The sequence below is a fragment of the Microbacterium sp. AR7-10 genome (assembly GCF_001878835.1).
Classification (GTDB): Bacteria; Actinomycetota; Actinomycetes; order Actinomycetales; family Microbacteriaceae; genus Microbacterium; species Microbacterium commune.
Genome location: NZ_MJIR01000044.1, coordinates 1 through 57,182 on the forward strand (window position 1 = coordinate 1; position 57,182 = coordinate 57,182).

The 57,182-nt window shown below is 69.9% G+C and carries 51 protein-coding genes (1 of these 51 running past the window's edge); 41 read left to right on the top strand and 10 right to left on the bottom strand.

Annotation, left to right across the window (positions count from 1 at the left end; all coding sequences use genetic code 11):
• Window positions 1–275: 275 nt before the first annotated feature.
• Window positions 276–1,328, bottom strand: a complete 1,053-nt coding sequence (locus BFN01_RS05165; protein ID WP_177243806.1) for a YhjD/YihY/BrkB family envelope integrity protein — start codon at window positions 1,326–1,328, stop codon at window positions 276–278.
• A gap of 121 nt (window positions 1,329–1,449) precedes the next feature.
• Between BFN01_RS05165 and lysA the strand changes: the two genes are divergently transcribed.
• From lysA to prfA, 5 genes are all read left to right on the top strand, one after another.
• Window positions 1,450–2,841: a diaminopimelate decarboxylase gene (gene lysA, locus BFN01_RS05170; RefSeq protein WP_071642232.1), complete on the top strand. Its 1,392-nt coding sequence runs from the start codon at window positions 1,450–1,452 to the stop codon at window positions 2,839–2,841.
• 58 nt (window positions 2,842–2,899) lie between these two features.
• Window positions 2,900–4,216: a homoserine dehydrogenase gene (locus tag BFN01_RS05175; protein ID WP_071642233.1), complete on the top strand. Its 1,317-nt coding sequence runs from the start codon at window positions 2,900–2,902 to the stop codon at window positions 4,214–4,216.
• 77 nt (window positions 4,217–4,293) lie between these two features.
• Window positions 4,294–5,202: a homoserine kinase gene (thrB, locus tag BFN01_RS05180; RefSeq protein WP_071642410.1), complete on the top strand. Its 909-nt coding sequence runs from the start codon at window positions 4,294–4,296 to the stop codon at window positions 5,200–5,202.
• 167 nt (window positions 5,203–5,369) lie between these two features.
• Complete coding sequence (rho, locus tag BFN01_RS05185) at window positions 5,370–7,463, top strand: transcription termination factor Rho (protein ID WP_071642234.1); 2,094 nt, start codon at window positions 5,370–5,372, stop codon at window positions 7,461–7,463.
• A gap of 24 nt (window positions 7,464–7,487) precedes the next feature.
• Entirely contained in the window at window positions 7,488–8,564 is a 1,077-nt protein-coding gene (gene prfA / locus BFN01_RS05190) for a peptide chain release factor 1 (protein WP_071642235.1), read from the top strand.
• 9 nt (window positions 8,565–8,573) lie between these two features.
• Here the strand turns inward: prfA and epsC are convergent, their stop codons facing one another.
• Both epsC and cysK read right to left on the bottom strand, forming a co-directional pair.
• The gene (epsC, locus tag BFN01_RS05195) at window positions 8,574–9,137 is read right to left on the bottom strand and encodes a serine O-acetyltransferase EpsC (protein ID WP_071642236.1); all 564 of its coding nucleotides are present in this window, start codon (window positions 9,135–9,137) and stop codon (window positions 8,574–8,576) included.
• Window positions 9,138–9,151: 14 nt separating this feature from the next.
• Window positions 9,152–10,090, bottom strand: a complete 939-nt coding sequence (gene cysK, locus BFN01_RS05200; protein ID WP_071642237.1) for a cysteine synthase A — start codon at window positions 10,088–10,090, stop codon at window positions 9,152–9,154.
• Window positions 10,091–10,206: 116 nt separating this feature from the next.
• On the opposite strand from cysK, the gene prmC reads away from it, so the two are divergent.
• The 17 genes from prmC to BFN01_RS05285 all read left to right on the top strand — a co-directional run bounded on the left by prmC (window position 10,207) and on the right by BFN01_RS05285 (window position 26,996).
• Window positions 10,207–11,064, top strand: coding sequence for a peptide chain release factor N(5)-glutamine methyltransferase (gene prmC / locus BFN01_RS05205; RefSeq protein ID WP_071642238.1), 858 nt, complete (start codon window positions 10,207–10,209; stop codon window positions 11,062–11,064).
• 68 nt (window positions 11,065–11,132) lie between these two features.
• On the top strand, window positions 11,133–11,864 hold the full coding sequence (locus tag BFN01_RS05210) for an L-threonylcarbamoyladenylate synthase (protein ID WP_071642239.1): 732 nt from the start codon (window positions 11,133–11,135) through the stop codon (window positions 11,862–11,864).
• A complete protein-coding gene (locus BFN01_RS05215; protein WP_071642240.1) occupies window positions 11,861–13,063 on the top strand; it encodes an MraY family glycosyltransferase in 1,203 nt (400 codons plus the stop codon). The genes BFN01_RS05210 and BFN01_RS05215 overlap by 4 nt, the downstream gene beginning before the upstream one ends.
• Window positions 13,060–13,569, top strand: a complete 510-nt coding sequence (locus tag BFN01_RS05220) for a hypothetical protein (RefSeq protein ID WP_071642241.1) — start codon at window positions 13,060–13,062, stop codon at window positions 13,567–13,569. Before BFN01_RS05215 ends, BFN01_RS05220 begins: the two co-directional genes overlap by 4 nt.
• Before the next feature lie 179 nt (window positions 13,570–13,748).
• A complete protein-coding gene (gene atpB / locus BFN01_RS05225) occupies window positions 13,749–14,492 on the top strand; it encodes a F0F1 ATP synthase subunit A (RefSeq protein WP_071642242.1) in 744 nt (247 codons plus the stop codon).
• 43 nt (window positions 14,493–14,535) lie between these two features.
• The gene (gene atpE, locus BFN01_RS05230) at window positions 14,536–14,772 is read left to right on the top strand and encodes an ATP synthase F0 subunit C (protein WP_071642243.1); all 237 of its coding nucleotides are present in this window, start codon (window positions 14,536–14,538) and stop codon (window positions 14,770–14,772) included.
• A 27-nt stretch (window positions 14,773–14,799) separates the two neighbouring features.
• The gene (locus BFN01_RS05235) at window positions 14,800–15,342 is read left to right on the top strand and encodes a F0F1 ATP synthase subunit B (RefSeq protein WP_071642244.1); all 543 of its coding nucleotides are present in this window, start codon (window positions 14,800–14,802) and stop codon (window positions 15,340–15,342) included.
• Window positions 15,342–16,130, top strand: a complete 789-nt coding sequence (locus BFN01_RS05240) for a F0F1 ATP synthase subunit delta (RefSeq protein ID WP_071642245.1) — start codon at window positions 15,342–15,344, stop codon at window positions 16,128–16,130. The genes BFN01_RS05235 and BFN01_RS05240 overlap by 1 nt, the downstream gene beginning before the upstream one ends.
• Before the next feature lie 50 nt (window positions 16,131–16,180).
• Window positions 16,181–17,821 carry a F0F1 ATP synthase subunit alpha gene (gene atpA, locus BFN01_RS05245; RefSeq protein ID WP_071642246.1) on the top strand — a complete coding sequence of 547 codons (1,641 nt, stop codon included), beginning with the start codon at window positions 16,181–16,183 and terminating at the stop codon, window positions 17,819–17,821.
• Window positions 17,822–17,840: 19 nt separating this feature from the next.
• The gene (locus tag BFN01_RS05250) at window positions 17,841–18,734 is read left to right on the top strand and encodes a F0F1 ATP synthase subunit gamma (RefSeq protein WP_071642247.1); all 894 of its coding nucleotides are present in this window, start codon (window positions 17,841–17,843) and stop codon (window positions 18,732–18,734) included.
• A 25-nt stretch (window positions 18,735–18,759) separates the two neighbouring features.
• Window positions 18,760–20,214 (top strand): F0F1 ATP synthase subunit beta, encoded by a 1,455-nt coding sequence (atpD, locus tag BFN01_RS05255; RefSeq protein ID WP_071642248.1) that lies wholly within the window; start codon window positions 18,760–18,762, stop codon window positions 20,212–20,214.
• A 2-nt stretch (window positions 20,215–20,216) separates the two neighbouring features.
• Complete coding sequence (locus tag BFN01_RS05260) at window positions 20,217–20,477, top strand: F0F1 ATP synthase subunit epsilon (RefSeq protein ID WP_071642249.1); 261 nt, start codon at window positions 20,217–20,219, stop codon at window positions 20,475–20,477.
• 73 nt (window positions 20,478–20,550) lie between these two features.
• Window positions 20,551–21,291, top strand: a complete 741-nt coding sequence (locus BFN01_RS05265) for a YaaA family protein (RefSeq protein WP_071642412.1) — start codon at window positions 20,551–20,553, stop codon at window positions 21,289–21,291.
• A gap of 121 nt (window positions 21,292–21,412) precedes the next feature.
• Window positions 21,413–22,204, top strand: a complete 792-nt coding sequence (locus BFN01_RS15635; RefSeq protein ID WP_071642250.1) for a hypothetical protein — start codon at window positions 21,413–21,415, stop codon at window positions 22,202–22,204.
• A 119-nt stretch (window positions 22,205–22,323) separates the two neighbouring features.
• Window positions 22,324–23,307, top strand: a complete 984-nt coding sequence (locus BFN01_RS05275) for an aldo/keto reductase (protein WP_071642251.1) — start codon at window positions 22,324–22,326, stop codon at window positions 23,305–23,307.
• 68 nt (window positions 23,308–23,375) lie between these two features.
• Entirely contained in the window at window positions 23,376–24,227 is an 852-nt protein-coding gene (locus BFN01_RS05280; RefSeq protein WP_071642252.1) for a PP2C family serine/threonine-protein phosphatase, read from the top strand.
• A 57-nt stretch (window positions 24,228–24,284) separates the two neighbouring features.
• Entirely contained in the window at window positions 24,285–26,996 is a 2,712-nt protein-coding gene (locus BFN01_RS05285; RefSeq protein WP_071642253.1) for an FtsK/SpoIIIE domain-containing protein, read from the top strand.
• A gap of 13 nt (window positions 26,997–27,009) precedes the next feature.
• On the opposite strand, the gene BFN01_RS05290 is transcribed toward BFN01_RS05285, so the two are convergent.
• Window positions 27,010–28,005 (bottom strand): asparaginase, encoded by a 996-nt coding sequence (locus BFN01_RS05290; RefSeq protein WP_071642254.1) that lies wholly within the window; start codon window positions 28,003–28,005, stop codon window positions 27,010–27,012.
• A gap of 40 nt (window positions 28,006–28,045) precedes the next feature.
• Between BFN01_RS05290 and BFN01_RS05295 the strand changes: the two genes are divergently transcribed.
• Window positions 28,046–28,534, top strand: coding sequence for an OsmC family protein (locus BFN01_RS05295; protein WP_071642255.1), 489 nt, complete (start codon window positions 28,046–28,048; stop codon window positions 28,532–28,534).
• A 2-nt stretch (window positions 28,535–28,536) separates the two neighbouring features.
• Here BFN01_RS05295 and BFN01_RS05300 read toward each other — a convergent pair whose 3' ends face one another.
• A complete protein-coding gene (locus tag BFN01_RS05300) occupies window positions 28,537–29,325 on the bottom strand; it encodes a 1-acyl-sn-glycerol-3-phosphate acyltransferase (RefSeq protein ID WP_071642256.1) in 789 nt (262 codons plus the stop codon).
• A gap of 129 nt (window positions 29,326–29,454) precedes the next feature.
• On the opposite strand from BFN01_RS05300, the gene BFN01_RS05305 reads away from it, so the two are divergent.
• Window positions 29,455–30,402 carry an FKBP-type peptidyl-prolyl cis-trans isomerase gene (locus tag BFN01_RS05305; protein ID WP_071642257.1) on the top strand — a complete coding sequence of 316 codons (948 nt, stop codon included), beginning with the start codon at window positions 29,455–29,457 and terminating at the stop codon, window positions 30,400–30,402.
• A 61-nt stretch (window positions 30,403–30,463) separates the two neighbouring features.
• Window positions 30,464–31,546: a 1-deoxy-D-xylulose-5-phosphate reductoisomerase gene (locus tag BFN01_RS05310; protein ID WP_071642258.1), complete on the top strand. Its 1,083-nt coding sequence runs from the start codon at window positions 30,464–30,466 to the stop codon at window positions 31,544–31,546.
• Window positions 31,547–31,589: 43 nt separating this feature from the next.
• Here the strand turns inward: BFN01_RS05310 and BFN01_RS05315 are convergent, their stop codons facing one another.
• A complete protein-coding gene (locus BFN01_RS05315; RefSeq protein ID WP_071642259.1) occupies window positions 31,590–33,200 on the bottom strand; it encodes a Mur ligase family protein in 1,611 nt (536 codons plus the stop codon).
• 88 nt (window positions 33,201–33,288) lie between these two features.
• Between BFN01_RS05315 and BFN01_RS05320 the strand changes: the two genes are divergently transcribed.
• Window positions 33,289–34,602: an RIP metalloprotease gene (locus tag BFN01_RS05320; protein WP_071642261.1), complete on the top strand. Its 1,314-nt coding sequence runs from the start codon at window positions 33,289–33,291 to the stop codon at window positions 34,600–34,602.
• A gap of 28 nt (window positions 34,603–34,630) precedes the next feature.
• On the opposite strand, the gene BFN01_RS05325 is transcribed toward BFN01_RS05320, so the two are convergent.
• Window positions 34,631–36,511: a chorismate-binding protein gene (locus BFN01_RS05325; RefSeq protein WP_071642263.1), complete on the bottom strand. Its 1,881-nt coding sequence runs from the start codon at window positions 36,509–36,511 to the stop codon at window positions 34,631–34,633.
• Window positions 36,512–36,789: 278 nt separating this feature from the next.
• On the opposite strand from BFN01_RS05325, the gene ispG reads away from it, so the two are divergent.
• Together ispG and BFN01_RS05335 are read left to right on the top strand one after the other, a co-directional pair.
• A complete protein-coding gene (ispG, locus tag BFN01_RS05330) occupies window positions 36,790–37,941 on the top strand; it encodes a flavodoxin-dependent (E)-4-hydroxy-3-methylbut-2-enyl-diphosphate synthase (RefSeq protein WP_177243807.1) in 1,152 nt (383 codons plus the stop codon).
• Window positions 37,942–37,956: 15 nt separating this feature from the next.
• Entirely contained in the window at window positions 37,957–38,814 is an 858-nt protein-coding gene (locus BFN01_RS05335; RefSeq protein WP_071642267.1) for a hypothetical protein, read from the top strand.
• A gap of 242 nt (window positions 38,815–39,056) precedes the next feature.
• On the opposite strand, the gene BFN01_RS05345 is transcribed toward BFN01_RS05335, so the two are convergent.
• Window positions 39,057–40,478 carry an RNB domain-containing ribonuclease gene (locus tag BFN01_RS05345; RefSeq protein ID WP_071642271.1) on the bottom strand — a complete coding sequence of 474 codons (1,422 nt, stop codon included), beginning with the start codon at window positions 40,476–40,478 and terminating at the stop codon, window positions 39,057–39,059.
• A 79-nt stretch (window positions 40,479–40,557) separates the two neighbouring features.
• Between BFN01_RS05345 and BFN01_RS05350 the strand changes: the two genes are divergently transcribed.
• From BFN01_RS05350 to BFN01_RS05360, 3 genes are read left to right on the top strand one after another with little or no spacing between them, the layout of a single operon-like run.
• Window positions 40,558–41,328: an isocitrate lyase/phosphoenolpyruvate mutase family protein gene (locus BFN01_RS05350; protein ID WP_071642273.1), complete on the top strand. Its 771-nt coding sequence runs from the start codon at window positions 40,558–40,560 to the stop codon at window positions 41,326–41,328.
• 43 nt (window positions 41,329–41,371) lie between these two features.
• Window positions 41,372–43,126 carry a proline--tRNA ligase gene (locus BFN01_RS05355; protein ID WP_071642275.1) on the top strand — a complete coding sequence of 585 codons (1,755 nt, stop codon included), beginning with the start codon at window positions 41,372–41,374 and terminating at the stop codon, window positions 43,124–43,126.
• Between the two features lie 42 nt (window positions 43,127–43,168).
• On the top strand, window positions 43,169–44,218 hold the full coding sequence (locus tag BFN01_RS05360) for a TIGR00730 family Rossman fold protein (RefSeq protein WP_071642278.1): 1,050 nt from the start codon (window positions 43,169–43,171) through the stop codon (window positions 44,216–44,218).
• Between the two features lie 3 nt (window positions 44,219–44,221).
• On the opposite strand, the gene BFN01_RS05365 is transcribed toward BFN01_RS05360, so the two are convergent.
• On the bottom strand, window positions 44,222–45,580 hold the full coding sequence (locus tag BFN01_RS05365; protein ID WP_071642280.1) for an NAD(P)/FAD-dependent oxidoreductase: 1,359 nt from the start codon (window positions 45,578–45,580) through the stop codon (window positions 44,222–44,224).
• A 135-nt stretch (window positions 45,581–45,715) separates the two neighbouring features.
• Between BFN01_RS05365 and nusA the strand changes: the two genes are divergently transcribed.
• The 4 genes from nusA (at window position 45,716) to rbfA (ending at window position 50,405) form a co-directional block, all read left to right on the top strand.
• Window positions 45,716–46,699, top strand: coding sequence for a transcription termination factor NusA (nusA, locus tag BFN01_RS05370; RefSeq protein ID WP_071642282.1), 984 nt, complete (start codon window positions 45,716–45,718; stop codon window positions 46,697–46,699).
• A gap of 60 nt (window positions 46,700–46,759) precedes the next feature.
• A complete protein-coding gene (locus tag BFN01_RS05375; RefSeq protein WP_071642285.1) occupies window positions 46,760–47,032 on the top strand; it encodes a YlxR family protein in 273 nt (90 codons plus the stop codon).
• 94 nt (window positions 47,033–47,126) lie between these two features.
• Entirely contained in the window at window positions 47,127–49,910 is a 2,784-nt protein-coding gene (gene infB / locus BFN01_RS05380; protein WP_256221033.1) for a translation initiation factor IF-2, read from the top strand.
• 66 nt (window positions 49,911–49,976) lie between these two features.
• Window positions 49,977–50,405 carry a 30S ribosome-binding factor RbfA gene (gene rbfA / locus BFN01_RS05385; protein ID WP_071642289.1) on the top strand — a complete coding sequence of 143 codons (429 nt, stop codon included), beginning with the start codon at window positions 49,977–49,979 and terminating at the stop codon, window positions 50,403–50,405.
• Between the two features lie 6 nt (window positions 50,406–50,411).
• Here the strand turns inward: rbfA and BFN01_RS05390 are convergent, their stop codons facing one another.
• Entirely contained in the window at window positions 50,412–51,314 is a 903-nt protein-coding gene (locus tag BFN01_RS05390) for an A/G-specific adenine glycosylase (RefSeq protein WP_071642292.1), read from the bottom strand.
• 73 nt (window positions 51,315–51,387) lie between these two features.
• On the opposite strand from BFN01_RS05390, the gene truB reads away from it, so the two are divergent.
• From truB to BFN01_RS05420, 6 genes are all read left to right on the top strand, one after another.
• Complete coding sequence (gene truB / locus BFN01_RS05395; RefSeq protein ID WP_071642294.1) at window positions 51,388–52,281, top strand: tRNA pseudouridine(55) synthase TruB; 894 nt, start codon at window positions 51,388–51,390, stop codon at window positions 52,279–52,281.
• Window positions 52,278–52,646: a hypothetical protein gene (locus tag BFN01_RS05400; protein ID WP_071642296.1), complete on the top strand. Its 369-nt coding sequence runs from the start codon at window positions 52,278–52,280 to the stop codon at window positions 52,644–52,646. Before truB ends, BFN01_RS05400 begins: the two co-directional genes overlap by 4 nt.
• Window positions 52,647–52,717: 71 nt before the next feature.
• Window positions 52,718–53,110 carry a hypothetical protein gene (locus tag BFN01_RS05405; RefSeq protein ID WP_177243809.1) on the top strand — a complete coding sequence of 131 codons (393 nt, stop codon included), beginning with the start codon at window positions 52,718–52,720 and terminating at the stop codon, window positions 53,108–53,110.
• Window positions 53,107–54,054, top strand: coding sequence for a bifunctional riboflavin kinase/FAD synthetase (locus BFN01_RS05410; RefSeq protein WP_071642298.1), 948 nt, complete (start codon window positions 53,107–53,109; stop codon window positions 54,052–54,054). The genes BFN01_RS05405 and BFN01_RS05410 overlap by 4 nt, the downstream gene beginning before the upstream one ends.
• Window positions 54,055–54,250: 196 nt before the next feature.
• Window positions 54,251–56,395, top strand: coding sequence for a DEAD/DEAH box helicase (locus tag BFN01_RS05415; protein ID WP_071642300.1), 2,145 nt, complete (start codon window positions 54,251–54,253; stop codon window positions 56,393–56,395).
• A gap of 223 nt (window positions 56,396–56,618) precedes the next feature.
• Window positions 56,619–57,182, top strand: partial view of an ATP-dependent 6-phosphofructokinase gene (locus tag BFN01_RS05420; protein ID WP_071642302.1) — the 5' portion only. The gene runs 465 nt beyond the window's last position; 564 of the gene's 1,029 nt are visible here — the first part of the coding sequence; it begins with the start codon at window positions 56,619–56,621; its stop codon lies beyond the right edge, outside the window.

Sequence of the window (57,182 nt, forward strand, 5' to 3'; positions counted from 1 at the left end):
AAACAAAAGTAAAAAGAAAAACAATAGAAATCAAAAATGGTTGTTGATATAAAATGATTTTTTTTTCAAGCAGAAGACGGCATGCGAGATTACTACGCGTCTCGTGGGCTCGGAGATGTGTATAAGAGACAGGCTCAGGGACCCAAGATGGTCAGGGTCCGAGGGTATGGCTCAGGGGGGGGAGAGGCCCTTCGACAGGCTCAGGGACCCAAGAAGTCTGGCCTTTCGGCAGGCTCAAGGGCCCAACGGGCTCAAGGACCCAGACGTGCAGCGGCTCAGTCGTGTGCCGCGGCCTGCTGCGCCGCACGCAGATGCGCGGTGGCGGCGCGCACATCGTCCTCCGCCTGACGCAGCGCGAACTCGGGCAGTGTCTCGGCGCCGAATCGCTCAGCCACCCGATCCCCCTGCTCGCGGTGCGAGATCGTGATCAGGGCACTCGCCAGCAGGATGACCTGCGTCGAGAGATTCAGCCACAGCAGCAGGGCGAGCAGCGACGCGAACGAGGCGAGCAGCGGGTTGGCCTTCGCGCCGCCGACGAACAGTCCCGACAGCTCCTGCAGAACCAGCAGGCCCACCCCGCCCAGTGCGGCGCCGCCCCAGAGCGCCCAGCGCGATGCGCGCACGCCGGACAGCATCCGGTACACCGCGGCGATCAGCACGGTGTCCAGAGCGAACACGATCACCAGCGACAGCACGCGCACCGTCCAGAACACGGCGGGGGCGTCGCTCGCGACGCCGACGATGCCGGCGAACCAGCCGACCACCAGCTCGCCGGCGAAGGTGAGCGCGGCGGCGGCGACGAAGGTGGCTCCGATGATCAGCGCGAGCAGCGCGCTGCGCAGCAGGACGAGGTAGAGGACGACGTCGGCGGTGTCCGTTCCGGCGATCGTGCGCACGGCGTTGCGCATGGAGCCGATCGCTCCGAGCGCGGAGCCGATGAGCCCGATCAGCGAGATCACGCCGGCGACCGACAGCCCGCCCGGGGCGTCGATCATGTCGAGCTCGACGATGCCCTTCTCATCTCCGGTGGCGATGAGCCCCGGCACCGCCGAGTCCACGGCCGAGACGACAGCTCTCCACGCGACGGCATCCTGGGAGAGCCACAGGGCGGCGGCGGAGAACCCCAGCAGCACGGCGGCGAACACGCTGAACAGCGCCCGGTACGTCACGGCGTCGGCGAGCATCGGACCGCGTCTGCCCGTGTACAGCAGCGCGGCCCGGACGACGCGCAGCCGCAGCAGCCGGCGGATCACCATCGCGGACGTCCGCGCGATCCACCCCTTCTGCGCGGGGGGTGATGCGGGGTCGGGATTCGTCGGCCTCTCCATCCTCCCCACACTATTGAGTGCGTCGGAATGTGAACGGGGGTTGACTCGGCGGTGTCCTAGAATCAGGGTCGACCTCGTCTCCACGGCGAACCCGTCAGAACCGTGACCCGATTGGCGCTGCGTGCATTCCCCCGATTCCTCTCCCGCCCCCGGATGGCTGGTCGTTCCCGACGACGCCAACGACCTGGTCGAGGGGGTGTGGCCGCTCTCCGCGGAACGCGATGACGACGGCGAGCTGCGCATCGCGGGCGTGGGCGTCGGCGAGCTCGTGCGCGACCACGGCACGCCGCTGCAGGTGATCGACGAGACCGAGGTGCGCCGCCGGGCCGCGGCGCTGCGCTCCGCCTTCGATCGTGCCGCAGCCGAGCACGGCACGACCGCGCGCATCTACTACGCGGGCAAGGCGCTGCTGAACACGTCGATCGTGCGCTGGGTGCTCGAGGAGGGCCTGAACGTCGACGTCTGCACCGGCGGCGAGCTCGAGGTCGCGCTGGCCGGGGGAGCGGATGCCGGCCGGCTGGGCTTCCACGGCAACAACAAGTCGGTCGCCGAACTCGAGCGGGCGGTGGATGCCGGTGTCGGCACGATCATCATCGACAGCGTCATCGAGATCGAGCGCCTCGCCGCGATCGTCTCGCGCACCGGGGCGTCGCAGCGCGTCATGCTGCGCGTGAACAGCGGTGTGCACGCGGAGACGCACGATTTCCTCGCGACCGCGCACGAGGATCAGAAGTTCGGCTTCCCGCTCGGCCAGGCTCCCGCGGCCGTCGCGCGGATCCGCGAGATCGACGGGCTGGTGTTCGCCGGCCTGCACTGCCACATCGGCTCTCAGATCTTCGGCGTCGCCGGCTTCCGGGAGTCCGCCTCGCGCCTGCTCGATCTGCACCAGGAGCTGCTCGCGGGCGGCGACATCCCCCAGCTCAACCTCGGCGGCGGGTTCGGCATCGCCTACACGAGGGTCGACGATCCCACGCCCATCGCCGACCTCGCCGAGGGCATCGTCGCGGCCGTCGCCGAGGGCTGCGCGGCACGCGGCATCCCGGTGCCCGCGCTCTCGTTCGAGCCCGGCAGGGCGATCGTCGGCAACGCCGGCGTGACGCTGTACGAGATCGGGACCACCAAGGACGTCGCCCTGGATACGACCACGCGGCGCTACGTCAGCGTCGACGGCGGCATGAGCGACAACGCGCGCCCGGCCCTGTACGGCGCCCAGTACTCCGCGCGTCTCGCGTCGCGGATCGGCACGGGTGCGCCGATGCTCGTGCGCGTGGTGGGCAAGCACTGCGAATCGGGCGACATCGTGGTCGACCATGAGTATCTGCCGGGCGATGCAGGACCCGGCGACCTGATCGCCGTCGCCGCGACCGGAGCGTACTGCGCGCCCCTGTCGAGCAACTACAACCACGTGCCCAGGCCGCCCATCGTCGCGGTGGCTGACGGACGATCGCGCGTCATCGTGCGCGGCGAGTCGATCGCCGACCTGCTCGCGCGCGACGCCGGCATCCCGCAGTGAGCCATGGCCGTCCGAGGCCAGACCCGACATCCTGACCCGACCGTGCTGAGGAGCGCAGATGACTGACTACCGACGACTTCGCGTTGCGCTGCTGGGAGCGGGAGCCGTGGGCTCTCAGGTGGCATCGCTGCTGCTGCGCCACGGCGACGAGCTCGCCGACCGCGCGGGGGCCCGGCTGGAGCTCGCGGGCATCGCCGTGCGCGACGTGGACGCCCCGCGCGACGTCGACCTGCCCCGCGAGCTGTTCACCACCGACGCGGAGATGCTGATCACCGGATCCGACATCGTCATCGAGCTGATGGGCGGGATCGAGCCGGCGCGCTCGCACATCCTGCTGGGCCTGGGCTCCGGCGCAGACGTCGTCACCGCCAACAAGGCGCTGCTCGCCACGCACGGCCCGGAGATCTACGAGGCCGCCGAGCGGGTCGGCGCCTCGGTGTACTACGAGGCCGCCGCAGCCGGCGCGATCCCGATCATCCGACCGCTGCGCGACTCGCTCGCCGGCGACCGCGTCGTGCGCATCATGGGCATCGTCAACGGCACGACCAACTACATCCTCGACCGCATGGACAGCGAGGGCGCCGATTTCGACGACGTGCTCGCCGATGCCCAGCGGCTCGGCTACGCCGAAGCGGATCCCACCGCCGACGTCGAGGGATACGACGCCGCGCAGAAGGCGGCGATCCTGGCATCCCTCGCCTTCCACACCACCGTCCCGCTCGACGCCGTGCATCGCGAGGGCATCACGGGTGTGACCGCCGACATGATCGAGGAGGCCCGCGAGGCCGGATTCGTGATCAAGCTGCTGGCGGTGTGCGAGCGCCTCGTAGACGGCGGACCGGAGTCGATCTCGGTGCGGGTGTACCCGGCCCTCGTGCCGCGCGATCACCCGCTCGGCGCGGTGCACGGCGCGAACAACGCCGTCTTCGTCGAGGCCGAGGCCGCGGGCTCGCTGATGTTCTACGGCGCAGGCGCCGGAGGCGTGCAGACCGCGTCCGCGGTTCTCGGCGATGTCGTCTCGGCGGCCCGTCGCCACATCGCCGGCGGCACCGGGGTCGGCGAATCGACGCGCGCGAACCTGCCGGTCGTCTCGATCGGACATGTGCTGACCCGCTACCAGATCACCCTCGAGGTGTCGGATGAGGCGGGCGTGCTCGCCACCATCGCCGGTCTGCTCAGCGACGGCGGCGTCTCGGTGGCCACGCTCGTGCAGACCGTGATCCCGGCCGCCGACGACACCGACCGCGAGAGCGCCCGGCTGATCATCGGCACGCACCGCGCCACGGACAGCGCGCTCAGCGCGGCCGTCGACCGGCTCGCCGCGAGCGACGTCGTCGAGCGTGTGGTGTCGGTGCTGCGCGTCGAGGGGGAGTGAGCGTGGGGGTCACCCTCGTGCCGGCCGAGCCGGTCACCTCGCAGGCGCCGCACGTCGACGGAGCGACCCGCACCGTCATGGTCACCGTCCCCGCGACCAGCGCCAACCTCGGTCCTGGATTCGACACCCTCGGGCTCGCCCTCAGCGTGTACGACACGCTCACCGCATCGTCCTTCGACGACGACCGCCTCGTGATCGACGTCACCGGGTCGGGCGCGGAGGAGATCCCGACCGATGCGAGCAACCTCGTCGTCCGCTCCATCGCGCACGTGTACGCCGATGTCGGGCGCCGGATGCCCGGGCTGCATCTTCACGCCGAGAACGGCGTGCCGCACGGGCGCGGCCTCGGCTCATCCGGCGCGGCGGTGACCGCGGGGATCCTGATCGCGAAGGGCCTGCTGGCCGGCGACGTCGAGCTCGACGACGAGGCGCTGCTGCGTCTGGCCACGGAGCTCGAGGGCCACCCGGACAACGTCGCCCCCGCCCTGTTCGGCGGCCTGACCATCGCCTGGACGGGCGAGTGCGGCCCCCAGCACAAGAAGCTGCTCGTGCACCGGGGTGTCGCTCCGCTCGTGTTCGTGCCCGGTTTCACGATGTCGACCTCGCTCGCCCGGTCGCTGCAGCCGCCACAGGTCTCGCGCGAGGACGCCGTGTTCAACGTGTCGCGCTCGGCTCTGCTGATCGCGGCTCTCACGCAGAGTCCCGAGCTGCTGCTCGACGCGACCGACGACCGCCTGCACCAGGACTATCGTGGCCCGGCGATGCCGGAGACGCTGCGTCTGGTCCAGGCGCTGCGCGCGGAGGGCTTCGCGGCTGTCGTCTCGGGCGCCGGACCCAGCGTCCTCGTGCTGGCGGACGGGCCCGGAGCGCGCCAGCGCGCGGTCGAACTCGCCGATGTCGTGACGGACACTCCGTGGCAGGCGCACATGCTCGCGGTCGACGTTCAGGGTGGTACAGTGAGGGAACGAGCGGAGGGCACCACGTAACTTCGTGATTCTCGCCCTTTCGCACTTCTGCGAAGTCCGCACGCGATCCCCAGGAACATCCAGGTACTGGCTGGCAGGCGCTCTGCGTCGGCGCGTGTGATGTCCGCGGCATCTGCTGCGTGCAACATCGGACTGCTCGTCTTCCCACGACATATGAGGGAGTACTCGTGGAGAACCTCTCCGAGACCCAGAACGACACCACGACCACCGAGTCGATGACGGCCGAGAGTCCGGCACCGGTGCGCAAGCGCGCGCCGCGCCGCGCGACGACCGCGTCCGCCGCGGCGGCAGCCGAGGCGAGCACCGCCGCCCCTGCGACCGACGCGGCTCCTGCGGCCGACGCCGCTCCCGCGGCGGAGCAGCCGAAGGCGAAGGCACCGCGCCGCACGCGCGCCAAGAAGGCCGACGCCGAGACGCTCGACCTGCCCGTGGCTGAGACCCCGGCCGAGCCCGCAGTCGCAGCACCGGCCGCGGATGCACCGGGCGCCGACGCGCCGGCAGCGGACGCCGCTTCGGCGCAGGGGAACGACGGCGCCGAGGCGCCCGCGAAGCCTGCCCGCAAGCGCCCCACGCGCGCGAAGAAGAGCGACGCTCCCACCGCGGCGACGCCGGACGAGGGCGCCCCCGAGGCGTCCCAGCCCGCCGACCAGAGCGCTGGCGCAGGCGATGACCAGGCTGCGGATGCCCCGGCTGAGGCCGTCAAGCGCCCCGCGCGCGGACGCCGCGGCGCGAAGGCCGCAGAGCCCGAGACCGCTCCCGCCGACGCGTCCGCCGATTCGGCTCCGAGCGAGCAGACCCCCGCCGCCGATCAGAGCAGCGGTGACGGCGACGGCGACGGCGACGGTTCCAGCCGCAGTCGCAGCCGCAGTCGCAGCCGCAGCAGGGGACGCGGTGACAAGAACGGCGGCGACAAGACCGCCAACGGCCAGAACAACGGCGGTCAGAACGGCGGCGCTCAGAGCAGCGGCGGCCAGAGCGACTCCGACGAGGAGAGCGGCTCTGCTCGCGGACGGCAGCGAGGCAGCAAGCGCCGCGGTGGCGGCAACACCACCGCCGACGAGTTCGACACCGAGATCGGCGAGGACGACGTGCTCATCCCCGTCGCCGGAATCCTCGACGTGCTCGACAACTACGCCTTCGTGCGCACCACCGGCTACCTCGCCGGCTCGAGCGACGTGTACGTCTCGCTCGGCCAGGTGAAGAAGTACAACCTGCGCAAGGGCGATGCGGTCGTCGGCGCGATCAAGCAGCCCCGCGAGGGCGAGCAGCAGGGACGCCAGAAGTACAACGCGCTGGTGAAGGTCGACTCGATCAACGGGCTCTCGCCCGACGACGCCGCGAACCGCGTCGAGTTCGGCAAGCTCACCCCGCTGTACCCGCAGGAGCGCCTGCGCCTGGAGACCGCCCCCGAGAAGCTGACGCAGCGGATCATCGACCTGGTCGCCCCGATCGGCAAGGGCCAGCGCGGTCTGATCGTCGCGCCGCCGAAGGCCGGCAAGACCATCGTGCTGCAGCAGATCGCCAACGCGATCGCGCAGAACAACCCCGAGGTGCACCTCATGGTCGTGCTCGTCGACGAGCGCCCCGAAGAGGTCACCGACATGCAGCGCACCGTCAAGGGCGAGGTCATCGCCTCGACCTTCGACCGGCCGGCGGAAGACCACACCACGGTCGCCGAGCTCGCCATCGAGCGTGCGAAGCGCCTCGTCGAGCTCGGTCGCGACGTGGTCGTGCTGCTCGACTCGATCACCCGCCTCGGTCGTGCCTACAACATCTCCACGCCCGCCTCCGGCCGCGTGCTCACCGGCGGTGTCGACGCCGCGGCGCTGTACCCGCCCAAGCGCTTCTTCGGTGCCGCGCGCAACATCGAGAACGGCGGCTCGCTCACCATCCTCGCGACCGCCCTCGTGGAGACCGGTTCCAAGATGGACGAGGTCATCTTCGAGGAGTTCAAGGGCACCGGCAACAGCGAGCTGCGCCTGTCGCGCCAGCTGGCCGACAAGCGCATCTTCCCGGCCGTCGACGTCAACGCGTCGAGCACGCGTCGTGAGGAGATGCTGCTCTCGGCCGACGAGGTCAAGATCACGTGGAAGCTGCGTCGCGCCCTCGCCGGCCTCGACCCGCAGCAGGCGCTCGAGGTCGTGCTCGGCAAGCTCAAGGAGACCGGCTCCAACGTGGAGTTCCTCTTCCAGATGCAGAAGTCCGTGCCCACGCCGAACGCGAACGGCGGCTCGCACGCCCACGAGAACAGCATCCGCTGATCCACCGCTGAGCGGAGCAGAGGCGTGTTCGAATCGGTCCAGGCCCTCATCGAGGAGCATCGCCGGGTGCAGGAGGAGCTCTCCGACCCGGCGGTGCACGCCGACGCCGCCCGCGCCAAGCAGGTCAATCGGCGCTACGCCGAGCTGAACCGCATCGTCGCCGCGCACGAGGCGTGGACGACGGCATCCGACGACCTCGAGGCGGCTCGCGAGCTGGCCAGGGAGGACGACGCGTTCGCCGCCGAGATCCCTGTGCTCGAGGAGGGGTTCCGCGTCGCGCAGGAGAAGCTGCGGCGCCTGCTCATCCCGCGCGATCCCGACGATGCACGCGATGTGATCATGGAGATCAAGGCGGGGGAGGGCGGCGCCGAGTCGGCGCTGTTCGCCGCCGACCTGCTGCGCATGTACGTGCAGTACGCGGCGTCCAAGGGCTGGAAGACCGAGCTCCTCGAGCGCAACGAGTCGGATCTCGGCGGCTACAAGGACGTGCAGGTCGCGATCAAGGGCTCGTCCTCCGACCCGTCGCAGGGCGTCTGGGCGCACCTGAAGTACGAGGGCGGCGTGCACCGCGTGCAGCGCGTGCCCGCCACCGAGTCGCAGGGGCGCATCCACACGTCCACCACCGGCGTGCTCGTCTTCCCCGAGGTCGACGAGCCGGAGGAGATCCAGATCGACGCGAACGATCTGAAGATCGATGTCTACCGCTCGTCGGGACCGGGCGGGCAGTCCGTGAACACCACCGACTCGGCGGTGCGCATCACGCACGTGCCGACGGGGATCGTCGTGTCGATGCAGAACGAGAAGTCGCAGCTGCAGAACCGCGAGGCGGCCATGCGCGTGCTGCGGGCCCGTCTGCTCGCCAAGCAGCAGGAGGAGCTGGATGCCGCGGCATCCGACGCCCGCCGCTCGCAGATCCGCGGCATGGACCGCTCCGAGCGCATCCGCACCTACAACTTCCCCGAGAACCGCATCGCGGATCATCGCACGGGCTACAAGGCGTACAACCTCGACCAGGTGATGGACGGCGCGCTCGAGCCGATCATCGAATCGGCGATCCACGCCGACGAGGAAGCCAGGCTCGCCGCCCTCGGCGGCGAGTGAGCCGCGGCCTCAGATCACGTAGTCCGACGCGGTCAGCAGAGCCCGCGAATCGTCCGATCCCGTGCGCCGCCGAGGCTTCGCCGGTACACCGACGAGGATGCTGTCGGCAGGCGCATCCGTCGTCACCACGGCGTTCGCGCCGATGACGGACCTCGCCCCGACGCGCACCGGGCCGAGGATCTTCGCCCCTGCGCCCACGGACACGCCGTCCTCGAGGGTGGGGTGTCGCTTGCCGTGATCGCGGGTCCTGCCACCGAGCGTGACGCCGTGGTAGAGCATCACATCGTCGCCGATCTCGGCCGTTTCGCCGATCACGACGCCCGTGCCGTGGTCGATGAAGAAGCGCCGGCCGATCTTCGCACCGGGGTGGATCTCGATGCCCGTGAGGCAGCGTGTGATCTGCGAGCCCATCCTCGCGACGAAACGGAGTCCGCGTCGCCACAGTGCGTGCCACACGCGATGGCCCCACACGGCGTGCAGACCCGGGTAGAGCAGAGCCACCTCGACCCCGCTGCGGGCAGCGGGGTCGCGGTGGCGGGCGGCCGCGATGTCCTCGCGGATCCGGGAGAGCATGCTCACAGGACGGGTCAGTCCTCGCGCAGGTCTTCGAACAGGGCGGTGGAGAGGTAGCGCTCACCGGTGTCGCAGCCGATGACGACGATCTGCTTGCCCTTGCTCTCGGGGCGCGCGGCGATCTTCAGCGCCTGAGCGACGGCGGCCCCGGCGGAGATGCCGACGAGGATGCCCTCCTTGGCGGCGAGCGCGCGGGAGGTCTCGAGCGACTCCTCGAAGCCGGCGGTGATGATCTCGTCGATCACGTCGCGATCGAGGATCGCGGGCACGAAGTTGGGCCCGATGCCCTGGATCTTCGCGGGGCCGGTGCGTCCTTCCGAGAGGAGGGGGGAGTCGGTCGGCTCGACGGCGACGACGTGGACCTCGGGCTTGACCGCCTTCAGCGCCTGGCCGACGCCGGTGATGGTGCCGCCGGTGCCGACACCGGCCACGAAGATGTCGACCTGCCCGTCCGTGTCGCGCAGGATCTCCTGCGCCGTGGTCTCGCGGTGGATCTGGGGGTTGGCGGAGTTCTCGAACTGGCGGGCCCAGACGGCACCCGGCGTGGACTCGATGATCTCCTGCAGCTTCTCGATCGCGCCCTTCATGCCCAGCGTCGGATCGGTCAGCACGAGCTCGGCGCCGAACGCCTTCAGCAGCACGCGGCGCTCCTTCGACATGGACGCGGGCATGGTGAGGATCACCTTGTAGCCGCGCGCGGCGCCGACCATGGCCAGCGCGATGCCGGTGTTGCCGCTGGTCGCCTCGACGATCGTGCCGCCGGGCTTCAGCTCGCCCGACGCCTCTGCGGCGTCGACGATCGCGATGCCGATGCGGTCCTTCACGCTCGAGGCCGGGTTGAACGACTCGAGCTTGACGAGAACGGTGGCGTCGAGGCCCTCCGTCAGGTGGTTCAGCCGCACCAGGGGGGTGTTGCCGAAAGTGCTGGTGATGTCGTTGTGGATGCCGGTCATGGCAGACCTTTCGTGAGCGGAGTTCTCGTGAGCGGAGTCAGCGACATCAGCCTACGTTGCGTACTCCGGGTGATGACGGAATGTGACCGGATGCCCGCACCGCATACGCTGGGAGAATGCCCATCCCGATCTCGGCGCAGCTGCGCGCCATCGCGCAGCGGCTCGCCGACGCGGGCGTGCCTGACCCGCTCGTCGACGCTGAGCTGCTCATCGGTCACGTGCTCGGACTCGGCCGCGGTGAGCTGCAGGCCGCGGCTGTGCGCGGGGATCAGATCGCCGAAGCGGATGCCGAGCGGCTGGCCCTGCTCGTCGACCGACGCGCCGCACGCGAGCCCGTGCAGCATCTGACCGGTCGGGCCGCCTTCCGCCACCTCGAGCTGGCGGTGGGCCCCGGTGTCTTCGTGCCGCGCCCCGAGACCGAGACCGTCGTGCAGTTCGCGATCGATGCGCTCCTGGAGAGCGCGTCCGCGCAGCCGGTGGCCGTCGACCTCGGCACGGGCAGCGGCGCGATCGCCCTGGCGATGGCCACCGAGGTGCCGCACGCGAGAGTGCACGCCGTGGAGCGGTCCGCCGACGCATACGCCTGGGCGCAGCGCAACGCGCGTGGCGTCGGGAACCTGACCCTCGTGCACGGGGATCTGGCGACGGCATTCGACGAGCTGCGCGGCGTCGCCGACGTGGTCATCTCGAACCCGCCGTACGTGCCCGACGATGCGATCCCGCGCGACCCCGAGGTGCGCCTGCACGACCCGGCTCAGGCGCTGTACGGCGGAGCGGACGGACTCGACGTCGTGCGCGTGATCAGCTCACGGGCCCAGGATCTGCTGCACGCGGGTGGACTGCTCGTGCTCGAGCACGGCGAGCTGCAGGGCGCCGCGATCCGCGACATCCTCACATCCGACGGGTGGCGCGCAGCGGCGACGCACCAGGACCTCACGCGTCGCGACCGCGCGACGACGGCGCTGCGGGCCTGAACGCGGTCGCGACGGGCGCGCTCTCGCGCGCGTGGGCACGGAGGCGACCGACGTAGACTAGGAGCGCCATGTCAACTGTCTTCGATTGCCGCGACGACTCCCAGATCCTCGCCGGCATGCGCCACGCCCGCCAGGCGATCGCCCGTGGCGAGCTCGTCGTCCTGCCCACCGACACCGTGTACGGCATCGCGGCCGACGCCTTCTCTCCCGCCGCCGTTCAGCGCCTGCTCGACGCCAAGGGCCGCGGGCGCGACATGCCGCCGCCGGTGCTCGTCGCCGGACAGGACATGCTCGCCGCCCTCGTCGAGACGGTTCCCGCACCGGTACAGCGGCTCGTCGACGCGTTCTGGCCCGGCGGCCTCACGATCGTGCTGCCCGCTCAGCCGTCGCTGACCTGGGACCTGGGCGAGACCAAGGGCACGGTGGCCGTGCGGATGCCCGACCGTCGCATCGCTCTCGAGCTGCTGGCAGAGACGGGGCCCCTCGCCGTGTCCAGCGCGAACCTCAGCGGGCGCGACGCCGCGATCATCGCGTCGGACGCCGAGGCGATGCTCGGCGACAGCGTCGCGGTCTACCTGGAGGAGGGCTACAGCGAGACCGGCGTGCCCTCGACCATCGTCGATGCCACCTCCCTCGTCGCGACTGCCGACGGGGACACCCCGGTGGTGCGCATCCTGCGCGCGGGCGCCGTGACCAGGGAGCAGCTGGCCGAGGTGCTCGGGGATCTCCTCGAGCCGGAGGAGCAGCCGGGCGAGGTCGGGGAGCGCCCCGTCGACGAGAGCCCGGTCGACGAAGAGTGAAGCAGTACCTGTTCACGATCATCCTCACGGCGGCGGTCACCTTCGCGCTGTCGTGGGCGGTGTGGCGGCTGAGCCTGAGGTTCAAGCTGTACCCCGGCATCCGTGAACGCGATGTGCACAAGACCCCGACCCCACGACTCGGCGGCGTCGCCATGTTCATCGGCATCGCCAGCGCGGTCCTCATCTCCGCAGCCAACCCGTTCTTCGAGCGGATGTGGTCACCGCCGAACACCCTGTGGGCCATCCTCGCGGCGGCGCTTCTGATCGCCGTGGTCGGGGTGATCGACGACCTGATCGATCTGGACTGGATGATCAAGCTCGCCGCGCAGTTCCTCGCGGCCGGGATCATCTCGGTCGGGGGAGGTCTGCAGATCCTCTCGCTGCCGGTCGGCGACATGATCCTCGTCTCGAGCTGGGTGAGCATCTCGATCACGATGTTCGCGATCGTCGTGGTGATGAACGCGGTCAACTTCATCGACGGGCTCGACGGTCTCGTCGCGGGCGTCTGCCTCATCGCCAACGGCGTGTTCTTCGTCTACGCCTACATCCTCACCCGCGACTCGGGCGCGACGAGCTACTTCAACCTCGCCACCTTCCTCGCCGCGGTGCTCATCGGCGCGTGCCTCGGCTTCCTGCCGCTGAACTGGAGCCCGGCGAAGCTGTTCATGGGCGACTCCGGCGCCCTCGTGCTGGGGCTGCTGATGGCGACATCGACGATCGCGCTCACCACGCAGGGTGATGTGAACGCGTTCGATCCGGAGCGCTTCGGCCGATCGCAGCTGCTCGGCGCGTTCATCCCGATCGTCCTGCCGCTGGTGATCGTCATGCTCCCGCTCCTCGACTTCGGCCTCGCGGTGTCCCGCCGGATGCGCGCGGGCCGGTCGCCGTTCTCGCCCGACCGCAAGCACCTCCATCACCGGATGCTCGATCTCGGCCACCGCCACCGCGACGCCGTGCTGATCTTCTACGCATGGAGTGCGATCATCTCGCTGACGGTCCTGCTGATGTACATCGCAGGTCGACAGGACTGGCCGGGCGGATACCTCGCCGCGGTCGCGTTCGGCGTGGTCGGCATCGTCGCGTGCCTGATCATCACGCGCACCCCGCTCAGCGTCCGGCGACGAGCCGCGGAACGCCGAGCCGCAGCCGCCGTCTCCCACCCCACCCGACCCGACACCGAGCCCATGGAGCCCCGATGACCCCGAGCCCCGTCTCCAGCACACCCATCCTGCGGCGAACGCTGACGTGGTCGGCCGGTGCCGCACTGGTGCTCGCCATCGCCGCCGCGGGTATCGGCTACGCCGTCGACGGCACGAGCGGGCTGTGGAGCGGCCTGAGCGGGGTTCTGCTCGCATTCGTGTTCCTCGCCATCACGGCGGGCAGCATCCTGTTCGCGAACCGCTGGTTCGGCGATCCGATCTACGTGCAGCTCTTCTTCGCGATCGTGCTGGGCGGCTGGCTGCTCAAGCTGGGTCTGTTCCTCGTGATCATGATCGTCATCAGCGGTCAGGCCTGGATCTCGCCGCTCGTGTTCTTCCTCGCGATCGTCGCCGGTGTCGTCCTCTCGCTCGTGGTCGATGCCGTCGTGCTCGTCCGCATGCGCCTTCCGCACGTGAGCGACATCGATCTTCCGACCGTCAACCCCGAGGACGAGGCCGACGCCGACGGTCGGAATGCGCACGGCGCGACCGAGAACGACCGCTGAATCTGGTAGTGTTTATCCGTGCCCGCCGCTCGTCTCGCGAGCGCTTGCGCTGATGCACACCGTCCCTCGTCGCCCCGGTTCTCGCCGGTGACCCGAAGCTGGAGCCCGCGCTGTTGAATCCCGTTGCGACCCTGACCCTTCGTCCGATCGCCGGTGACGGTGAATTCTACGGCCCCTCGATGGACGAGTTCTTCCCGGAGATCCTGTTCAACGCGTTCGGTGTCGTGCCGATGCATCGCATCCACCTCATCCAGCTGCTCTCCGTGATCGCCGTCGTGCTGTTCATGTGGCTCGGCACCCGTCGCATGACCGTCGTGCCGGGCCGCTTCCAGAGCGTCGTCGAGATGGGGATCGGCTTCGTCCGCAACGGCATCGGCCACGACCTCCTCGGCCGCAAGGACGGCGAGCGGTTCGCTCCGCTGCTCGTGGCGATGTTCTTCATGATCCTGTTCATGAACATCACCGGCATCATCCCGTTCCTGAACATGCCGGGCACCGCGATCATCGCCGTGCCGCTCACGCTGGCCGTGATCAGCTACGTGACCTTCATTTACGCCGGCATGAAGAAGAGCCCGCTCGGGTTCTGGAAGAACTCCCTCTTCCCGGCGGGCGTGCCGTGGCCGGTCTACATCATCGTGACTCCGCTCGAGTTCATCTCGACCTTCATCATCCGCCCGGTGACCCTCACCCTGCGTCTGATGATGAACCTCGTCGTCGGTCACATGATCCTCGTGCTGTGCTTCGCGGCCACGCACTTCTTCTTCTTCACCGCAGGTGGCGGCTGGGCGGCGCTCGGCGTCGGCACCCTGGCCTTCGGCGGCGCCTTCACTCTCTTCGAGATCCTGGTCGTCGTCCTGCAGTCCTACGTCTTCACCGTCCTCACCGCGATCTACATCCAGCTCGCGGTCGCAGAAGAGCACTGAGCGGGTCGGCAACTGCCGTCCCACCCAACGAAAGGAAAAACCCGTGGACGCTACTACGGTTCTCGCTGAAATCAACGGTCACATCGGTGCGGTCGGCTACGGCCTCGCCGCCATCGGACCGGCCATCGGCGTGGGCATCGTCGTCGGCAAGACCATCGAGGGTGTCGCCCGTCAGCCCGAGCTCGCCGGTCGCCTGCAGGTCCTCATGTGGATCGGTATCGCCTTCACCGAGGCGCTCGCGTTCGTCGGCATCGCCGTCGCATTCATCCCCTTCCCGTAATCCGCACCGACTTCTGAAGGAGACAGGATGCTGAACGCTCTTGTCACGAACCTCGCGGCGGAGACCGAGGCGCCTAACCCGCTCATCCCCGCGTGGTACGACATCATCTGGTCGGGCCTGTGGTTCCTCATCATCCTTATCGTGGTGTGGAAGGTCGCCCTTCCTCGCCTGACCGCGATCCTCGACGAGCGCTCAGCCGCCATCGAAGGCAACATCGCCAAAGCCGATGAGGCGCAGAAGCAGGCCGAGGCCGCGCTGGAGGAGTACACCCGCCAGCTCGCCGAGGCACGCGCCGAGGCCGGTGAGATCCGCGAAGCCGCCCGCGAGGACGGCAAGAAGATCGTGACCGAGGCCAAGGAGACCGCTGCCGCCGAGGCCGGTCGCATCACCGCAGCCGCTCACTCGCAGATCGAGGCCGAGCGCCAGGCGGCGTTCGTCTCGCTGCGCAGCGAGGTCGGCACGCTCGCGATCGACCTCGCAGGCAACGTCGTGGGGGAGACCCTCAGCGACGACGCTCGCGCGACGGCCGTCGTGGACCGCTTCCTCGCCGACCTCGAGAAGGCCAAGTAATGGGCAGCGCGACCACTCAGGCACTCGCGGCATCGACGGACGCTCTTGCCGCAGCGTCGGGCCTGAACCTCGACAGTGCAGCCGAGCTCTTCGCTGCGGCTCGCACGATCGGGGAGTCGGCTCAGCTGAGCGGCGCGCTCGCCGATCCTGCAGCTCCCGCTGAGGCGCGCAGCGCGCTCGTCTCGGCTGTCTTCGCCGGTGTCTCGGCTCCGGTGCGCGCGCTGCTCACCACGGTCGCAGCTCAGCGCTGGTCGTCGGAGTCCGATCTCGTCGACGGTGTCGAAGAGCTCGCGATCCGGGCAGCCGCCGCCGCGTCTGCCGGTGACGACGTCGCGACGGAGCTGTTCGGCTTCTCGCGCGTCGTCGCGGCGAACCCCGAGCTCGAGCTCGCGCTCGGCGGTCGGCTCGGCGGCGACGCCGCGAAGCGCGCACTCGTGGAGCGCGTGCTCGGCGGCGCCGTATCACCGGCGACCATGCTGATCGCCTCGTCCCTGGTGCCGCGTCCGCGTGAGCGCCGCGTTCGCCGGGTGCTCAGCCGCGCGGTTCGCATCGTCGCAGCTCAGGCAGGCCGTTCGGTGGCGACGGTGTACACCGCCGCTCCTCTCGCGGCTGCACAGGAAGCGCGTCTGCGTGACGCGCTCGCCCGTCGCTACGGCGGCGAGATCTCCATCAACCAGGTGATCGACGAATCCGTCGTCGGGGGCCTGCGCGTGCAGATCGCCGATGACGTCATCGACGGCAGCATCTCCGCTCGCCTCGCCGACCTTCGCCAGAAGCTCGCGAGCTGAACTACTCGACGCGGGGAACCGCGCACACCCAGACACACAAAGGGAAGACAATGGCAGAACTATCGATCAGCCCCGACGTCATCCGTGACGCGCTGAAGGACTTCGCCGCAGCCTACGAGCCCACCGGCGCCGCGGCGACCGAGGTCGGCACCGTCATCGACGCAGCCGATGGCATCGCGCACGTCGAAGGACTGCCGGGCGTCATGGCCAACGAGCTCGTCACCTTCGGCGACGGCACGAAGGGCCTGGCACTGAACCTCGACGAGAAGGAGATCGGTGTGGTCGTCCTCGGCGACTTCACCGGCATCGAGGCGGGCCAGGAGGTGACCCGCACCGGAGAGGTTCTCTCCGTCCCGGTCGGCGACGGCTACCTGGGTCGTGTCGTCGACCCGCTCGGCAACCCGATCGACGGACTCGGCTCCATCGCGACCGAGGGCTCTCGTGCACTCGAGCTGCAGGCGCCCGGCGTCATGCAGCGCAAGTCCGTGCACGAGCCGATGCAGACCGGCGTCAAGGCGATCGACGCGATGATCCCGGTCGGCCGCGGCCAGCGTCAGCTGATCATCGGCGACCGCCAGACCGGCAAGACCGCTCTCGCGATCGACACGATCATCAACCAGAAGGCCAACTGGGAGTCGGGCGACGTCAACAAGCAGGTGCGCTGCATCTACGTCGCGATCGGTCAGAAGGGCTCGACCATCGCCGGTGTGCGCGGCGCCCTCGAGGAGGCCGGCGCGATGGAGTACACCACCATCGTCGCGGCCCCTGCGTCTGACCCGGCCGGCTTCAAGTACCTCGCCCCCTACACCGGCTCGGCCATCGGCCAGCACTGGATGTACGGCGGCAAGCACGTCCTGATCATCTTCGATGACCTGTCGAAGCAGGCTGAGGCCTACCGCGCCGTGTCGCTCCTGCTGCGCCGCCCGCCGGGGCGCGAGGCGTACCCGGGTGACGTCTTCTACCTGCACTCGCGTCTGCTCGAGCGCTGCGCGAAGCTCTCCGACGAGCTCGGTGCCGGTTCGATGACGGGTCTGCCGATCATCGAGACCAAGGCGAACGACGTCTCGGCGTACATCCCGACCAACGTGATCTCGATCACGGACGGCCAGATCTTCCTGCAGTCCGACCTGTTCAACGCCAACCAGCGTCCCGCGGTCGACGTGGGCATCTCGGTCTCGCGAGTCGGCGGTGACGCCCAGGTGAAGTCGATCAAGAAGGTCTCCGGAACGCTGAAGCTGGAGCTCGCGCAGTACCGCTCCCTCGAGGCGTTCGCGATGTTCGCGTCCGATCTCGATGCGGCGTCGCGTCGTCAGCTCGCCCGTGGTGCGCGCCTGACCGAGCTGCTCAAGCAGCCGCAGTACTCGCCGTACCCCGTCGAGGAGCAGGTCGTCTCGATCTGGGCCGGAACGAACGGCAAGCTCGACTCGATCGAGGTCGAGGATGTGCTCCGCTTCGAGCGCGACCTTCTCGACTACCTGCGTCGCAACACGTCGATCCTCGACACCCTGCGTGACACCAACGTCCTCGATGACGCCACGGTGGCAGAGCTCGACAAGCAGACCGACGCCTTCATCCTGGAGTTCCAGGGCGGCAAGGGCCAGTCGATCAGCAGCCCGGGCAACGAGCAGGTGTCGGCCGAGGACGCCGGTGACGTCAGCCAGGAGAAGATCGTCAAGGGTCGTCGCGCGTAACCGCGTGAGGTACTGATTCATGGGCGCTCAACTCAGGGTCTACAAGCAGAAGATCTCTTCTGCTCAGACGACCAAGAAGATCACGAAGGCGATGGAACTCATCGCGGCTTCGCGCATCCAGAAGGCGATGGCACGCGTCAAGGCGTCCAGCCCCTTCGCGCGGGCCGTGACGAGGGCCGTGTCCGCCGTCGCGACGCACTCCAGCGTCGACCACCCGCTCACCCGCGAGGCTGAGACGATCCGCCGCACGGCGGTCGTCATCTTCTCGAGTGACCGGGGGCTCGCCGGCGCGTTCAACTCCCAAGTGATCCGCGAGGGTCTCGAGCAGGGCGAGCGTCTGCGTGAGCTCGGCCGTGAGCCGGTGTACTACCTGATCGGCCGCAAGGCGGTCGGGTACTTCCAGTTCCGTCGCATCGAGTCCGCCGCGGAATGGATCGGCGACACCGACACGCCGTCGTTCCACACCGCCGAGGAGATCGCGCACACGCTGCAGGAGGCCTTCCTGCGCGGTGGCGCGTCCGAGGGCGTCGACGAGATCGTGCTGGTGTACAACCGCTTCGTCAGCATGATGACGCAGGAGCCCACCGCCCTTCGTCTGCTGCCGCTCGAGATCGAAGAGGCCGAGGACACGGCGACCGCAGCCGTGTACCCGCTCTACGAGTTCGAGCCCGACGCCGAGACGGTGCTGGACGCCATCCTGCCGGTGTACATCCAGAGCCGCGTGTTCAACGCGCTTCTGCAGTCGTCGGCAGCGAAGCAGGCCGCGACGCAAAAGGCGATGAAGTCGGCCAGCGACAACGCCGACAAGCTGATCACCGACTACACCCGCCTGCGCAACAACGCTCGCCAGGCCGAGATCACCCAGCAGATCGCAGAGATCGTCGGCGGCGCCGACGCCCTGTCGTCCAGCTGACACACATCAGGAGAAGAGACGAGAAATGACCACCACCGCCATGGCTGAGCAGCCGGCGACCGCGGTCGTCGGACGCGTCGCACGCGTCAACGGTCCGGTTGTCGACATCGAGTTCCCGCACGACTCGATTCCCGACATCTACAACGCCCTCAAGACCACCATCACGATCGGCGAGGACTCCACCGAGATCACGCTCGAGGTCGCACAGCACCTCGGCGACGACCTCGTCCGCGCGATCGCTCTGAAGCCCACGGACGGCATCGTCCGCGGGCAGGAGGTCCGCGACACCGGTGAGGCCATCTCGGTCCCCGTCGGCGACGTGACCAAGGGCAAGGTCTTCAACGTGATCGGCGAGGTCCTCAACGCCGAGCCCGGCGAGACCATCGAGGTCACCGAGCGCTGGCCGATCCACCGCAAGGCGCCGAACTTCGACCAGCTCGAGTCGAAGACCACCATGTTCGAGACCGGCATCAAGTCGATCGACCTCCTCACCCCCTACGTGCAGGGTGGAAAGATCGGTCTGTTCGGTGGCGCGGGTGTCGGCAAGACCGTGCTCATCCAGGAGATGATCCAGCGCGTGGCGCAGGACCACGGTGGTGTGTCGGTGTTCGCCGGTGTCGGCGAGCGCACCCGTGAGGGCAACGACCTCATCCACGAGATGGAGGAGGCCGGCGTCTTCGACAAGACCGCGCTCGTCTTCGGCCAGATGGACGAGCCGCCGGGGACCCGTCTGCGCGTCGCGCTGTCGGCTCTGACGATGGCGGAGTACTTCCGTGACGTGCAGAAGCAGGACGTGCTGCTCTTCATCGACAACATCTTCCGCTTCACCCAGGCAGGCTCCGAGGTCTCCACGCTGCTGGGCCGCATGCCCTCCGCCGTGGGCTACCAGCCGAACCTCGCCGACGAGATGGGCCTCCTCCAGGAGCGCATCACCTCGACGCGTGGTCACTCGATCACCTCGCTGCAGGCGATCTACGTGCCGGCCGACGACTACACCGACCCGGCTCCCGCGACGACGTTCGCGCACCTGGACGCCACGACCGAGCTCTCGCGAGAGATCGCGTCGAAGGGTCTGTACCCGGCCATCGACCCGCTGACCTCGACGTCGCGCATCATGGACCCGCGCTACCTGGGCGAGGACCACTACCGTGTGGCGACGACGGTCAAGCAGATCCTGCAGAAGAACAAGGAGCTGCAGGAGATCATCGCGATCCTCGGTGTCGACGAGCTCTCCGAAGAGGACAAGATCGTCGTGTCGCGCGCACGTCGCATCCAGCAGTTCCTCTCGCAGAACACCTACATGGCGAAGAAGTTCACCGGTGTCGAGGGATCGACCGTCCCGCTCAAGGAGACCATCGAGTCCTTCGATGCGATCACCCGCGGTGACTTCGACCACGTCGCCGAGCAGGCGTTCTTCAACGTCGGCGGCATCTCCGACGTCGAAGAGGCATGGGCGAAGATCCAGAAGGAGAACGCCTGACCATGGCGCTGCACGTGAGTCTCGTCTCCGCTGACGCGGAGGTCTGGACGGGAGAGGCGTCGCTCGTCGTCGCCAAGACCGTCGAGGGCGAGATCGGCATCATGTCCGGTCACGAGCCGGTGCTGGCCATCCTCGCCCAGGGCGAGGTCCGCATGACTCAGATCGACGGCAGCAAGGTGCTCGCGAACGCGCAGGACGGCTTCCTCTCGATGGAGGGCGACACGCTCACCATCGTGGCCGGCAACGCCGCACTGATCGCCTGACAGCAAGACCACCGGCGTCCGCTCCGGATCGTGCCCTGCACGATCCGGAGCGGACGCTTCGTCTGTGGAGACCATGAAGATCCTCCTGCCCCCGTCCGAGACCAAACGCCAGGGTGGCGTCGGCGGCCCGATGCGCCTCGCCGACCTCGCGCTGCCGGCTCTGACCGCCCAGCGCACCGAGGTCATCGACGCTCTGGTCGCTCTCTGCGCCGACGAGTCCACCGCGCGTCGCGTATTGAAGCTCAGCGAGCGTCAGGCCGGTGACATCGTGCACAACCGGATGCTGCAGACGGCCCCCACGATGGCCGCCGTCGACCGCTACACGGGCGTGCTCTACGACGCTCTCGACGCCGCGTCCCTCGACCCGTCGGCGCGCCGGTGGCTCGGAGCGCACGTGCTGATCCACTCGGCGCCGTTCGGCCCGGTCGGCGCGCTCGACGAGATCCCGGTGTACCGCCTGGCCGCCGGCACGTCGCTGCCCGGCATCCCCCCGCTGCGCCGACACTGGGCCGCGGCGACGTCCGCCGCTCTGGCGGACGCCGACTTCGTGCTCGACCTGCGCAGCGAGTCCTACGTGGCGCTCGGGCCGGTGGCCGGCGTCGTGCCCTCGGCGTACGTGCGCGTGGTCACCGACACAGGCCGCGCCCTGAACCACTTCAACAAGAAGTCCAAGGGCCTGCTCGTGCGCGCCCTCGCCACGACGCGCCCGAGGCCCCGCTCCGTCCGCGCGCTGCTGGGTTGGGCGCAGGAGAACGACATCCCGCTGCGCGAGAGCCCGGATGCCGGGGTTCTGGAGCTCGTGGTCGACGGCTGAGGCCTGAGACGGCGCCGTGTCTCATTGCCCGTGATCGCGCCGCTTCGCTAGCATGGCCGGAGCACGAGATCCGCACGGGGAAGCGACACCGCTTCCTCTCGACGAGAGAAGTGGTTCACTCATGGGATATGGCGACTACGGCGACTACGGCGCCATCGCTGCGATCGTCGGCCTGCTGACGGTGCTGCTGCTGATCGTCGGGCCGATCATGTACGTCATCTCGTCGATCTTCATGATGAAGATCTTCGACAAGGCCGGTGTCGTCGGCAAATGGCGCGCCTGGGTACCGGTCTACCGGGAGATGATCTTCTTCAAGCTCGGCGACATGAGCCCGTGGCTCGTGCTGTACGCGCTGGGCGCGACGATCCTGCTGTCGTGGACCGGTATCGGCGGCATCTTCGGTCTGGTCTTCACCGCGCTGTTCGCGATGGCCGGCTGGCGCGTCGGGCTCAAGCTGCAGAAGGAGGCGGCCTGGGTCATCCTCTTCGTGCTGCTCAACATCGTCTGGATGGGCATCGCCGCGTTCGACCGCTCGCGCTGGAACCCGAACATCGCCCCCGCTCCGTGGGCCGGCAACGGCTTCCTCGGTGACAACACCGTGTGGGACGGCATCCCCGTGCAGCCCGGCCAGAACGCGGCCCCCGCCGGCTACGGCGCACCGCAGGGCTACGCCCCGCCGGCACAGCCCGGCTACGCGCCTCCGGCCCAGCCCGGTTACGGACAGCCCGCACAGCCCGGTTACGGCGCTCCGCTCAACCCTGCAGCACCGGTTCCGCCGGCGCCGGGCGCACCGGTTCCGCCTCCGGCCGCGCCGCCGGCACCTCCTGCTCCGCCGTCCGCGCCTCCGGCCGCACCGCCCGCTCCTCCCGCGCCGCCGGCAGCGCCTGAGGACCCGACGCAGCCGCGACCCTGAGCTGAACACGAGGAAGCCCCCGACGAGGTCGGGGGCTTCCTCGTGTCTTCATGCCGAAACAGGGTGTTCGGCGCGCCCGGCCGGTCCGAGCAGCGCCGACGCCCCGATAGTGTGGATGCATGGTCACCTCGCAGCGTCGCGTCGGCGCATCCGGACTCGTCGTCTCCGCAACCGGTCTCGGCTGCAACAACTTCGGGCGTGCGGGAACAGTGACCGAGACGCTCGACGGCACTCGGGCCGTGATCGACGCGGCACTCGCGAACGGCGTGTTCTTCTTCGACACCGCTGACATGTACGGCGCCGACGCGGGCCGCAGCGAGGAGCTCATGGGCGAGGTGCTCGATGGCCGCCGCGACCGCGTGGTGCTGGCGACCAAGTTCGGTCACGAGCGGGACATGGGGTACGACTTCCCCGGGGGTCGCGGATCGCGCCGCTACGTGCGTCACGCCGTCGAGCATTCGCTGCGCCGTCTGCGCACCGACTGGATCGACCTCTACCAGCTGCACCTGCCCGACCCGCAGACCCCGATCGCCGAGACCATCGATGCGCTCGACGAGCTCGTCGACGAGGGGAAGATCCGCTACTACGGGCACTCCAACTTCACCGGGTGGCAGATCGCCGAGGCCGAGCTGACCGCCCGCGCCCGCTCCACGGGGCGATTCATCTCCGCTCAGAATCACTATTCGCTGCTGGCGCGTGCGTCCGAGCGTGAAGTGCTGCCCGCGGTCGAGCGCTACGGCCTCGGCTTCTTCCCGTTCTTCCCGCTGAAGAACGGACTGCTCACCGGCAAGTTCACCCGCGAGGGCGGTCCCACCGGCAGCCGCATCATGCAGACGCGTCAGCACATCTGGTCCGACGCGCCCTGGGATGCACTCGAGCAGTACCAGGCGTTCTGCGATCAGCGCGATATCACGATGCTCCAGGCGACCTTCGGCTGGCTGCTGGCGCAGCCCGGCGTCTCCAGCGTGATCGCCGGCGCCACCACGCCCGAGCAGGTCGAGGCGAACGCCGCAGCCGCAGACGCGTGGGCTCCCACGGCAGCGGACCTCGCGGAGATCGACGCCCTGTTCCCGCTGATCGACGACCCTGCCGACCGGATGTGACGGCACGACTACGATGAAGACGAATCCCGCGGCTGTTCAGTCGCCCAGCCGCCCGATGGAGAGCCCACGTGCCTGAGACCACGACGCAGACCTTCCGCGTCAGCGATGACCTCGAGCTCACCTGGGCGGGTGTGACCGATCGCGGCCGACGCCGGGAGAACAACCAGGACTCGTTCCTCGCCAAGTACCCGCTGTTCATCGTCGCCGACGGCATGGGCGGACACGCGGGCGGCGAGATCGCCAGCCAGGCGACCGTCGACCGACTCTCCGACATGGTCGACGCCGGACAGATCGACGACGAGCGGATCGTGGCTGCGCTGCAGCTGGCCGTGGACGACATCCACCAGCATCCCGAGACGACCGACGAGGGGACGGGGACGACGCTGACCGGCGTGTACCTCGATCGCCATGACGACGGCTGGCGCTGGATCTCGCTCAACATCGGCGACTCACGGGTCTATCTGGAGCGGGACGGTCGCCTGATCCAGGTCACGACCGACCACTCCGTGGTGCAGGAGCTCATCGCATCCGGCAAGATCAGCCCGGAAGAGGCGGACGCCCACCCCTACAGCAACGTGATCACCCGCGCGGTGGGGGCGAACGAGCTCGTCTCACCCGACTACGTCGCCATCGACGTCGTCGACGGCGACCGGTTCATCATCTGCTCCGACGGTCTCACCAAAGAGCTCACCGACTACGGCATCCTGCACTTCCTTCGCGAGAACGCCGAGCCCGCTGACGCGGTGAACGCGATGGTCGATGCGGCGCTGGAGAACGGCGGACGCGACAACGTCACGCTGATCGTGCTCAACGTGCGCTTCACCGGCGGCCGTGGCGGCGCCGCCGACGACGTGGCCACCGCAGAGCGGCCCGCTGTCGGCGGCGATTCATCCTCCACAGAACCCGCGATCGAGGGGTGAGCCGGCCGGCCTGTGGACAGGCCGGATCCGCGGGTCACGATGGGCTGAGATGGGTGGATGGATGCCACCACCATCGTCCTGCCCGCATCTGCCGCGCAGCCGACGCGACCGCCGCTGCCGCTGCTCGCCGCGATCGTCCCCGTCGTCGCGGGAGTGGTGCTGTGGCTGATCACGGACTCCCTGTTCGCGCTGTGCTTCGCCGCCCTCGGCCCGCTGATGCTGCTCGCGTCGTTCTTCGACGGCATGCGATCGCGGCGGCGAGCACGTCGCCGGGCGCAGGGGGAGACCGACGCCGCGTGGCAGCGCGCCGAGGACGAGCTCGTGCGCCTGCACGGCCAGGAGCACCGGATGCTCTGGCATCGTTCACCCGATGCGGCGGGCTGTCTGCTCGACCCGCCGTTGCGAGGCCGCACGCCGCTGAGCGCCGCCACCGACCTGGTGATCGGGCGGGGCCGCACGCGCAGTCGGGTCCGCGCTTCGGGCGGTGACGACGATCGATCCCGTGCCTTCCGCGAGCGCGCCGAGAACCTCGACGATGCTCCGATCGTCGTCGAGCTCGGCGGCGGCGTGTGCGTGCGGGCGGCTCGTCCGGTCGCGAGCGCCGTCGTCAGGGCTCTCGTCGCACAGCTGTGCCTGAGGTTCGGGCCGTCGGAGCTGAGCCTGCACGGCCGCGGTGTCGCGGAGTGGGGCCTGGAGCAGTTTCCGCACGCCGACCGTCGCGGCGCCCGCTTCCGGCTGCGGATCGGCGACGGGGCCGATCCCGCCGACGCCGTGATCTGCGTGCGGACGCCGGGGGAGGAGCCCCCGGAGGGCGTCACGACCGTGCTGGAGTGCGTGGCACCGGCACGGGCGGTCGCGCGCACCCCGGAGGGGCTGCGAGACATCTCCCTGGAGGCGGTGTCGACCCGGCAGATCGTCTGCATCGCCGCGGCGGTGGCCAGCAGATCGGAGGACACCGCGCAGGTTCCGGACGCCGTCGCGCTCAGGGAGCTCCAGACGGCGGAGGGCGGTGACGGCCGACTCGCCGCACGCTTCGGGCGAGGGGAGCAGGGCGATGTGCTCGTCGATCTGGTCGACGACGGTCCGCACGCGATCGTCACGGGCATGACGGGCACGGGAAAGAGCGAGCTTCTGACCAGCTGGGTGGTGGCGATCGCCGCTGCGCATGCGCCGGAGGAGGTGACGTTCGTGCTGATCGACTTCAAGGGAGGCACGGCGTTCGACCCGCTGCGCTCGCTGCCCCATGTCGTCGCGGTCGTCACCGACCTCGATGCGGCCGGTGCGCGACGTGGGGTCGGCAGTCTCAGCGCCGAGCTGCGGCGCCGGGAGGCGGCTCTGGCCGCAGCGGGCGCGCGCGACGTCACCGGATCCCCCTCGCTCGCTCGGCTCGTGATCGTCGTCGACGAGTTCGCCGCCCTCATGCAGGAGCACCCCGACCTGGCGCAGATCTTCACCGATATCGCCGCGCGCGGACGGGCGCTGGGGATGCATCTCGTTCTCGGCACGCAGCGTGCGGGCGGTGTGATCCGGGATGCCCTGGCGGCGAACTGCCCGCTGCGGCTGAGCCTGCGCGTGGCGGAGGCGGCCGACAGTCGCCTGGTGATCGGCTCGGAGGTCGCGGCGGCGCTCCCGGGAGGATCGGCGTCGCGCGGCCTGGTGTACCTGCGTCGGCCCGAGGACGTCGAGCCGCATGCCGTGCGCGTCGCGCTGACCTCCCCGCACGATGTGGCGGCGGTGACGCGCCGGTGGGAGGGGGCGCAGACCCCGGCCAGTCCGTGGCTGCCCCCGCTGCCCCGCGTGATCGACCTGCCCTCCGGCAGCGGCGCACCCGAGGCCGGTGTGATCGTGCTCGGCCGAGCCGATGAGCCGGATCAGCAGAGGCAGCCCTGGGTGCATCTCGCGCGCGGCGACAGGCTCGGCGTGATCGGCGGCCCGGGGGCGGGCAAGAGCACGCTGATCCGCATCGTGCATGCTCAGATCCCGGATGCGGTCGTCATCCCGAACGACGTCGAGGAGGCGTGGGATGCTGTGGCGGAGCTCGCGACCGGTCGGCACGGGATGGTCCTCTGCGATGATCTCGACGTGCTGCTCGCGCAGTACCCGGCTGAGCACGCGCAGCTCTTCCTGAGCCGGTGGGAGCGCATCGTCCGCTCCCCGGCCGGCGTCGTGATCACCTCGTCACGGGCGACGGGTCCGGTCGGGCGGCTGCTCGACGGGCTCTCGCACCGCGCGCTGCTGAGGCTGAGCAGCAGGGTGGAGCACATCTCCGCCGGCGGCGAGTCCGCGGCGTTCGACCCGCACCGGCCGCCCGGCCGCGGCGTGGTGGACGGTCGCGACGTGCAGATCTGCTGGACCGATCCGGTCGCGCCGGGCAGCGGGCGTCGGGGGAGCGCGGATGCGCGCGGCATCGCACGCTGGCGGCCCGTGCGCACTCCCGCGGGCGTGGTGACGACAGCGGTCGACGAGACCCGCACGACGCTCGCCGCCGCGGTCCCGGGATGCCGGGTGACGACCCTCGCCGAGAACGGGCCGACCCCCGCCGAGGACGCGCCGGTCGTGATCGTCGGCGACCCGGAGCAGTGGCGTGCTCAGTGGTCGCTGCTGCAGGGCATCCGCAGCACGGGCGAGCTCGTCGTCGCGGCGGAATGCGCGACGGAGCTGCGCCAGCTCGCGGGGGTCCGCGACACCCCGCCGTACGCGCGGCTGCACGAGGGGCGGGCGTGGGTGGTGCCAGCCGGAGGGCGACCGCGACGAGTGCGGCTGACCTGAGCCGGCGGCTGGATCAGATACCCGAACCCGGACGGATCATGCCGACCGGCTGACCGCCGCCGAGCACATCGAGGGGGAGGGCCGATGCGAGCGCCGCGACGTCGGCCTCGCCGAGCGCGCCGGCCCTGGCGAGCAGCGTGGCGGCGACGATCGCCGAGGCGCGGCTGCTGCCGTCGAGTGTCTTGATCGCCACGGTCGTGTTGTCCGGGGCGACCATGACCATCACACCCTCGGCGCCGTGCTTGGCGAACACGCCGAGCGTCTCGATGGCGATGGTGTCGGGTTCGCCGGGCCCCGCGATCGTCCACGGGTTCTCCCGGACGGCGCGCACGAGCGCACCGGCGACACGGTGCAGGGCGAACGGAGAGCGCTCCGAGGCCGAGCCGATCCGATGGATCGCGCGTGCGAGGCCCAGCAGGGTGATGGCGTGCACCGGCGCGCCGCAACCGTCGATCGACGTATGCGCGATCTTCTCTCCGGCGAGGCGCTCCACCACATCCCGGATGTGCACCTGCAGCGGGTGCGCGGTGTCGAGGTATCCCTCGGTCGGCCAGCCGGTCGCGACGCAGGCGCGGAGCATGAGGGCGTGCTTGCCCGAGCAGTTCATCCGCACGCGTGCCTGATCGGCGTGATCACGGATCATATCGCGGCGCGCCGTCGAGTCGGACGGCCACGCGGCGGGGCAGCCCAGGTCGTCCTCGTTGAGGCCGCCTGCGGCCAGCATCTCGCGCACGACCTCGACGTGCCGATCAGTGCCGCTGTGGCTGGCCGTGCCGAGCGCGAGCTGCTCGCCCTCCAGGCTCGCGCCGGCTGTCACACTGGCGATCGCCTGCAGCGGCTTCAGGCTGGAGCGCGGCAGGATCAGCGCCTCGGCGTTGCCGTGCTGAGCGATGACCTCCCCGTCGGGGGAGAGCACGACGGCGGCGCCCGCATGGCGGGACTCCACGAAGCCGTTGCGCTCCACGATCGCGAGTTCGACGGCGTCAGCGATGGTGAGAGTCTCGAGCACCAGACAAGCCTAATGCGCTGCACGGTGGCAGACTGGCGCGATGGCCCCCCTCGGCGAACACCACTACGCCCTCACGACCACCTGGACCGGGAACCGCGGCACCGGCACGAGCGGCTATCGCGACTACGCCCGTGACGTCACGATCGGCATCCAGGGCAAACCCGACCTGCAGGCATCGGCCGACAAGCCGTTCCGCGGCGACCCGTCGCGCTGGAATCCGGAGGATCTGCTTCTGGCGGCCCTGTCGGAATGCCACCTGCTGTCGTACCTGCACGCGTGCGTCACCGCCGGGGTCGTCGTGACCGAGTACCGCGACGAGGCCACCGGGGTGATGCGCGAGGACGGACGAGGCGGCGGCGCGTTCGCCGAGGTGACGCTGCGTCCTCACGTGCGCGTCGCCGACGAGTCGATGCTCGACGCCGCACGCGAGGCGCACCGCATCGCCCACGAATGGTGCTTCATCGCGAACTCCGTGAACTTCCCGGTGCACCACGACGCCACCGTCGAGGTGGCATCAGAGCGCGGCTGAGCTCAGCGGCGCTCGTGCGGAAGCGCCTGCTTGATCTTCTCGATGGGTGACTGGGCCGGCGGCTCGTTGTACACGCCGGCGAGCTCCTGTCCGCTCAGCGCGTGGATGGCGGCCATGATCTCGTCGGTGGCGAGGCGGCGAGCTCTGCCACTCGTCGCGGGACCGTGCCTGGACACGTCGATCGGGGTGCCGAAGCGCACCGTGACGCGCTCGCTGAGCGAGGGCATCTTCGCCCCCCTCGGCATCATCCTGTCCGTGCCGATCAGGCCCACCGGGACGACCGGAGCCCCCGTCTGCAGGGCGAGGAAGGCGACACCCGTGCGGCCCTTGTACAGTCGGCCGTCCGTCGAGCGGGTCCCCTCGGGGTACAGCGCGACGGCCAGACCGTCGTCGAGCAGCTGCCGCTGCTGGTCCAGCGCGTCGAGAGCGGCCTGGCCGGCACCCCGGCGCACGGGGATCGCTCCGACCGAGGTGAAGAAGTCGCGCGAGATGGCGCCCTTGATCCCGGTGCCCTCGAAGTAGCTCGACTTCGCGAGGAAGTGCACCGGCCGCGGAGCCGCGATCGGGATCGCCATCGAGTCGATGAACGACAGGTGATTGCTGGCGAGGATCACCGCACCGGTGAGCGGCACGTTCTCGCGACCCTCGATGCGAGGCCGATAGACCACCCGCGCCACGGACGCCGCGACCATCCGCCCGACCTTGTACTTGAACCCGGCGTGGCGAGGCGACGGGTGCCCCGGCGTCTCCGGCTCGGGGTCCGCGGGGGTGACCGACTGCTCAGAACTCACCGGAAGAGCTTATCTTCCGGTGCATGCCTGCCGCGGAATGACGCGGCGTCCGGTTCTGCACTCAGCGGCGGCAAAGCCGGGTGCGTCAGGATGGGACCTTCACCGTTCTGCGAACCCGAAGGTCTCATCTTGCGTCTGCGCCCCCTCGCCCTTGCCTCCACCGTGGCCGTCACCGCGCTCCTGCTCGCCGGATGCTCCGGCGCTCAGGACACGTCGGATGCGTCCGACTCGAAGGGCAGCGCCGACGCGTGCGAGCAGGTCGCCGCTCCCGGTGCGCTCACCGACAGTGTCGACGTGAGCGGTGACTTCGGTCAGCCGGCCAAGATCACCGTCGCGAAGGATCAGAAGGTCGACGAGGTGCAGCGCACCGTCGTCACCGAGGGCACGGGCGAGAAGGTCGAGGAGGGCGACTACATCGCCTACGCGATGAGCGCCTTCGACTCCAAGACGGGGGAGCACCTCGGCGATCTCGGGTACGCCGAGGGGGAGCTGCTGCCGCAGGACGCGCTGGCGAATCAGGCGCTCGCGGAGGCGATCGGCTGCGCCCCGATCGGCACGCGCGTCGCATTCGCGCTGCCCGCCTCCGACGGCGCGGACTCGCAGCTGTACATCATCGACGTGCTCGACAAGGTGCCCACCGCGGCGTGGGGCGAGAATCAGGAGCCGGTCGATGGGATGCCTGTCGTCACGCTCGCCAGGGACGGCGAACCCGCCGTCGAGGTGCCGTCCGCAGACGCTCCCGCCGAGCTCGAGATCTCGGTGCTGAAGCAGGGTGACGGGCCCGCCGTCGCCGACGGCGACACCACGCTGCTGCAGTACTACGGCGTCGACTGGGAGAGCGGCGAGAGCTTCGACTCGTCCTGGTCGAAGGGGGCTCCGTACGCAGCCCCGGGAAACACCTACGTGCCCGGCTTCGTGCAGGCGCTCGCCGGTCAGACGGTGGGCTCGCAGGTTCTCGTGGTCATCCCGCCGGAGCTCGCCTACGGCGAGGACCCCGAGGGCCACGAGCTCGGCGGCAAGACCCTCGTCTTCGTCATCGACATCCTCGCGACGCAGCACGCACCAGCCGCGCAGTGATGCGCTGAACGAGAGGGCGGCGATCCGACGGGGTCGCCGCCCTCTCGCATAGGCTGGCGGCATGCGTCGCGTCATCGTCCTCGGCTCCACAGGCTCCATCGGCACCCAGGCGCTGGACGTGATCCGCGCCAATCCGCGTCGCTTCGAGCTGGTGGGGATCGCCGCGGGCAGCAACGCCGAGCTGGTCGCCGAGCAGGCCGCGCAGTTCCACCTCGAGCACACCGCTCTCGGCGCCGTCGAGGCGGAGCAGCTGGTGCGTGACGTCGACGCCGATGTGGTGCTCAACGCCATCACCGGCTCGATCGGGCTCGGCTCGACGCTCGCCGCCCTCGGGGCGGGGCGCACGCTGGCATTGGCGAACAAGGAGTCCTTGATCGTCGGCGGCGAGCTGGTTCGTGCGGCGGCGGCTCCCGGCCAGATCGTTCCGGTCGACTCGGAGCATTCCGCGTTGGCCCAGGCGCTGCGCGCCGGCACACGCGCCGAAGTCAGAAGGCTCGTCGTCACCGCATCCGGCGGGCCGTTCCGTGGCCGCTCTCGTGCCGAGCTGGCCGACGTCACCCCGGCGCAGGCGCTCGCGCACCCCACCTGGGACATGGGCCGGATGGTCACCACCAACTCGGCCACGCTGGTCAACAAGGGCCTGGAGGTCATCGAGGCGCACCTGCTGTTCGACGTGCCCTACGACGACATCGAGGTGGTCGTGCACCCGCAGTCGGTCGTGCACTCGATGGTCGAGTTCGTCGACGGCTCCACCATCGCCCAGGCGTCACCGCCGGACATGCGGCTGCCCATCTCGCTCGGCCTGGACTGGCCGCACCGGGTCGGCGGCGTGGGCCGACCGCTCGACTGGCGCACGGCGACCAGCTGGACCTTCGAGCCGCTCGACGACGAGGCGTTCCCCGCCGTCGCGCTCGCCAAGGCGGTCGGTCGTGCCGGCAGCACGTTCCCCGCGGTGTACAACGCCGCGAACGAGCAGGCCGTGCATGCCTTCCACGACGGCCGGCTGACGTTCCTCGGCATCGTCGACACCGTGCAGCGCGTCGTCGACGCGCACGACGCCCCGGAGGAGCTGACGCTCGAGGCGCTCGCCGAGGCCGAGACCTGGGCACGTGCGAAGGCGGATGCGCTGATCGCGGCCTCCTGACCGGCCCTGCGGGTGCCAGGCCCGCGCGACCGGTGCCCGCGCCTCAGTCGGTGTAGGGGACGGGCCAGTGCGATTCGGGAGCAGGCCATCCGGCGGCGATGAGCGCCCGGCGGGCCAGCTCACGGGCCGAGTACGGCGTGCGCACTCCGCGGATGTCGCGGTAGTCCTGGTGCCCCGGCCCCGCCCACAGGATGGCATCCCCTTCGCCGACCAGCCCGACCGCGGTCACGATCGCGTCCTCCGGCGGCGACACCTCGTGGATCTCGGCGTCCGGCCGTGCGCGACGGGCCCCCTCGACGAGGGTGGCGCGGATCGACGCCGGGTCCTCGAACCGGGGGTGGTGGTCGGTGATCACGAGGATGTCGCTGCCCTCCACGGCGGTGCGGGCCATGTCGAAGCGCTTGGTGGCATCGCGGTCGCCATCGGCGCCGAACAGCATCAGCACCTTCCCCGGGGTGACCCGACGAACCGCGGCCAGGGTCTTCTCGAAGGCGTCGGGGGAGTGTCCGAAGTCGACGTAGACGGCGGGGCCGGTCTCGCCCGAGATGAACTGGGTGCGTCCGGGCAGGTGCGCGACGATGTGACCGTCGCGGTCGAGAGCATCGGCGATGCGGTCCCACTCGTACCCGCCCTCGAGCAGCATGACGATCGCGAGCCCCGCGTTGGCCGCCATGTGCGGTCCGATCACGGGAACGACGCTCGACAGAGTGCGCCCCGCAGGACCGGTGAGCGTGAATGCGGTGCCGCTGGGGCGCTCGTCATCGATCGAGACGACCCAGTCCGCACGCGCGGCGGCCTCGGGGTCGGCGGCGATCGCCGGCGTGCCGACGGTGACGACCGGCACGGTGGCGCGCTCGACGACGACGGCGCCGGACGACGAGTCCACGCTCACGACGGCGCGGCGCGACCGCTCCGGGGTGAACAGCGGGAGCTTGGCCTCGAAGTACTCCTCCATGTCGGCGTAGTCGTCGAGATGGTCGTGCGAGAGATTGGTGAACCCGGCGACGTCGAACATGATGCCGTCCACGCGGTGCCGTGACAGGGCCTGCGCGCTGACCTCGACCGCGACCGCCTCGACCTTCCGCTCGCGCATCAGGGCGAGCAGGGCATGCATCTCGGATGCCTCCGGTGTGGTCAGACGCGAGACGATCACCTCACCGGCGATGTGCCGCTCTGCCGTCGACGACAGACCCGACACGACCCCGATCTGATCGAGCAGGCCCTGCAGCAGGTGCGACACGCTCGTCTTCCCGTTGGTGCCCGTGGTGCCGAACAGCAGCGGCAGCGGGTCGCCCGCGCCGGTGCCGTACACCCACGCGCTCAGGGCGCCGAGCACCCCGCGCGGGTCGTCCACCACGATGATCGGCAGACCCGCAGATCCGGCGATCCCGGCCCCTGCCTCGTCTGTGATGATCGCGACCGCGCCCTTCTCCGCCGCGGTCTGCGCGAACTCGGCGCCGTGCCGGTTGACGCCCTGGATGGCGACGAACGCCTCTCCTGCGCGCAGGTCGGCGGTCGCGAGCGTGATGCCGCTCAGCTGCACGTCGGCGATGTCACCGCGGACGTCTCGGGCGAAGCGTTCGGCCAGCTCTGCCAGGGCACGACGGGGTGGGTCGGCCGGACGGAGCACAGGGGGCAGCGATGTCGTGGTCATATCCCGTCCATGATCTCACGCGGCCCAGCCGCTCCCGGTGCGGACGGGGATCCAGGGGATTCCTCAGAGCTGCCACTACCGTGGACGGGTGGAGATCCTGCTGTACCTGGGCGGCGTCGTGTTCATGCTGATCGGCCTCGGCCTCTCGATCGGACTGCACGAGGTCGGGCATCTGCTGCCCGCGAAGCTGTTCGGCGTGCGCGTCGGGCAGTACATGATCGGCTTCGGACCGCGGCTGTGGTCGAAGCGGATCGGCGAGACGGAGTACGGATTCAAGGCGCTGCCGCTCGGCGGCTTCATCTCGATGTCGGGCATGTACCCGCCGTCGACGAAGAGCGCGCCGGCTCGTGGTCTGTTCGCCTCTCTCGTGCAGGATGCCCGCAGCGCCAACGACGAGACGATCGCCGACGGCGACGAGGATCGGGTGTTCTATCGCCTGCCGGTCTGGAAGCGCGTGATCATCATGCTGGGCGGCCCGGCGATGAACTTGGTGCTCGCCATCGCGATCTTCACGATCATGGCATCCGGAATCGGCATCCAGCAGGCGAGCACGACCGTCGCCTCCGTGACCGAATGCGTTCTGCCCGCCGGCACGACGCAGCAGAGCTGCGCGAGTGACGACCCGGCCGCGCCCGCCGCCGAGGCGGGTGTGCGGGCCGGCGACGTGCTCATCAGCGTCGGCGGCGAGCGGGTGCAGACGTTCGCCGAGGCCTCCGCGATCATCCAGCGCTCGCCGGGCGAGCAGCTGGACGTCGTCGTCGAGCGCGCCGGCGAGCGGGTGGATCTGACGCTCACACCGGTCGCTGCGGAGCGCGGGCAGGTGGATGCCGAGGGGCGCCCGGTGCTCGACGATCAGGGTGAGCCGATCACCCGAACGGTGGGATACGCGGGGATCTTCGCGCAGAGCGAGTACGTGCCGCAGCCGCTCGCCACGGGTCCGGAGCTGGCGATCCAGCAGACCGGCGCTGTCGCGTCACTCGTGGTCAACCTGCCCGCGAAGCTGTGGAACGTCGGAGCCTCGCTGGTGACCGGCGCCGAGCGCGACCCGAACGGGCCCCTCAGCGTGGTCGGCGTGGGTCGTCTGGCCGGCGAGGTGGCGGCGACCGACGCTCCCGTGCTGAACCGCCTGGTCGTGCTGATGAATCTGCTCGCGGCGCTGAACATCGCGCTGTTCGTGTTCAACCTGATCCCGCTGCTGCCGCTCGACGGCGGGCACGTCGTCGTCGCCCTCTGGGAGGGCGTGAAGCGGGCGTGGGCGAGGATCACGCGGCGCCCCGCTCCGAAGCCCGTCGATGCGACCCGGCTGGTTCCGGTGACCGTCGTCGTGGCGGTGCTGCTGATCGGCATGGGCGCTCTGCTGATCGTCGCCGACCTCGTCAAGCCGATGAGCCTGCTGGGCTGACACCGAGCCGGGCTGTGCCGGGCCGACGTCAGGCGAGGGCGTGGGCGATGAGCCGCTCGAGCGTCTCCAGGCCGTCGCGCGACAGGATCGACTCGAGGTGCCCCTGCACCGACGCGAAACGCTCGCCGCGCAGCGCGTAGACGTCGCCGCTGCGGGCATCCGCCGACACCTCGGCATCCGGCACAGCCGTCGTACCCGGCGCGACCCGCGCGGTGAAGGTGTTGTAGAAGCCGACCGACGCCTCCCGCCCGAAGACCGGAACCGTCTTCTGCACGCCCTGATGCGGCGCGGCAAGCGGAACCAGGTCGATGCCGAGCCGGTCGGCGAGGATCTGATGGCTCAAGCACACCGCGAGCAGCGGTGCACGCGCGTCGCGGCGACGGGAGACGACCTGCTGCATCCGCGCGATGCGCGGCGACGCGGCGTCGCGCGGATCGCCCGGCCCGGGACCCGCGACGACGAGGTCTGCGGCGTCGATGGCGCTGTCGGTCACGGCGTCCCAGGCGGCGATCTCGACGTCGAGGCCCAGATGGCGCAGCTGGTGCGCGAGCATGGTGGTGAAGCGGTCCTCCGCGTCGACGACCAGCGCGCTGCGGCCCGCGAAGCGGCCGCTCGGGTGGGTGTCCTGCGGCTGCATCCAGAAGTCCGCGAGGCGGGTGTTGCGGGATGCCAGGAGAGCGGCGATCTCGGGGTCGTCGGCCAGCCGAGCCTCGCCCGGCGCGTCGTCGTCTCTCGCCTCGGCAGCGGTGTCCCGCTCGATGGCGCCGATGGCGCCCAGCACGCCGGCTGCCTTGCCGTGCGTCTCGCTGACCTCGCCGTGCGGATCGGAGTGGCGCACCAGGGTCGCACCGACGGGCACGCGCAGCCGACCGTCGCCGAGGTAGACGGTGCGGATGAGGATCGGCGCGTCCAGGTCGTGTCCGCCCTCGGCGTTCGGGGTGAACAGCGCGGCGACGCCCGAGTAGTAGCCGCGCGGGGACCGCTCGTGCCTGCGGATCACCGCGCACGCGTTCTGCATGGGCGATCCGGTGACAGTGGGGGCGAACATCGTCTCGCGCAGGATGTCGCGCGGATCCAGTCGGCTGCGCCCCCGCAGCATGTACTCGGTGTGGGTGAGCCTCGACATCTCCTTCAGATGCGGTCCGGTGATGCGGCCGCCGTCCGAACAGACCTGGCTCATCATCTTCAGCTCTTCGTCGACGACCATGAACAGCTCCTCGGTCTCCTTGGTGGAGGAGAGGAACTCGGTCAGCGACTCGCGGGTCGCGCCGCCCGCCGGGTGGCGGAAGGTGCCCGAGATGGGATTCATCGTCACGACGCCGTGGCGCGCGACGACGTGTGCTTCGGGGCTGGCGCCGACGGCGATGTGCCCGGGGGTGATGACGGCGAACGTCCAGTACGCGCCGCGCTCGTGCGCGAGCAGCGCGCGGAACCAGGTGAGCGCGGCGGTGCGGTCGTCGGCGTCGAACGTCGCGCGGTAGTCGCGACGGATCACGAAGTTCGCGCCCTCGCCGCGACCGATCTCGTCGACGATGACGCGCTCGACGATCTCGGCGTACTCCTCGTCGGAGATGTCGAACCCGCCGTCGCTCAGCGGGATCGGGGCCTGGGGCAGAGCGTTCATCAGCCCGTCCGGGGCGAGCGTCAGATGCTCGGTGACGAGCAGGCAGCGCAGGGGAGTGCCATCGTCGTGCGCCTCGAATCCGCGCTCGCGCACCTGGTGATACGGCACCATGGCGAACACCTCGCGGGCGCCGTCTGGACCGGCGAGCGGGATGTCGGCCAGACGGGCCACATCGACGATGTCTCCGGTGAGCAGGTCGATGCCGCCCTCACGGGCGATCAGCACGAACGACGCATCGTGGTCGGCCGTGAGCTCTGCCAGTCGGGTGAGCGGAACTGCGGTCATCGGTGTCTCCTCGGTCGGGGATCCGGTGCGGGCAAGAAAAAGACCGCCCCGGAAGGCGGTCTGATCTCGTGGGTACGCGAATCACCGCCTAGTAGGCGGGCCACCAGGTGCGGGTCGCGGACATACCGTGAAATTAGCACATCGCAAGGTGCGTGATCCGGCGCGTGACGGACCGGACCGCCCTTCGTCGGCTCAGAAGGGTGGGGGTGCACACGACGATCGGACACGGAGCAGCCGACATCCAGCCGACCCCGATCGGGCGGCGGTAGCCTTGACGGGTGCCTGCAGTGAATCTTGGGATGCCGCGCGTCCCCGAAGTCCTCGCCCCACGTCGCAAGTCCCGCCAGATCCGGGTCGGCAAGGTGCTCGTCGGCGGTGACGCTCCCGTCAGCGTCCAGTCGATGACGACGACGAAGACGACCGACATCAACGGCACGCTGCAGCAGATCGCCGAGCTCACGGCATCCGGCTGCGAGATCGTCCGCGTGGCGGTGCCCTCGCAGGATGACGCCGACGTGCTGCACATCATCGCGAAGAAGAGCCAGATCCCGGTGATCGCCGACATCCACTTCCAGCCGAAGTACGTCTTCCAGGCGATCGACGCCGGCTGCGGCGCAGTCCGCGTCAATCCCGGCAACATCCGCAAGTTCGACGACCAGGTGGGTGCGATCGCCGCTGCGGCGAAGGCTGCGGGCGTGTCGCTGCGCATCGGCGTGAACGCCGGCTCGCTCGATCCGCGCCTGCTGCAGAAGTACGGCAAGGCGACGCCCGAGGCTCTCGTGGAGAGCGCCGTCTGGGAGGCATCGCTGTTCGAGGAGCACGACTTCCACGACTTCAAGATCTCGGTCAAGCACAACGACCCGGTCGTCATGGTGAAGGCCTACCGTCAGCTCGCCGAACGAGGTGACTGGCCGCTGCACCTCGGGGTCACCGAGGCGGGTCCTGCCTTCCAGGGCACCATCAAGAGCGCCACGGCGTTCGGCATCCTGCTGGGCGAGGGCATCGGCGACACGATCCGCGTCTCGCTGTCGGCGCCGCCGGCCGAAGAGGTCAAGGTCGGGCACCAGATCCTGCAGTCGCTGAACCTGCGAGAGCGCAAGCTCGAGATCGTCTCCTGCCCCTCGTGCGGTCGCGCCCAGGTCGACGTGTACACCCTCGCGGACGACGTCACCGAAGGCCTGAAGGACATGACGGTGCCGCTGCGCGTCGCCGTGATGGGCTGTGTCGTGAATGGTCCGGGCGAGGCGCGCGAGGCCGATCTCGGTGTCGCATCGGGCAACGGCAAGGGTCAGATCTTCGTCAAGGGAGAGGTCATCAAGACCGTGCCCGAGGCCGACATCGTCGCCACCCTCATCGAAGAGGCGAATCGCATCGCCGCCGAGATGGGCTCCGATGCCCCGCTCGGCACCGCCCAGGTCATCACCGGCTGACCCGACAGGAAGTCCATGCAGTCGACGCGTGTCTCGTTCCCCGATGGCGCACTGAGCGGCGACGGCGAGGTGCTGCTCGTCGATCAGGCCGCCTCGATCGTCGTGGTCGACACGACCCCGTTCCATCCGGTCGATCACACCTGGCCCGACCAGCCGGGCGACTCCGGCGGCATCACCGTCGGTGACGTGCAGCTGCGCGTCGCCGAGGCCGTCATGGCCGCCATCAGCGACGAAGGGGCGCTGGCCGTCGGGTCCGACATTCCCGTCAAGCGCGGCGGCGAGGGCTGGACGTGGATGGTCGGCCATCGGACCGAGGGCGCGATTCCCGCGGGCATCGCTGTCGGCGCTCGGGTCACCCTGACCGTGGATGCCGATCACCGGCACGCTCTGAGCAGAGGGCACACCGCGTGCCATCTGGCATCCCTCGCCCTCGACGCGGCGCTCGCCGACCTGTGGCGCAAGCAGATCGGCACCGACCCGCTCGGCAGTCCCGACTTCGAGGGCAGGGCCAACCAGTCCAGCCGCATCCACGCCGACGGGAGCGTCGACGAGTACCGCCTGGGCAAGAGCCTGCGCAAGGCCGGCTTCGATTCCGAGGGATTCGCCGCCACGCTCGACCAGCGTGAGACGCGGATCAACGAGATCCTCGCGGGTTGGGTCGCCTCGGCAGGGGAGAGCCGCATCGAGGTCGAGGGCCCGAGCATCATCGATCGCCGCACCTGGCGCTGCACCCTGCCCGAGGGTGAGGTCGGCTTCCTCTGCGGGGGAACGCACGTGCGCTCACTGGCGGAGTTCGCGTCGATCTCGGTGTCGCTCGATCTCCGCGATCCGCAGCTGCTCGTCATGACGACGACGGCGGTTCCCGCCCCCTGAACCGGGCGGTCTGCGACCACGCGCAGAACGCGCCGAGGGCGGGCGCGCGAATCCTCCTCCCCGGGTGGGCCCAGATGGCCGCATCGGGCGCGCGGAGGCGGCCGAACGGGACCAGCCGGACTCTGCGCACGCGGCACCGCCGGCTCCTGCGCACGCGGCTCCGCCGGCTCCTGCGCACGCGGCTCCGCCGGCTCCTGCGCACGCGGCTCCGCCGGTCTTGACGGTCAGCTCGTGCGCACAGCTCAGGCGGCGAACTCCACCGCGCCATCCGTGACGTCGGCAGCCACCAGACGCAGTCGCACCGACGAGCCGGGCGCCGTCCCGGCCGGCACGGGTGCGGTCGCCGTCACCGCCGGATGAGCGATCTGCACGGCCGCGCGATCCTCGCCGCGCAGCTCGATGACGGTCGCCTCGATCGTCTGACCGATGAGCGGCTGCAGCAGCGCGGCCTCGACCCGGTTGATCGTCTCGGCACCCAGCGTCGACGCCCGCTGTGCCGACTGCTGCATAAGGCCCGGCAGCTCGGCAAGCGATTCGCGTGCCCACTCCGGTGCGGGGCGGCCTTCCGACACCGCGAGGCAGATCGCCAGCGACCACCGGTCGACCAGGCGACGCAGCGGAGCCGTGGCATGGGCGTAGGGCGCGCCGATCGCGGCCTGCGAGAGATCGCCTGCGGGCAGCTCGCCGTCGAACGTGACGTAACCCGCCCCGCGGAACAGCGATGCCGCGGCCTCGAGCACCGGCAGAGTGAGCGGATCGGCCTTGTCGAGTGCGCGCAGGTACTCGCCGTACCGACCGGAGATCCACGGCCGACCGAGGGCCTGAGTCTGTCGCCGGAAGCGCTCGAACGCGGCGTCGTCGGGCTGGGGCATGGTGCGCAGCACGCCGACCTTCGCATCGATCATCAGCTCGGCCGCGGCCATGCCGGTCATGAGAGACAGCTGCGCGTTCCAGTCCTCGATCTGCAGCGGATGGCGGCGCTCGATGTCGTAGTGGCCATCTGTGCGCAGCACGACCTCCTCATCGGGGAGGTTCAGGCTCGCGCCGCCGCGCTCGGCCTCGCGCGCACGGCGCAGCTCGCCGATCTCGCGCAGCAGCGCCAGATGCTCGTCCTCACCTCGGTCTGCGGATGCCTGTGCCGAGACGTACTCCAGCTGCGCGCGCGAGCGGATCAGCGCGCGCTCGAGTCGGAAATCCGTCCTCGAGCCCTCGGCGTCGAGCGAGAACGTCCAGACGAGCGCCGGGCGCTCGGCATCCGGAAGCAGCGACGCGCGATCCTCCGACAGCACCCGGGGATGCAGCGGGATGTTCCCGTCGGCGAGGTAGAGGGTCTGTCCGCGCAGGCGGGCCTGGGCGTCGACAGCGCCTTCGGGAGTCACGAAGCCGGGCACGTCGGCGATCGCGTACCGCACCCGATACCCCGACCCTGCGCGGGCGAGATGGAACGCCTGATCGAGATCCTTCGAGCCGAGCGGGTCGAGAGTGACGAACGGCACGTCGCGCAGATCCAGGCCCGGCGTCGCCGCGCTCGCAGCCTGCGCCTCCGCGATCGCCTCGGGCGGGAACTCGACGGGCGCCTCGATCCCCTCACGCAGTGTGGCCAGCACCTCGGCGAGCTGGCTCTGCGCGGCGGAGGACGAGACGTGGGATCGACGCTGAGGCATGCTCCCACCCTACGCACGGCCCCGCGCAACCTCGGGTAACAGCGGCCCCGCACCGGCGCACGCGCATTAGCGTGAGGGCATGACGAACGCTGACAAAGCCCGCACCCTCATCGAACTCTACGAAGCGCCGGAGATCCTGCGCGTGGTCAATATCTGGGACGTCGTCTCGGCGAAGGCGATCGCCGCGCTGCCCGAGACCACGGCCCTCGCGACCGCGGGCCACTCGATCGCGGCGACCTTCGGCTACGCCGACGGGCAGATCCCGCGCGACATCATGATCGACTTCGTCGGTCGCATCGCCGCGGGCGTCGACCTCCCGGTCACTGCAGACCTGGACGACGGCTACGACGACGCCGGTGAGACCACCCGGCTCGCGATCGGCGTCGGTGTCGTCGGCGCCAACATCGAGGACCGCCTGGCGCCGTTCGAAGAATCCGTGGCCAAGGTCGAGGCGATCGTCAAGGCAGCCGAGGCGGAGGGCGTGCCGTTCGCGCTCAATGCACGCACCGACGCCATCGTCCGCGGCGGCGACAAGCCGCTCGCCGACAAGCTGTCGGATGCCGTGGCGCGGGGCCGCGCATTCATCGAGGCCGGCGCCACCGCCGTCTTCGTGCCCGGCGTGCTCGACGCCGACGCCACCCGCACCCTCGTCGACGGGATCGGGCGCAACAAGGTCAGCGTCATCGGACTGCCGGGCGCGCTCACCGCAGCCGAGTACGAGGCGCTGGGCGTCTCGCGCATCTCGTACGGGCCCACCACGCAGCGGGTCGCGCTCACCGCTCTGCAGGACCTCGCCACCGACCTGTACGCCAACGGCGTGATCCCCGAGGGCACCCGCGCCCTGAACTGAGTGACCGCCGGGACGGGTGACCGCGGGTCACTACACTTGACCCGTGGTCACTCGTCTCTCGAACTTCTTCCTCCGCACGCTCCGTGAAGACCCGGCCGGCGCCGAAGTCGCCAGCCACCGTCTGCTGATCCGGGCCGGCTACATCCGCCCGCAGGCGGCGGGCATCTTCGCGTGGCTGCCGCTGGGCCTGAGGGTGAAGGCGAAGATCGAGACGGTGATCCGCGAAGAGATGGCTGCGGCCGGCGCCCAGGAGGTGCACTTCCCCGCGCTCATGCCGCGCGAGGCGTACGAGGCCACCGGTCGGTGGGACGAGTACGGCGATCTGCTGTTCCGTCTGCAGGACCGCAAGGGCGGCGACTATCTGCTCGCCCCCACCCACGAAGAGGCGTTCACCCTGCTCGTGAAAGACCTGTACTCCTCGTACAAGGACCTCCCCCTGACGATCTATCAGATCCAGGACAAGTACCGTGACGAGGCCCGGCCGCGCGCCGGCCTGCTGCGCGGTCGCGAGTTCACGATGAAGGACGCCTACTCGTTCGACGCGTCCGATGAGGGGCTCGACGCCAGCTACATGGCCCAGCGCGATGCGTACGAGCGCATCTTCCAGCGACTCGGCCTCGAGTACGCGATCGTGCAGGCCGACGCCGGCGCGATGGGCGGCTCGCGCAGCGAGGAGTTCCTGCACCCGACACCGGTGGGCGAGGACACCTTCGTGCGCAGCGAAGGCGGCTACGCGGCCAACGTCGAGGCCTACACCACCACCGCTCCGGAGGCCGTCGGCTGGGAGGGTGTGCAGCCGGCGACCATCTTCGACTCTCCGGACACCCCCACCATCGACACGCTCGTCGCGCACTGCAATGCGGTGCTCGACGGCGAGTACACCGCGGCCGACACGCTGAAGAACGTCGTGCTCGCCCTCACGCACCTCGACGGCTCACGGGAACTGGTGGTCGTCGGCATCCCCGGCGACCGCGACGTCGATCTCAAGCGCGCCGAGGTGGCGTTCGCGCCGGCCGAGGTCGAGGCGGCGACGGATGCCGACTTCGAGCGGCATCCGCTGCTCGTGCGCGGCTACATCGGCCCGTGGTCCGAGACCGGGCCGGTGCTCGGTGAGGAGTCCGCGACGGGCATCCGGTACCTCGTCGACCCCCGGGTGGCCGACGGCACCCGATGGATCACCGGCGCCAACATCGACCAGAAGCACGCGCACACGGTCGTCGCCGGGCGCGACTTCACCGCCGACGGCACCGTGGAGATCGCGAACGTCCGCGACGGCGACCCCGCACCCGACGGCTCCGGTCCGGTGTCGCTTGCCCGCGGGATGGAGATCGGGCACGTCTTCCAGCTCGGGCGGAAGTACGCCGAGGCGCTCGGGCTGAAGGTGCTCGACCAGAACGGCAAGCTCGTCACGGTGACGATGGGCTCGTACGGCATCGGCGTCACGCGCATCCTGGCGATCATCGCCGAGCTGAACAACGACGAGCGGGGCCTGATCTGGCCCGCGTCCGTCGCCCCGTTCGACGTCCAGGTCGTCGCGGCTGGACGCGACCAGGTCGCGTTCGACGTCGCGGAGCGCATCTCGAACCAGCTCGAGACGGCCCACCTCGACGTGCTCTACGACGATCGCGTGAAGGTGTCGCCCGGAGTGAAGTTCGGCGATGCCGAGCTCGTCGGAGTGCCCAAGATCGTGATCGTCGGTCGAGGCGCCGCGGAGGGCCAGGTGGAGCTCTGGGACCGCGCCACCGGCGAGCGGGAGTCGCTCTCCGCCGACGAGGTCGTCTCGCGACTCACCCGCTGAGCTGTCGCGGCCGCCCGTGGGCGGCTGTGACAGGGTGGAGGCATGACGGATGCCACGCTGAACGACGATCTGCGCCACGAGCTCACCGCGCTTCTCGACAAGGCAGGCATCCGTGCGGAGCGAGGGCTCATCACGCGCCTGCTGCAGACCTCGCTGTCGCTCGGCGTCGAGAACACCGACCGTCTCGATCTGAAGATCGCCTCGGCGGCGCTGCAGGAGATGCACCAGGCGTTCCTGCTGTTCCAGCCCTTCCACCACGTGCCGAAGGTGACGGTCTTCGGATCGGCGCGCACCGCCGAGGACGACCCGCTCTACCTGCAGGCGCGAGATGTCGCGTCGGCACTGGCCGATGACGGGTGGATGGTGGTGACGGGGGCCGGGCCGGGGATCATGCAGGCGGCGGCCGAGGGAGCGGGGTCGAAGATGTCGCTCGGCGTGTCGATCCGGCTGCCGTTCGAGGAGCGCGCGAACACGATCGTCGCGGAGAGCACGCAGGTCGTCTCGATGAAGTACTTCTTCACCCGCAAGCTGATGCTCATCAAGGAGTCACGCGGCTTCATCTGTCTGCCGGGCGGGTTCGGCACGATGGATGAGATGTTCGAGCTGCTCACCCTGCAGCAGACCGGCAAGGCGGAGCCGACGCCGATCGTGCTGCTGGATGCCCCGAAGGGCACCTTCTGGAGCGGGTTGCGGCGCTTCGTCGACGAGTACCTCACCCCGGCAGGGGTGATCTCGCCGCACGACCTCGACCGCGTGCTGATCACCGATTCGGTGGAGGAGGCGGCGGCCAGCGTCACCGGCTTCTGGAGCAACTACGACTCGCTTCGCTGGGTCGACGACGTGCTGGTGCTGCGGCTGGTGCACGCGCCGACGGATGCCGAGATCGAGAGCCTCAACGAGCGGTTCGGGCACATGTGCGCCTCCGGCCGCATCGAGCGCACCGGGCCGCTCGATGTCGAGCGCGCAGCCGGGGACGTCGTCGAGCTGCCTCGCCTGGCGTTGAACCTCGAGCAGCGCAGCGTCGGTCAGCTCTACGCCCTCATCCGAGCGATCAACGACCTGCCCTCCGCGGGCGGATCCTCCGCGGGCTGATCCTCAGCCGGTCGCCGTTCGCTGTTCGCGCTCGACGATGGCCGCGGCGAACGCCGCCCGATCGACCGGGTGCGCGAGGATGCTCTCCGCCGTCCGGTGCCCTGATGCGTACGCACCACCCACGGTGGCCGGCTCCTCGCCCCAGGTCGCCTCGCCGGCGAACCGGAGCCCGCCGTGGAACGGCCCCGCGAGCGCGTCGTGGTCGCCGTGGGTGGCGCCGATCGGCAGGTGCGAGTACGAACCGCGGGAGTGCGGGTCGTCTCCCCAGCGGGTGACCCACGACGCGATGGGATCGCGCACGGCGTCGCCGTACAGCCCGCGCAGCGCGTGCACGATGTCTGCCACGACCTCGGCATCCGGCAGGCTCTGCATGCGGCGGCCGAGCGGGCCGGCCGCGAAGGTGAGCAGAGTCGGGATGCCGCTGATCGCGGAGACGTCGTACCAGGAATGCCACCGTTCACCGCTCTCGCCGAGTGCGCGGATCACGTACGTCTCGTCGCCCCAGAAGCGCTCCGGGAACTGCACGAAGACCTTGTTGAACACCCCCATCCCCAGACGTGCGATGCTCTCGCCCGCCCGTTGCGGAAGCGGCGGGTCGAATCGGATCGTGTCCGCCTGCAGCACTCCGAGCGGCACGGTGATCACCACGTCGTCGGCGGCGAACCCGCCGGCATCCCCGCGCACGAGCCATCCCTCAGCCGTCCGCTCGACGCCGTGCACGGTGTGCGCGAGACGCACGTCGACACCGGCGGCGACGCGGTGCGGCAGCTCGTCGTAGCCGCGCGGGAAGATGACCTCGTCGCCGTCGATCGCGTCCTCGTCGAGGCCGTGCGCGTCGAGGTCGCCGATCCACGCCCCGCACTGCTCCTCGACGCGATGGCGGAAGAACTCCCTGATCTCGTCGACCCGTCCCGCGGCGAGTCCGCATGCAGCCAGCGCCCGTTCGGTGACGTCGAGGTAGCTCTCGCCGGGGGAGGAGCGCGCGATCACGTCGACCAGCTGCCGGTCCACCGCTTCCACATCGGCCACCCACTGCGCGGCCTCCACGGCTGTCATCCGCTCGCCCGAGCCGTCGAAGTGCTCCATCGGCCGCCCGCCGACCTGGAAGCTGCCCACCGTGAACTCCCTTGTCGGGATCCCCAGCGCCTGCACGAGCTGGAACAGCGCTGAATCACGGATGCCGTGGATCCAGGAGGCGCCGAGGTCGACGGGGAATCCCGCGCCGCGGTCGGTCGACATCCGACCGCCGATCCGGTCGCGTGCCTCGAGCACGACCACCGTGCGGCCGGCATCCGCGAGCATCCGCGCGCACGTGAGACCAGCCATCCCGGCACCGACGACGACCGTGTCGAATCGCTCCATGGCTCTCAGTATCGCGTGCCTCGGCCCCGTGCCACGAACGACCGGCTCATCGTCGAGCCAGGGCGGATCGGGTATTCTTATCTGATGTCCGCGGAGCGTCTGTCCGCGGTGAGAGCTGAATAGAGGAGACCGCTGATGGATATCGAACTCGCACTGCTGCGCGGAATCGAGAAGGAGAAGGCGATTCCCTTCGACGAACTCGTGTCGATCATCGAGCAGGCCATCCTCACCGCCTACGGCAAGCACATCTCGGAAGACGGAGCCGTACCGGCCGGCGTGCGCGTGGAACTCGACCGCAAGACCGGCCACGTCGCCGTGCTGCAGCCCGTCACCGACGAGGAGGACGCGATCATCGGCGAGGAGGAGGTCGTGACCGAGAACTTCGGCCGCATCGCCGCCTACGCGGCCAAGCAGGTGATCAGCCAGCGTCTGCGCGACATCGCCGACGACGCCGTGCTCGGAGAGTTCCGCGGCAAGGAGGGCGACATCGTCGCCGGCGTCATCCAGCAGGGTCCCAACCCCCGCATGATCCACGTCGACCTCGGCACCGTCGAGGCGATCCTCCCGCCCGAAGAGCAGGTTCCGGGGGAGGACTACTCCCACGGACGTCGCCTGCGCGTGTACGTGACCAGCGTCGCCAAGGGCGCCAAGGGCCCGCAGATCACCGTCTCTCGCACCCACCCGGGTCTCGTGCGCAAGCTGTTCGCGCTCGAGGTTCCCGAGATCGCCGGCGGCCTCGTCGAGATCGTGTCGCTGGCCCGCGAGGCCGGGCACCGCACGAAGATCGCCGTCAAGGCGAACGACCCGTCGGTGAACGCCAAGGGATCGTGCATCGGCGAGATGGGTCGCCGCGTCCGTGCGGTGACCGAGGAGCTCGCGGGGGAGAAGATCGACATCGTCGACCACCACCCCGATCTCGCCACCTTCGTCGCGCACGCGCTGTCGCCCGCGAAGGTGACCTCGTCGTTCGTCCTGGACGCGAGCACCAAGGCCGTGCGCGCCCTGGTGCCCGACTACCAGCTGTCGCTCGCCATCGGCAAGGAGGGCCAGAACGCCCGTCTCGCGGCCAAGCTCACCGGTGCGAAGATCGACATCCAGCCCGACAGCGTCATGGAGTGAGCGGCGTCGACCTGCTCGCCCGCGGTGCGGCGGGCATCGCTCGATGCGCCGAGGTGTAAGATGGACACTGTACGAACGTGCGTAGGTTGTCGCGGTCGTGCCTCTCGATCCGCCCTGATCAGGGTGGTCGTGCAGAACGACCGGCTCGTCGTCGACGAGCGGGCCGCTCTGCCGGGTAGGGGCGCGTGGCTGCATCCGTCGCTCGAGTGCCTCGACACCGCTCTGCGGCGACGGGCCTTCGCACGAGCACTCCGCGTGCCGCCGTCCATCGGATTCCCCGAGGCGGAGGACGCGCAGACCATCCAACGGCACTTCCACCGGAACAAAGGCTGAACGGCTATGGAAACAAAGTGAACGGCTCGAAATGAGACCCGTCCGCGACTAGTGGTCTGCCCTGCCTGGGCGGACCGACCCAGACAGGAGAATTGTGGCTGCCAAACCACGTGTGCACGAGATCGCCGCTGAACTCGGCGTCGACAGCAAGTTCGCGCTCGCGAAGCTCAAGGAGCTCGGCGAGTTCGTGAAGAGTCCGTCTTCGACGGTGGAGCCTCCGGTGGCGCGCAAGCTGCGCGCCGCGATCCAGGCCGACCCCAACGCGAAGCCGGCAGAGAAGACCGAGGCGAAGCCTGCGGCCAAGTCCGCCGCTTCCCCGAAGGCGCCGACCCCCGGCCCGAAGCCCGGACCCGCCAAGAAGGCGGCCCCGGCCGAGGCCCCCGCTGAGGCGCCCGCCGCACCCGCCACCGAGTCCGCTGCTCCCGCAGCGACCTCGGGCGCACCCACGCCCGGACCGGCGAAGCCCGCGGCTCCCAAGCCCGGCGGCAGCGCTCCCGCGGCCGGCGACAGCGCCCCGAAGCCGGGCGGTGCACCCAAGCCGGGTGCCCCGCGCCCCGGCAACAACCCGTTCTCGTCCGCGCAGGGCATGGGACAGCGTCCGGCGGGCCCCCGTCCGGGCAACAACCCGTTCGCCTCGCAGCAGGGCATGGGCCAGCGACCGACTCCGGGCAACATCCCGCGTCCGCAGGCTCCCCGACCCGATTCTCCCCGCGTGGGCGCTCCGCGCCCCGGCCGTCCCGGCGGCGCAGGTGCGCGCGGTGGTCAGGGCGGTCGTCCCGGCGCACCGTTCCAGCAGCGTCCCGGCGGTCCCGGCCGTCCCGGCGGCGCCGGTGGCGGTCCCGGTGCCGGCGGCGGCTTCCAGCGCCCCGGTGGCGGCTTCGCCGGTCGTCCCGGCGGTGGTGGCGGCCGTGGCCGTGGCCCCGGCGGAGGCACCGCCGGTGCCTTCGGCAAGGGCGGCGGCAAGAGCAAGCAGCGCAAGTCGCGTCGGGCGAAGCGCCAAGAGTTCGAGATGCGGTCGGCGCCGGTCGTCGGCGGCGTCAACGTCTCGAAGGGCAACGGCGAGATCATCCGGCTCCGCCGCGGAGCATCCATCGCGGACTTCGCGGACAAGCTCGAAGCACTGAACGGCTACACCGTCCAGCCCGGCACCCTGGTCACCATCCTGTTCAACCTGGGCGAGATGGCCACGGCCACCGAGTCCCTGGACGAGGCGACCTTCGAGGTGCTCGGCGAGGAGCTGGGCTACAAGATCCAGATGGTCTCGCCCGAGGACGAGGACAAGGAGCTCCTCGAGGGCTTCGGTCTCGACCTGGAGGGTGAGCTCGACGCCGAGAGCGACGACGACCTCGAGATCCGCCCGCCGGTGGTCACCGTCATGGGACACGTCGACCACGGTAAGACCCGTCTGCTCGACGCGATCCGCCAGTCCAACGTCATCGAGGGTGAGGCCGGCGGCATCACCCAGCACATCGGCGCGTACCAGATCTGGACCGAGCACGACGGCATCGACCGTGCGGTGACCTTCATCGACACCCCGGGTCACGAGGCGTTCACCGCCATGCGTGCCCGTGGTGCGCAGGTCACCGACATCGCGATCCTCGTGGTCGCCGCCGACGACGGCATCATGCCGCAGACGGTGGAGGCGCTGAACCACGCGCAGGCCGCCGGTGTCCCGATCGTGGTCGCGGTCAACAAGGTCGACAAGCCCGAGGCCAACCCCGGCAAGGTGCGCCAGCAGCTCACCGAGTACGGACTGGTCGCCGAGGAGTACGGCGGCGACGTGCTGTTCGTCGATGTCTCCGCCCGGCAGGGAACCGGCATCCAGGAGCTGATCGATGCCGTCCTGCTGACCGCCGACGCCGGCCTCGACCTCACGGCCAACCCGAACAAGGCCGCCCGTGGTGTCGCCATCGAGGCGAAGCTCGACAAGGGCCGTGGTTCGGTCGCGACCGTGCTCATCCAGTCCGGAACGCTGCGTGTCGGCGACGCGATCGTCGCCGGCACCGCCTACGGCCGGGTGCGCGCCATGCTCGACGAGAACGGCGAATCGGTGGAGTACGCCGCACCGTCGCGTCCGGTGCAGGTGCAGGGTCTGAACTCCGTGCCCCGCGCCGGCGACGTCTTCATCGTCACAGAGGAAGACCGGATGGCGCGTCAGATCGCCGAGAAGCGCGAGGCTGTCCAGCGCAACGCGCTGCTGGCCAAGGCCCGCAAGCGCATCTCGCTCGAGGACTTCACCCGAGCCCTCGAGGAGGGCAAGGTCGAGACGCTCAACCTCATCATCAAGGGCGACGTGTCCGGTGCCGTCGAGGCGCTGGAGGAGTCGCTGCTCAAGATCGAGGTCGACGACTCGGTGCAGCTGCGCATCATCCACCGCGGTGTCGGTGCGGTGACCGAGTCCGATGTGAACCTGGCGACGATCGACAACGCGATCATCGTGGGCTTCAACGTCCGCCCCGATCCGAAGGCCCGTGAGGCCGCAGCCCGTGAGGGTGTGGACGTGCGGTTCTACTCGGTCATCTACTCCGCGATCGACGAGATCGAGAGCTCGCTCAAGGGCATGCTCAAGCCGGAGTACGAAGAGGTCAAGTCGGGTGTCGCCGAGATCCGCGAGGTGTTCCGCTCCTCGAAGTTCGGCAACATCGCCGGTGTCATCGTCCGCTCCGGAACGATCACCCGAAACGCCAAGGCACGCGTCATCCGCGACGGCGTCGTCATCGCCGATGGCCTCGCCATCGAGTCGCTGCGCCGCTTCAAGGACGACGTCACCGAGGTCCGCACGGACTTCGAGGCGGGTATCGGCCTGGGCAAGTACAACGACATCCAGATCGGCGACGAGATCGAGACGACCGAGCTCGTCGAGAAGCCTCGCGGCTGATCGAATCCGTACGATGTGAGGGGCGCCGCGAGGCGCCCCTCATTCGTCCTCAGAGGGGATAGGAACATGGCTGGAGAACGACAGGCACGACTCGCGGATCGCATCCGCGTCATCCTCGCCGAGCGTCTCGAGAAGGGACTGCGCGATCCGCGTCTCGGGTTCGTGACCATCACGGAGGTGCGCGTCTCGGGCGACCTGCAGCACGCCTCCGTGTTCTACACCGTGCTGGGCACGGATGAGGAGCGCGTGGCGAGCGGCGCCGCACTCACCTCGGCGACCGGGCTGCTGCGCAAGGAGGTCGGGCGTCAGCTGAACGTGCGGCTCGTGCCCACGCTCGAGTTCATCCCGGACGCGCTGCCGGAGAGCGCCGGACACATCGCCGACCTTCTGCGCGAAGCGCGTGAGCGCGACGCCGAGGTGGCCAAGCTGGCCTCGTCGGCGACGCACGCCGGTGACGCCGACCCGTACCGGCGCGACGACGAGGACGAGGACTGATCCCGATCAGCGGGGGAGCATGAGCGTTCCGCCGACGGCCTCGACGAGGCCGTCGGCGATGAGCGAGTCGATCGCGCGGTCGCGCTGGGCGGGATCGGGCCAGTCGGCGACGACCTCATCGGCCGCCCGGCGATGGTCCTCAGCGGTGCGCAGCGCGCGGAGCACCGCCCCGCGCGCCTGACGGTCCGAGCCCTCGAAGCGCGCCTGCCGACGACGCGTGTCACCGGTGTCCGGTCGCCCTGCGGTCAGCCACGCGCATCCGGATGCCAGCGGGCACACCTCGCATCTCGGCGCACGCGCCGTGCAGACCACCGCGCCGAGCTCCATCATGGCGGCGTTGAAGATGGTCGACTCCTCGACATCGTCGGGGAGCAGCTCGGCCATCCGCGCGAGATCCCGCTTCGCGGGCGGGCCGGGCTGGGAGCGGCCGTCGACGGCCCGCGCGATGACGCGCCGCGTGTTCGTGTCGACCACCGGGTGCCGGTCTCCGTAGTGGAAGACGGCCACCGCCCGGGCGGTGTACTCGCCGATCCCCGACAAAGCCAGCAGCGCGGGCACGTCGCGGGGCACGACCCCGCCGTGGCGCTCCACGATCTCCAGCGCCGCCCGGTGCAGCCACAGCGCGCGCCTCGGGTAGCCGAGGTTGGACCACTGATGCACGACCTCCGCGGGGGTGGCGTTCGACATCGCAGACGGGGTCGGCCAGCGGCGCAGCCATGCCTCCAGGTGCGGGATGACCCGGGCCACCGGCGTCTGCTGCAGCATGAACTCGCTCACCAGGGTTCCCCAGGCGCCGTGATCCGCAGCGAACTCCGCGCGCCGCCAGGGCAGGTCACGTGCCGTCGCCGCGTACCAGTCCAGCAGCTCGCCACGCCACACGGGCGCGGGCGTCGATGAGGGCGCGAGCATCCGACCAGCCTATGCCGACGGCATCCCCGCTCGTCCCGTCGGCGCACCGAGGCGCACGCTCTAGGCTTGAGGAATGGTCTCACCCGGCATCCTGCTCGTCGACAAGCCCGGCGGGCTGACCAGTCACGACGTGGTCGCCCGCACACGACGGGCCTTCGGCACGCGCAAGGTCGGGCACGCCGGGACGCTCGACCCGATGGCGACGGGGCTGCTGGTGATCGGCATCGAGGGGGCCACCCGGCTGCTCACCTACATCGTCGGCGCCGACAAGACCTACACCGCGACGATCCGGCTCGGCATGCGCACCTCCACCGACGACGCCGAGGGCGAGATCGTCGAGCGCGCCGAGGCCGGTGCCCTCGACGCGGTGACCGACGCAGGCATCGCCGCGGGCATCGCCGCCCTCACCGGCGCGATCTCTCAGGTGCCGAGCTCGGTCTCGGCGATCAAGGTCGACGGCAGGCGCGCCTACGACCGCGTTCGGGCCGGCGAAGAGGTCGAGCTCGCGGCCAGGCAGGTGACCGTCTCGCGCTTCGACGTGATCGATATCAGGCGCGAGGACGGCGTCGTCGACGTCGACGTCGTCGTGGACTGCTCCTCGGGAACCTACATCCGCGCCCTCGCCAGGGATCTGGGCGCGGCGCTCGGCGTCGGAGGCCACCTCACGGTGCTCCGGCGCACCCGGGTGGGCGGCTTCGCCATCGCCGACGCGGTCGGGATCGACGCGCTCTCCGATGCGCGAACACTGACCCCCGCCGAGGCGGCAGCGCGCACCATGCCCGTGCTGCCGGTGACGGCAGACGAGGCGACCGACCTGCGCCACGGCAAGCGCCTGCACGGGCAGGCCGGGCGGCTGGCGGGACCGGAGGTCGCCGCGATCGACCCCGAGGGCCTGCTCGTCGGCGTCGTCGAGGCTCGAGGAAAGGACATCAAGAGCGCCATGAACATGCCGGAGGGGCAGCGATGATCCTGTGGTTCACCATCACCCAGATCGCCGTCGCGTGCGCCGCCGGGGTGTTCTGCCTCATCGCCGGACTCGCCGGACGTCGTCCGAGCGACTGGACCGTCGGCAGCCTGCTGCTGGTCGAGCTGCTGCTCATCGTGCAGGTGATCATGGCGATCATCGCCCCGCTGGCGGGCAACCCGCCCACCGGCGACCTGCTCGAGTTCTGGGTGTACCTCGTCTCGGCCGTCCTGCTGCCCATCGGCGGTGCGGCATGGGCCCTGCTCGACCGCACGCGGTGGAGCACGGTCATCCTCGGGGTGATCGGCCTGTCGCTGGCGATCATGCTCTGGCGGATGAACGCCATCTGGACGATCCAGGTCGCGTGACCGCGCCGGTCGGGGCCGTCGTCGCGCGTAAGATGGACGACGCAATGTCCCACACCGTTTCGCGCGCCCGGATGACGGGCATCGGCCGAGTTCTCGTCATCGTCTACGCCGTGATGGCGCTGGCGGCCATCGGTCGCAGCTTCGTCCAGATCGTCCGCCGCTTCGATGAGGCACCCCTCGCGTACAGCCTCTCGGCGCTCGCGGCAGCGGTGTACATCCTGGCGACGCTCGCCCTGGTGCTCGCCCGCCGGCGCGGCTGGTACACGGTCGCCTGGGTGGCGATCGTGTTCGAGCTGACCGGCGTGCTCGTGGTCGGCGCGCTCAGCCTGCTGGCGCCGTCGCTGTTCGGCCACGACAGTGTCTGGTCGTACTTCGGCATGGGCTACCTCTTCGTGCCGCTCGTGCTGCCGGTGTTCGGCCTGTGGTGGCTGCGCACGCACCGCCCGCAGGCGGAGGCCGCATGATCGTCTTCCGTGATCCGGCTGAGGTTCCTGCCGACTTCGGTCCCTGCGTCGTGGCGATCGGCAAGTTCGACGGCGTGCACGTCGGACACCGAGCCGTCATCGAGCGGATGCGGGAGGACGCCCGCGCCATCGGCGCCCGCACGGTCGCCGTGACCTTCGACCGCAATCCGCTCGAGGTGCTGCGCCCCGAGCTGTGCCCGGAGAACGTCGTCGGCACCGAGCGCAAGGTCGAGCTCCTCGGAGAACTCGATCTCGACGCGACGCTCGTGCTGACATTCGACCGCGCGCTGGCATCCCTGCCGGCGGAGGACTTCGTCTGCGACATCCTGGTCGACTCCCTGCACGCGGCCATGATCCTCGTCGGCCGGGACTTCCGCTTCGGCCGGGGAGGTGCGGGCGATCCGGACCTGCTGCACAGACTCGGTCCGCAGCACGGCTTCACCGTCGACGTGGTCGACGACGTCACTCCCGAAGGCGGTGGCCGCCGGGTGTCGTCGACGTGGGTGCGCGAGCTGCTCGCCGCGGGCGACGTCGCGCAGGCGGCGAGCGTGCTCGGTCGGCCGGTCACCGTGAGCGGCGAGGTCGTGCACGGACTCAAGCGCGGCCGCGAGCTCGGGTTCCCGACCGCCAACCTGTCGGAGATGATCGACGCCCTGGCCCCGGCCGACGGAGTGTACGCGGGCTGGCTGCACGACCACGCCACGGGCATCCGCCATCCCGCCGCGATCTCGGTAGGCACCAATCCCACGTTCGACGACGTCGAGCGCCGCCAGGTGGAGGCGCACGTGCTCGACGAGACCGGACTCGATCTGTACGGGCATCGCGTGACCGTCGAGTTCACCGACCACCTGCGCGGGATGGTGGCGTTCGAGGGGATGGATGCGCTCATCGCGCAGATGGCGGATGACGTGTCGGTCGCCCGTGAGCGACTCGGCATCGCTTGATCCGGCAGGCGACTCGCCGTATCATCTGGGTCGGAGAGGGCCGGATGGCCTAAACTCTTAGCAGTGCTCGTCGACAGCCGCAGTATGCGTGCAGCCGAGCACCGAGATCCGCACGGTCCTGGCTGGCGCCACACGCGGATGACAGCAACGAACCGAAGGCCGCTTCGGCACTTCGGCACTCACGCTCAGGAGGAGCATGCCGAGCACGGCGACCGCCGCCCAGCGGCGAAAGAAGACGTCCCGTCGAGATGAAGAGGCGCCGCTGATCCCGATCCTCGCGCGCAAGGTGCGCGAGATCGAGGCCAAGGCCCAGCGGGCCAAGCTGGGCCCGACCAACCGGGTGAAGTTCCAGGTGATCGCTTTCCTGGTGCGCGAGGAGCGCGCCAGGGTGAAGGCCGACCCTGAGGTGACCGACGCCGCCCGCGCGGAGCTGCTCAAGCGGCTCGACGGAGTCGCCACGATCCTCGCGAAGACGGCCGCCCGCGACACCTCGCTGATCCAGCTGCTCGAAGCCGACCAGGCCACATCGCCCGTCGCGAAGCGGATGCGTCGCGACTGGCTGCTGGAGTCGGGGGCCGAGCTGGCACCCGAGGAGCTGGTGATCACCGACATCGCGCCGATCGTGCAGACCCCGGTGGTCCCGGCCGCTCTCGCCGAGAAGCAGGTCACCCCGCCGTCGATCGAGTCGCGTCTGCTGGCTTCGCCGTTCCTCGCCCCCGACCTCACCCCCCGGCCCGCGGCCGTGCCACGCCGGCGGCTCGACGGGTGGGAGCTGATGGGGCCGCTGTACAAGGCGTTCGAATCCGGCGCCGGCGGGGGAGCGGCGACGATGGACCTGCCCCCGACGCCCGAGTACGACCACATCTCGCCCAAGGGCCGCGAGGTCATGGTGCACCAGTCTCGCTTCGTCGAGGCGGTGCGCTCCGGGCATCGCAGCTTCCTGCTCGCCGACGAGCCGGGCCTGGGCAAGACCGCGCAGTCGGTGCTCGCCGCCTCGGTCGCGAACGCCTACCCTCTGCTCGTCGTCGTGCCGAACGTGGTCAAGATGAACTGGGCGCGCGAGGTCGAGCGGTGGACGCCGCAGCGTCGCGCCGCCGTCATCCAGGGCGACGGCACCGACATCGACGCGTTCGCGGACGTCTTCATCGTCAACTACGAGATCCTCGACCGGCACCTGTCGTGGCTCGGCTCGATCGGCCTGAAGGGCATGGTCGTCGACGAGGCGCACTTCATCAAGAACCTGTCGTCGCAGCGCTCGCAGAACGTGCTGGCCCTCGCGGCCCGCATCCGCGACCGGGAGCGCAAGCCGCTGATGCTCGCTCTGACGGGAACCCCGCTGATCAACGACGTCGAGGACTTCGACGCGATCTGGCGCTTCCTCGGCTGGACGAACGGTGAGAAGCCCGAGCCGGAGCTGATGGCGAAGCTGGATGCCACGGGTCTGACTCCTGCCGATAAGTCCTTCTACGCCGAGGCGCGCGAAGCCGTGATCTCGATGGGCATCGTGCGGCGGAAGAAGAAGGATGTCGCCGCGGACCTGCCCGACAAGCTCATCGCCGATCTGCCGGTGCAGCTGGACGACGAGTTCGGCCGCGGCATCCGGGCGGCGGAGCGTGAGCTGGGTGAGCGGATGGCCGCGAAGTACCGCCGGATCGTCGAAGCCCGCACGGCTGCGCACGGCCCGGCCGCGTCGACCCAGATCGACGAGGACATCGTGCGTCTGGTCGCGCACAACGAGCTCGAGGAGTCGAAGGCCGCCGGAGCGGGTGGTGACAACGTGTTCACCATGGTGCGCAGGATCGGGCAGGCGAAGGCGCTGCTGGCCGCAGACTACGCCGCGCAGCTGCAGCGGTCGGTCGGAAAGGTCGTGTTCTTCGCGAAGCACATCGACGTGATGGATCAGGCCGAGGCGCACTTCGCCGCAGCGGGGATCAGGTCGGTGTCGATCCGAGGGGACCAGACCACGCCCGTGCGTCAGCAGGCGATCGATGCGTTCAACACCGACCCCGAGGTGGGTGTCGCGGTGTGCTCGCTCACCGCAGCCGGAGTCGGCGTGAATCTGCAGGTCGCCTCGAACGTCGTGCTCGCAGAGCTGAGCTGGACCGCGGCCGAGCAGACCCAGGCGATCGACCGCGTGCACCGGATCGGCCAGGATGAGCCGGTCACCGCGTGGCGCATCATCGCCGCGCACACGATCGACACGAAGATCGCCGAGCTGATCGACCAGAAGCAGGGGCTCGCCGCGCGTGCCCTCGACGGTGAGGCCGTCGTCGAGGAGCCGGGCGAGTCGGTGCAGATGGCCGCGCTGATGCACCTGCTGCGGGAGGCTCTCGGCTCCTAGGGCCGTGCACTCCGATGCGGGCGTTAAGAACTTTGATTCTTAGCGCCCGCATTCGTCTGTTCTGCGGAGGTCCGCCCAAGAATCCCGCATCGCGGCCACAGTGCTGGCAAGATCATTCGTTTTCGCGCGTGCGGAATGGCTTTTCGACACCGAGGGGCGCTAGGGTCGAGAACGGGCAGTGTCGCCTCTTCTACCCGTTCCCCTGACGCACGAAGGCAGCAGCATGAAGATCGGCATCCTCACCAGCGGCGGCGACTGCCCCGGCCTCAACGCGGTCATCCGCGGCATCGTGCTCAAGGGCACCACGACGTACGATCTCGAGTTCGTCGGAATCCGCGACGGCTGGCGAGGCGTCGTCGACGGTGACTTCTTCCCCCTGACCCGCCACGAGGTGAAGGGCCTGTCGAAGGTCGGCGGCACGATCCTCGGTACGAGCCGCACCAACCCGTACGAGGGCACGCGCGGCGGAGCCGAGAACATCGCCAAGACCCTGTACGGTCACCGGATCGACGGCATCGTCGCGATCGGCGGCGAGGGGACCCTCGCGGCCGCCGACCGTCTGGCCAAGGACGGCATCAACGTGCTCGGCGTGCCGAAGACGATCGACAACGATCTGCGCGCGACCGACTACTCGTTCGGCTTCGACACCGCCGTCAACATCGCGACCGACGCGATGGACCGCCTGCGCACGACCGGGGACTCGCACCAGCGCTGCATGGTCGCCGAGGTCATGGGCCGGCACGTGGGCTGGATCGCCCTGCACGCCGGGATGGCGGCCGGCGCGCAC

What these genes read in the sequence shown, in the direction of transcription:
- BFN01_RS05165 (WP_177243806.1), bottom strand. Translation starts at nt 1,328, where the DNA reads ATGGAGAGGCCGACGAATCCCGACCCCGCATCACCCCCCGCGCAGAAG.
- BFN01_RS05175 (WP_071642233.1), top strand. Translation starts at nt 2,900, where the DNA reads ATGACTGACTACCGACGACTTCGCGTTGCGCTGCTGGGAGCGGGAGCC.
- thrB (WP_071642410.1), top strand. Translation starts at nt 4,294, where the DNA reads ATGGTCACCGTCCCCGCGACCAGCGCCAACCTCGGTCCTGGATTCGAC.
- epsC (WP_071642236.1), bottom strand. Translation starts at nt 9,137, where the DNA reads ATGCTCTCCCGGATCCGCGAGGACATCGCGGCCGCCCGCCACCGCGAC.
- cysK (WP_071642237.1), bottom strand. Translation starts at nt 10,090, where the DNA reads ATGACCGGCATCCACAACGACATCACCAGCACTTTCGGCAACACCCCC.
- prmC (WP_071642238.1), top strand. Translation starts at nt 10,207, where the DNA reads ATGCCCATCCCGATCTCGGCGCAGCTGCGCGCCATCGCGCAGCGGCTC.
- BFN01_RS05210 (WP_071642239.1), top strand. Translation starts at nt 11,133, where the DNA reads ATGTCAACTGTCTTCGATTGCCGCGACGACTCCCAGATCCTCGCCGGC.
- BFN01_RS05220 (WP_071642241.1), top strand. Translation starts at nt 13,060, where the DNA reads ATGACCCCGAGCCCCGTCTCCAGCACACCCATCCTGCGGCGAACGCTG.
- atpB (WP_071642242.1), top strand. Translation starts at nt 13,749, where the DNA reads ATGGACGAGTTCTTCCCGGAGATCCTGTTCAACGCGTTCGGTGTCGTG.
- BFN01_RS05235 (WP_071642244.1), top strand. Translation starts at nt 14,800, where the DNA reads ATGCTGAACGCTCTTGTCACGAACCTCGCGGCGGAGACCGAGGCGCCT.
- BFN01_RS05240 (WP_071642245.1), top strand. Translation starts at nt 15,342, where the DNA reads ATGGGCAGCGCGACCACTCAGGCACTCGCGGCATCGACGGACGCTCTT.
- atpA (WP_071642246.1), top strand. Translation starts at nt 16,181, where the DNA reads ATGGCAGAACTATCGATCAGCCCCGACGTCATCCGTGACGCGCTGAAG.
- BFN01_RS05250 (WP_071642247.1), top strand. Translation starts at nt 17,841, where the DNA reads ATGGGCGCTCAACTCAGGGTCTACAAGCAGAAGATCTCTTCTGCTCAG.
- atpD (WP_071642248.1), top strand. Translation starts at nt 18,760, where the DNA reads ATGACCACCACCGCCATGGCTGAGCAGCCGGCGACCGCGGTCGTCGGA.
- BFN01_RS05260 (WP_071642249.1), top strand. Translation starts at nt 20,217, where the DNA reads ATGGCGCTGCACGTGAGTCTCGTCTCCGCTGACGCGGAGGTCTGGACG.
- BFN01_RS05265 (WP_071642412.1), top strand. Translation starts at nt 20,551, where the DNA reads ATGAAGATCCTCCTGCCCCCGTCCGAGACCAAACGCCAGGGTGGCGTC.
- BFN01_RS15635 (WP_071642250.1), top strand. Translation starts at nt 21,413, where the DNA reads ATGGGATATGGCGACTACGGCGACTACGGCGCCATCGCTGCGATCGTC.
- BFN01_RS05275 (WP_071642251.1), top strand. Translation starts at nt 22,324, where the DNA reads ATGGTCACCTCGCAGCGTCGCGTCGGCGCATCCGGACTCGTCGTCTCC.
- BFN01_RS05285 (WP_071642253.1), top strand. Translation starts at nt 24,285, where the DNA reads ATGGATGCCACCACCATCGTCCTGCCCGCATCTGCCGCGCAGCCGACG.
- BFN01_RS05295 (WP_071642255.1), top strand. Translation starts at nt 28,046, where the DNA reads ATGGCCCCCCTCGGCGAACACCACTACGCCCTCACGACCACCTGGACC.
- BFN01_RS05310 (WP_071642258.1), top strand. Translation starts at nt 30,464, where the DNA reads ATGCGTCGCGTCATCGTCCTCGGCTCCACAGGCTCCATCGGCACCCAG.
- BFN01_RS05315 (WP_071642259.1), bottom strand. Translation starts at nt 33,200, where the DNA reads ATGACCACGACATCGCTGCCCCCTGTGCTCCGTCCGGCCGACCCACCC.
- BFN01_RS05325 (WP_071642263.1), bottom strand. Translation starts at nt 36,511, where the DNA reads ATGACCGCAGTTCCGCTCACCCGACTGGCAGAGCTCACGGCCGACCAC.
- BFN01_RS05335 (WP_071642267.1), top strand. Translation starts at nt 37,957, where the DNA reads ATGCAGTCGACGCGTGTCTCGTTCCCCGATGGCGCACTGAGCGGCGAC.
- BFN01_RS05345 (WP_071642271.1), bottom strand. Translation starts at nt 40,478, where the DNA reads ATGCCTCAGCGTCGATCCCACGTCTCGTCCTCCGCCGCGCAGAGCCAG.
- BFN01_RS05350 (WP_071642273.1), top strand. Translation starts at nt 40,558, where the DNA reads ATGACGAACGCTGACAAAGCCCGCACCCTCATCGAACTCTACGAAGCG.
- BFN01_RS05360 (WP_071642278.1), top strand. Translation starts at nt 43,169, where the DNA reads ATGACGGATGCCACGCTGAACGACGATCTGCGCCACGAGCTCACCGCG.
- BFN01_RS05365 (WP_071642280.1), bottom strand. Translation starts at nt 45,580, where the DNA reads ATGGAGCGATTCGACACGGTCGTCGTCGGTGCCGGGATGGCTGGTCTC.
- nusA (WP_071642282.1), top strand. Translation starts at nt 45,716, where the DNA reads ATGGATATCGAACTCGCACTGCTGCGCGGAATCGAGAAGGAGAAGGCG.
- BFN01_RS05375 (WP_071642285.1), top strand. Translation starts at nt 46,760, where the DNA reads ATGGACACTGTACGAACGTGCGTAGGTTGTCGCGGTCGTGCCTCTCGA.
- rbfA (WP_071642289.1), top strand. Translation starts at nt 49,977, where the DNA reads ATGGCTGGAGAACGACAGGCACGACTCGCGGATCGCATCCGCGTCATC.
- BFN01_RS05390 (WP_071642292.1), bottom strand. Translation starts at nt 51,314, where the DNA reads ATGCTCGCGCCCTCATCGACGCCCGCGCCCGTGTGGCGTGGCGAGCTG.
- truB (WP_071642294.1), top strand. Translation starts at nt 51,388, where the DNA reads ATGGTCTCACCCGGCATCCTGCTCGTCGACAAGCCCGGCGGGCTGACC.
- BFN01_RS05400 (WP_071642296.1), top strand. Translation starts at nt 52,278, where the DNA reads ATGATCCTGTGGTTCACCATCACCCAGATCGCCGTCGCGTGCGCCGCC.
- BFN01_RS05405 (WP_177243809.1), top strand. Translation starts at nt 52,718, where the DNA reads ATGACGGGCATCGGCCGAGTTCTCGTCATCGTCTACGCCGTGATGGCG.
- BFN01_RS05410 (WP_071642298.1), top strand. Translation starts at nt 53,107, where the DNA reads ATGATCGTCTTCCGTGATCCGGCTGAGGTTCCTGCCGACTTCGGTCCC.
- BFN01_RS05415 (WP_071642300.1), top strand. Translation starts at nt 54,251, where the DNA reads ATGCCGAGCACGGCGACCGCCGCCCAGCGGCGAAAGAAGACGTCCCGT.